The organism is Oricola indica, from assembly GCF_019966595.1.
Lineage (GTDB): Bacteria > Pseudomonadota > Alphaproteobacteria > Rhizobiales > Rhizobiaceae > Oricola > Oricola indica.
The window spans coordinates 15,049-70,148 of the sequence record NZ_JAINFJ010000013.1 but is presented as its reverse complement, the minus strand read 5'-3'; the positions used below and the strand labels follow the sequence as shown (position 1 = coordinate 70,148).

Annotated in this window: 62 protein-coding genes, 2 tRNA genes and 1 pseudogene (1 of these 65 running past the window's edge); 21 read left to right on the top strand and 44 right to left on the bottom strand. The window is 60.7% G+C overall.

What is annotated here, in order from left to right; translation table 11 throughout:
* Positions 1-783, top strand: partial view of a citrate synthase gene (gltA, locus tag LC343_RS22010; RefSeq protein ID WP_223479332.1) — the 3' portion only. It extends 510 nt beyond the left edge of the window; 783 of the gene's 1,293 nt are visible here — the last part of the coding sequence; its start codon lies off the left edge, out of view; it ends in the stop codon at positions 781-783.
* A 54-nt stretch (positions 784-837) separates the two neighbouring features.
* Here gltA and LC343_RS22005 read toward each other — a convergent pair whose 3' ends face one another.
* The 14 genes from LC343_RS22005 to LC343_RS21940 form a co-directional block, all read right to left on the bottom strand.
* Positions 838-2,025: a lipid-A-disaccharide synthase gene (locus tag LC343_RS22005; RefSeq protein ID WP_223479331.1), complete on the bottom strand. Its 1,188-nt coding sequence runs from the start codon at positions 2,023-2,025 to the stop codon at positions 838-840.
* Positions 2,022-2,906, bottom strand: coding sequence for an LpxI family protein (locus LC343_RS22000; RefSeq protein ID WP_223479330.1), 885 nt, complete (start codon positions 2,904-2,906; stop codon positions 2,022-2,024). The genes LC343_RS22005 and LC343_RS22000 overlap by 4 nt, the downstream gene beginning before the upstream one ends.
* Positions 2,907-2,909: 3 nt before the next feature.
* Positions 2,910-3,740, bottom strand: coding sequence for an acyl-ACP--UDP-N-acetylglucosamine O-acyltransferase (lpxA, locus tag LC343_RS21995; protein ID WP_223479329.1), 831 nt, complete (start codon positions 3,738-3,740; stop codon positions 2,910-2,912).
* Positions 3,741-3,748: 8 nt separating this feature from the next.
* Positions 3,749-4,228: a 3-hydroxyacyl-ACP dehydratase FabZ gene (gene fabZ, locus LC343_RS21990; RefSeq protein WP_223479328.1), complete on the bottom strand. Its 480-nt coding sequence runs from the start codon at positions 4,226-4,228 to the stop codon at positions 3,749-3,751.
* Positions 4,228-5,313, bottom strand: coding sequence for a UDP-3-O-(3-hydroxymyristoyl)glucosamine N-acyltransferase (gene lpxD, locus LC343_RS21985; protein WP_223479327.1), 1,086 nt, complete (start codon positions 5,311-5,313; stop codon positions 4,228-4,230). Before lpxD ends, fabZ begins: the two co-directional genes overlap by 1 nt.
* Positions 5,314-5,349: 36 nt before the next feature.
* Complete coding sequence (bamA, locus tag LC343_RS21980) at positions 5,350-7,674, bottom strand: outer membrane protein assembly factor BamA (RefSeq protein WP_223479326.1); 2,325 nt, start codon at positions 7,672-7,674, stop codon at positions 5,350-5,352.
* Positions 7,675-7,868: 194 nt separating this feature from the next.
* A complete protein-coding gene (gene rseP, locus LC343_RS21975) occupies positions 7,869-9,017 on the bottom strand; it encodes an RIP metalloprotease RseP (RefSeq protein ID WP_223479361.1) in 1,149 nt (382 codons plus the stop codon).
* A gap of 71 nt (positions 9,018-9,088) precedes the next feature.
* The gene (locus LC343_RS21970; RefSeq protein WP_223479325.1) at positions 9,089-9,907 is read right to left on the bottom strand and encodes a phosphatidate cytidylyltransferase; all 819 of its coding nucleotides are present in this window, start codon (positions 9,905-9,907) and stop codon (positions 9,089-9,091) included.
* Complete coding sequence (locus LC343_RS21965) at positions 9,904-10,653, bottom strand: isoprenyl transferase (RefSeq protein WP_223479324.1); 750 nt, start codon at positions 10,651-10,653, stop codon at positions 9,904-9,906. Before LC343_RS21965 ends, LC343_RS21970 begins: the two co-directional genes overlap by 4 nt.
* 41 nt (positions 10,654-10,694) lie before the next feature.
* Complete coding sequence (frr, locus tag LC343_RS21960; protein ID WP_223479323.1) at positions 10,695-11,255, bottom strand: ribosome recycling factor; 561 nt, start codon at positions 11,253-11,255, stop codon at positions 10,695-10,697.
* 21 nt (positions 11,256-11,276) lie between these two features.
* Positions 11,277-12,008 carry a UMP kinase gene (gene pyrH, locus LC343_RS21955; protein ID WP_223479322.1) on the bottom strand — a complete coding sequence of 244 codons (732 nt, stop codon included), beginning with the start codon at positions 12,006-12,008 and terminating at the stop codon, positions 11,277-11,279.
* 119 nt (positions 12,009-12,127) lie between these two features.
* Complete coding sequence (gene tsf, locus LC343_RS21950) at positions 12,128-13,042, bottom strand: translation elongation factor Ts (RefSeq protein WP_223479321.1); 915 nt, start codon at positions 13,040-13,042, stop codon at positions 12,128-12,130.
* A gap of 133 nt (positions 13,043-13,175) precedes the next feature.
* Complete coding sequence (rpsB, locus tag LC343_RS21945; RefSeq protein WP_223479320.1) at positions 13,176-14,000, bottom strand: 30S ribosomal protein S2; 825 nt, start codon at positions 13,998-14,000, stop codon at positions 13,176-13,178.
* A 188-nt stretch (positions 14,001-14,188) separates the two neighbouring features.
* Positions 14,189-15,019 (bottom strand): cell envelope integrity EipB family protein, encoded by an 831-nt coding sequence (locus LC343_RS21940; RefSeq protein WP_223479319.1) that lies wholly within the window; start codon positions 15,017-15,019, stop codon positions 14,189-14,191.
* Positions 15,020-15,123: 104 nt separating this feature from the next.
* Between LC343_RS21940 and LC343_RS21935 the strand changes: the two genes are divergently transcribed.
* The 4 genes from LC343_RS21935 (at position 15,124) to LC343_RS21920 (ending at position 18,066) form a co-directional block, all read left to right on the top strand.
* On the top strand, positions 15,124-15,600 hold the full coding sequence (locus LC343_RS21935) for a RidA family protein (RefSeq protein ID WP_223479318.1): 477 nt from the start codon (positions 15,124-15,126) through the stop codon (positions 15,598-15,600).
* Positions 15,597-16,313, top strand: a complete 717-nt coding sequence (locus LC343_RS21930; protein ID WP_223479317.1) for a glycerophosphodiester phosphodiesterase family protein — start codon at positions 15,597-15,599, stop codon at positions 16,311-16,313. The genes LC343_RS21935 and LC343_RS21930 overlap by 4 nt, the downstream gene beginning before the upstream one ends.
* A 42-nt stretch (positions 16,314-16,355) precedes the next feature.
* Positions 16,356-17,567 (top strand): GNAT family N-acetyltransferase, encoded by a 1,212-nt coding sequence (locus tag LC343_RS21925; protein ID WP_223479316.1) that lies wholly within the window; start codon positions 16,356-16,358, stop codon positions 17,565-17,567.
* Between the two features lie 67 nt (positions 17,568-17,634).
* A complete protein-coding gene (locus LC343_RS21920; protein WP_223479315.1) occupies positions 17,635-18,066 on the top strand; it encodes an HIT family protein in 432 nt (143 codons plus the stop codon).
* Positions 18,067-18,164: 98 nt separating this feature from the next.
* Here LC343_RS21920 and LC343_RS21915 read toward each other — a convergent pair whose 3' ends face one another.
* The 5 genes from LC343_RS21915 to LC343_RS21895 form a co-directional block, all read right to left on the bottom strand.
* Entirely contained in the window at positions 18,165-18,515 is a 351-nt protein-coding gene (locus tag LC343_RS21915) for an AzlD domain-containing protein (protein WP_223479314.1), read from the bottom strand.
* Entirely contained in the window at positions 18,512-19,264 is a 753-nt protein-coding gene (locus LC343_RS21910; protein ID WP_223479313.1) for an AzlC family ABC transporter permease, read from the bottom strand. Before LC343_RS21910 ends, LC343_RS21915 begins: the two co-directional genes overlap by 4 nt.
* A gap of 105 nt (positions 19,265-19,369) precedes the next feature.
* Positions 19,370-21,814, bottom strand: coding sequence for an ATP-dependent Clp protease ATP-binding subunit ClpA (gene clpA / locus LC343_RS21905; RefSeq protein WP_223479312.1), 2,445 nt, complete (start codon positions 21,812-21,814; stop codon positions 19,370-19,372).
* Positions 21,814-22,167, bottom strand: coding sequence for an ATP-dependent Clp protease adapter ClpS (gene clpS, locus LC343_RS21900; RefSeq protein ID WP_223479311.1), 354 nt, complete (start codon positions 22,165-22,167; stop codon positions 21,814-21,816). Before clpS ends, clpA begins: the two co-directional genes overlap by 1 nt.
* Before the next feature lie 187 nt (positions 22,168-22,354).
* Positions 22,355-22,684: a phasin family protein gene (locus tag LC343_RS21895; protein WP_223479360.1), complete on the bottom strand. Its 330-nt coding sequence runs from the start codon at positions 22,682-22,684 to the stop codon at positions 22,355-22,357.
* 305 nt (positions 22,685-22,989) lie between these two features.
* On the opposite strand from LC343_RS21895, the gene LC343_RS21890 reads away from it, so the two are divergent.
* Positions 22,990-24,285, top strand: a complete 1,296-nt coding sequence (locus tag LC343_RS21890; protein WP_238484422.1) for a serine hydrolase — start codon at positions 22,990-22,992, stop codon at positions 24,283-24,285.
* Positions 24,286-24,338: 53 nt separating this feature from the next.
* On the opposite strand, the gene LC343_RS21885 is transcribed toward LC343_RS21890, so the two are convergent.
* The 6 genes from LC343_RS21885 to LC343_RS21860 form a co-directional block, all read right to left on the bottom strand.
* On the bottom strand, positions 24,339-25,037 hold the full coding sequence (locus LC343_RS21885) for a DnaJ domain-containing protein (protein ID WP_223479309.1): 699 nt from the start codon (positions 25,035-25,037) through the stop codon (positions 24,339-24,341).
* The gene (locus LC343_RS21880) at positions 25,034-25,762 is read right to left on the bottom strand and encodes a vWA domain-containing protein (protein WP_223479308.1); all 729 of its coding nucleotides are present in this window, start codon (positions 25,760-25,762) and stop codon (positions 25,034-25,036) included. Before LC343_RS21880 ends, LC343_RS21885 begins: the two co-directional genes overlap by 4 nt.
* A 56-nt stretch (positions 25,763-25,818) precedes the next feature.
* On the bottom strand, positions 25,819-26,256 hold the full coding sequence (locus tag LC343_RS21875) for a DUF1489 family protein (RefSeq protein ID WP_223479307.1): 438 nt from the start codon (positions 26,254-26,256) through the stop codon (positions 25,819-25,821).
* Between the two features lie 85 nt (positions 26,257-26,341).
* Positions 26,342-27,742, bottom strand: coding sequence for an L-serine ammonia-lyase (locus tag LC343_RS21870; RefSeq protein ID WP_223479306.1), 1,401 nt, complete (start codon positions 27,740-27,742; stop codon positions 26,342-26,344).
* A gap of 121 nt (positions 27,743-27,863) precedes the next feature.
* Positions 27,864-28,007: a hypothetical protein gene (locus LC343_RS21865; protein WP_223479305.1), complete on the bottom strand. Its 144-nt coding sequence runs from the start codon at positions 28,005-28,007 to the stop codon at positions 27,864-27,866.
* 248 nt (positions 28,008-28,255) lie between these two features.
* Entirely contained in the window at positions 28,256-29,053 is a 798-nt protein-coding gene (locus tag LC343_RS21860; RefSeq protein WP_223479304.1) for a YdcF family protein, read from the bottom strand.
* Positions 29,054-29,182: 129 nt separating this feature from the next.
* Here LC343_RS21860 and LC343_RS21855 point away from each other — a divergent pair, with 129 nt between their 5' ends.
* Positions 29,183-30,157, top strand: a complete 975-nt coding sequence (locus LC343_RS21855; RefSeq protein ID WP_223479303.1) for a heparan-alpha-glucosaminide N-acetyltransferase — start codon at positions 29,183-29,185, stop codon at positions 30,155-30,157.
* Complete coding sequence (locus tag LC343_RS21850) at positions 30,147-30,635, top strand: methyltransferase family protein (RefSeq protein ID WP_223479302.1); 489 nt, start codon at positions 30,147-30,149, stop codon at positions 30,633-30,635. The genes LC343_RS21855 and LC343_RS21850 overlap by 11 nt, the downstream gene beginning before the upstream one ends.
* Before the next feature lie 6 nt (positions 30,636-30,641).
* On the opposite strand, the gene LC343_RS21845 is transcribed toward LC343_RS21850, so the two are convergent.
* From LC343_RS21845 to LC343_RS21830, 4 genes are all read right to left on the bottom strand, one after another.
* A complete protein-coding gene (locus LC343_RS21845) occupies positions 30,642-31,028 on the bottom strand; it encodes a MerR family transcriptional regulator (protein ID WP_223479301.1) in 387 nt (128 codons plus the stop codon).
* Positions 31,029-31,130: 102 nt separating this feature from the next.
* Positions 31,131-32,543 (bottom strand): magnesium transporter, encoded by a 1,413-nt coding sequence (gene mgtE, locus LC343_RS21840; protein ID WP_223479300.1) that lies wholly within the window; start codon positions 32,541-32,543, stop codon positions 31,131-31,133.
* Between the two features lie 118 nt (positions 32,544-32,661).
* Entirely contained in the window at positions 32,662-32,961 is a 300-nt protein-coding gene (gene yidD / locus LC343_RS21835) for a membrane protein insertion efficiency factor YidD (protein WP_223479299.1), read from the bottom strand.
* A gap of 4 nt (positions 32,962-32,965) precedes the next feature.
* A complete protein-coding gene (locus LC343_RS21830) occupies positions 32,966-33,409 on the bottom strand; it encodes an iron-sulfur cluster assembly scaffold protein (RefSeq protein WP_223479298.1) in 444 nt (147 codons plus the stop codon).
* Positions 33,410-33,623: 214 nt separating this feature from the next.
* Between LC343_RS21830 and folE the strand changes: the two genes are divergently transcribed.
* The 3 genes from folE (at position 33,624) to LC343_RS21815 (ending at position 35,808) form a co-directional block, all read left to right on the top strand.
* Complete coding sequence (gene folE, locus LC343_RS21825; protein WP_223479297.1) at positions 33,624-34,265, top strand: GTP cyclohydrolase I FolE; 642 nt, start codon at positions 33,624-33,626, stop codon at positions 34,263-34,265.
* Positions 34,266-34,296: 31 nt separating this feature from the next.
* Positions 34,297-34,764 carry a phosphoribosyl-AMP cyclohydrolase gene (hisI, locus tag LC343_RS21820; protein WP_223479296.1) on the top strand — a complete coding sequence of 156 codons (468 nt, stop codon included), beginning with the start codon at positions 34,297-34,299 and terminating at the stop codon, positions 34,762-34,764.
* An 81-nt stretch (positions 34,765-34,845) separates the two neighbouring features.
* Entirely contained in the window at positions 34,846-35,808 is a 963-nt protein-coding gene (locus LC343_RS21815; RefSeq protein WP_223479295.1) for a patatin-like phospholipase family protein, read from the top strand.
* Here the strand turns inward: LC343_RS21815 and LC343_RS21810 are convergent, their stop codons facing one another.
* The gene (locus LC343_RS21810; RefSeq protein WP_223479294.1) at positions 35,809-36,240 is read right to left on the bottom strand and encodes a CBS domain-containing protein; all 432 of its coding nucleotides are present in this window, start codon (positions 36,238-36,240) and stop codon (positions 35,809-35,811) included. It lies immediately after the preceding gene.
* A 74-nt stretch (positions 36,241-36,314) separates the two neighbouring features.
* On the bottom strand, positions 36,315-37,055 hold the full coding sequence (locus tag LC343_RS21805) for a rhomboid family intramembrane serine protease (protein WP_223479293.1): 741 nt from the start codon (positions 37,053-37,055) through the stop codon (positions 36,315-36,317).
* A gap of 308 nt (positions 37,056-37,363) precedes the next feature.
* On the opposite strand from LC343_RS21805, the gene LC343_RS21800 reads away from it, so the two are divergent.
* The 3 genes from LC343_RS21800 to LC343_RS21790 all read left to right on the top strand — a co-directional run bounded on the left by LC343_RS21800 (position 37,364) and on the right by LC343_RS21790 (position 39,577).
* Positions 37,364-38,011, top strand: a complete 648-nt coding sequence (locus LC343_RS21800; RefSeq protein WP_223479292.1) for a PAS domain-containing protein — start codon at positions 37,364-37,366, stop codon at positions 38,009-38,011.
* A 118-nt stretch (positions 38,012-38,129) separates the two neighbouring features.
* Complete coding sequence (locus LC343_RS21795) at positions 38,130-38,729, top strand: PilZ domain-containing protein (RefSeq protein WP_223479291.1); 600 nt, start codon at positions 38,130-38,132, stop codon at positions 38,727-38,729.
* Positions 38,730-38,974: 245 nt separating this feature from the next.
* Entirely contained in the window at positions 38,975-39,577 is a 603-nt protein-coding gene (locus LC343_RS21790; protein WP_223479290.1) for a transglutaminase-like cysteine peptidase, read from the top strand.
* Between the two features lie 97 nt (positions 39,578-39,674).
* Here the strand turns inward: LC343_RS21790 and LC343_RS21785 are convergent, their stop codons facing one another.
* A complete protein-coding gene (locus tag LC343_RS21785) occupies positions 39,675-40,217 on the bottom strand; it encodes a gamma carbonic anhydrase family protein (RefSeq protein WP_223479289.1) in 543 nt (180 codons plus the stop codon).
* Between the two features lie 65 nt (positions 40,218-40,282).
* Positions 40,283-40,588 carry a hypothetical protein gene (locus LC343_RS21780; protein ID WP_223479288.1) on the bottom strand — a complete coding sequence of 102 codons (306 nt, stop codon included), beginning with the start codon at positions 40,586-40,588 and terminating at the stop codon, positions 40,283-40,285.
* A 101-nt stretch (positions 40,589-40,689) separates the two neighbouring features.
* Between LC343_RS21780 and LC343_RS21775 the strand changes: the two genes are divergently transcribed.
* A complete protein-coding gene (locus tag LC343_RS21775) occupies positions 40,690-41,442 on the top strand; it encodes a hypothetical protein (RefSeq protein ID WP_223479287.1) in 753 nt (250 codons plus the stop codon).
* A 3-nt stretch (positions 41,443-41,445) separates the two neighbouring features.
* Here the strand turns inward: LC343_RS21775 and LC343_RS21770 are convergent, their stop codons facing one another.
* The 3 genes from LC343_RS21770 to LC343_RS21760 form a co-directional block, all read right to left on the bottom strand.
* Positions 41,446-41,658 carry a DUF3126 family protein gene (locus tag LC343_RS21770; RefSeq protein WP_223479286.1) on the bottom strand — a complete coding sequence of 71 codons (213 nt, stop codon included), beginning with the start codon at positions 41,656-41,658 and terminating at the stop codon, positions 41,446-41,448.
* A 122-nt stretch (positions 41,659-41,780) separates the two neighbouring features.
* On the bottom strand, positions 41,781-42,602 hold the full coding sequence (cysE, locus tag LC343_RS21765) for a serine O-acetyltransferase (RefSeq protein WP_223479285.1): 822 nt from the start codon (positions 42,600-42,602) through the stop codon (positions 41,781-41,783).
* 102 nt (positions 42,603-42,704) lie between these two features.
* Complete coding sequence (locus LC343_RS21760; RefSeq protein ID WP_223479284.1) at positions 42,705-43,460, bottom strand: alpha/beta fold hydrolase; 756 nt, start codon at positions 43,458-43,460, stop codon at positions 42,705-42,707.
* Between the two features lie 129 nt (positions 43,461-43,589).
* On the opposite strand from LC343_RS21760, the gene LC343_RS21755 reads away from it, so the two are divergent.
* A complete protein-coding gene (locus LC343_RS21755; RefSeq protein ID WP_223479283.1) occupies positions 43,590-43,838 on the top strand; it encodes a zinc-finger domain-containing protein in 249 nt (82 codons plus the stop codon).
* A 33-nt stretch (positions 43,839-43,871) separates the two neighbouring features.
* Positions 43,872-45,047 carry an FAD-dependent monooxygenase gene (locus tag LC343_RS21750; RefSeq protein ID WP_223479282.1) on the top strand — a complete coding sequence of 392 codons (1,176 nt, stop codon included), beginning with the start codon at positions 43,872-43,874 and terminating at the stop codon, positions 45,045-45,047.
* Between the two features lie 48 nt (positions 45,048-45,095).
* Here LC343_RS21750 and LC343_RS21745 read toward each other — a convergent pair whose 3' ends face one another.
* From LC343_RS21745 to LC343_RS21725, 5 genes are all read right to left on the bottom strand, one after another.
* Entirely contained in the window at positions 45,096-45,899 is an 804-nt protein-coding gene (locus LC343_RS21745; RefSeq protein ID WP_274385068.1) for an amino acid ABC transporter ATP-binding protein, read from the bottom strand.
* Positions 45,900-45,911: 12 nt separating this feature from the next.
* Positions 45,912-47,249 carry an amino acid ABC transporter permease gene (locus LC343_RS21740; protein WP_223479281.1) on the bottom strand — a complete coding sequence of 446 codons (1,338 nt, stop codon included), beginning with the start codon at positions 47,247-47,249 and terminating at the stop codon, positions 45,912-45,914.
* A gap of 4 nt (positions 47,250-47,253) precedes the next feature.
* Positions 47,254-48,459, bottom strand: coding sequence for an amino acid ABC transporter permease (locus LC343_RS21735; RefSeq protein WP_223479280.1), 1,206 nt, complete (start codon positions 48,457-48,459; stop codon positions 47,254-47,256).
* Positions 48,460-48,603: 144 nt separating this feature from the next.
* The gene (locus LC343_RS21730) at positions 48,604-49,623 is read right to left on the bottom strand and encodes an amino acid ABC transporter substrate-binding protein (protein ID WP_223479279.1); all 1,020 of its coding nucleotides are present in this window, start codon (positions 49,621-49,623) and stop codon (positions 48,604-48,606) included.
* A gap of 227 nt (positions 49,624-49,850) precedes the next feature.
* Complete coding sequence (locus LC343_RS21725; protein ID WP_223479278.1) at positions 49,851-50,672, bottom strand: phosphatase PAP2 family protein; 822 nt, start codon at positions 50,670-50,672, stop codon at positions 49,851-49,853.
* A 104-nt stretch (positions 50,673-50,776) separates the two neighbouring features.
* Between LC343_RS21725 and LC343_RS21720 the strand changes: the two genes are divergently transcribed.
* The 3 genes from LC343_RS21720 to LC343_RS21710 all read left to right on the top strand — a co-directional run bounded on the left by LC343_RS21720 (position 50,777) and on the right by LC343_RS21710 (position 53,748).
* Positions 50,777-51,946 carry a cystathionine beta-lyase gene (locus LC343_RS21720; protein WP_223479277.1) on the top strand — a complete coding sequence of 390 codons (1,170 nt, stop codon included), beginning with the start codon at positions 50,777-50,779 and terminating at the stop codon, positions 51,944-51,946.
* Between the two features lie 161 nt (positions 51,947-52,107).
* A complete protein-coding gene (locus tag LC343_RS21715; RefSeq protein WP_223479276.1) occupies positions 52,108-52,329 on the top strand; it encodes a hypothetical protein in 222 nt (73 codons plus the stop codon).
* Between the two features lie 144 nt (positions 52,330-52,473).
* Positions 52,474-53,748 (top strand): hypothetical protein, encoded by a 1,275-nt coding sequence (locus tag LC343_RS21710; RefSeq protein WP_223479275.1) that lies wholly within the window; start codon positions 52,474-52,476, stop codon positions 53,746-53,748.
* 54 nt (positions 53,749-53,802) lie between these two features.
* Here LC343_RS21710 and LC343_RS21705 read toward each other — a convergent pair.
* Positions 53,803-53,879, bottom strand: a tRNA-Arg gene (locus LC343_RS21705).
* A gap of 44 nt (positions 53,880-53,923) precedes the next feature.
* On the opposite strand from LC343_RS21705, the pseudogene LC343_RS21700 reads away from it, so the two are divergent.
* Positions 53,924-54,102 (top strand): annotated as a pseudogene (locus tag LC343_RS21700) (integrase core domain-containing protein); the annotation flags it as partial.
* A 62-nt stretch (positions 54,103-54,164) separates the two neighbouring features.
* Here LC343_RS21700 and LC343_RS21695 read toward each other — a convergent pair.
* Complete coding sequence (locus tag LC343_RS21695; RefSeq protein WP_223479274.1) at positions 54,165-54,992, bottom strand: FkbM family methyltransferase; 828 nt, start codon at positions 54,990-54,992, stop codon at positions 54,165-54,167.
* Positions 54,993-55,017: 25 nt separating this feature from the next.
* Positions 55,018-55,094, bottom strand: a tRNA-Arg gene (locus LC343_RS21690).
* Positions 55,095-55,100: the final 6 nt, after the last annotated feature.

Sequence of the window (55,100 nt, the reverse complement as noted above, 5' to 3'; positions counted from 1 at the left end):
ACGATCGCGGCCATGGCCTATAAATATCACATCGGCCAGCCTTTCGTTTATCCGCAGAATGACCTCGACTACGCATCGAACTTCCTGCGCATGTGTTTCGCGGTCCCCTGCGAGGAATATGAGGTGAATCCGGTTCTGGCCCGCGCCATGGACCGTATCTTCATCCTGCATGCCGATCACGAGCAGAACGCCTCTACCTCCACCGTGCGGCTTGCCGGCTCCTCCGGCGCAAATCCGTTCGCCTGCATCGCGGCCGGCATCGCCTGCCTGTGGGGTCCGGCGCATGGCGGCGCCAACGAAGCCGCGCTCAACATGCTGGCCGAGATCGGCAGCGTCGACCGTATACCGGAATATATCGAGCGCGCGAAGGACAAGAACGATCCGTTCCGCCTGATGGGCTTCGGTCACCGGGTCTACAAGAACTACGACCCGCGCGCGAAGATCATGCAGAAGACCACGCATGAGGTCCTTGGCGAACTCGGCATCAAGGACGACCCGATGCTGGAAGTCGCCATGGAACTGGAAAAGATCGCGCTTCACGACGATTATTTCGTCGAGAAGAAGCTGTATCCGAATATCGACTTCTATTCGGGCATCACGCTGCGTGCGCTCGGCTTCCCGACCAACATGTTCACGGTGCTGTTCTCCGTCGCCCGCACGGTTGGCTGGATCGCCCAGTGGAAGGAAATGATCGAGGATCCGAACCAGCGCATCGGACGGCCCCGCCAGCTCTACACCGGCGCGCCGAAACGCGATTACGTGCCGATGAACAAGCGCAGCTGACGCATTCTTGCATGACGTTTTGGGCCGGCTTTCCGAAAGGATGGCCGGCCTTTTCTATTGCTGCGACGGGGACTTGCTCTTTAGTTCCGCCAGCACGACGCCGGCAGCCGAAATGCCCGGACGTTCGGGTGTCGCCATCAGTTCCCGCATATCCCGAAATGCGTCGAGCTGGCGCTTCGCGGCAAGGCTTTCCGGCGCGACCAACTCCTCGATCCAGCGCGCAAGCATGCCGGGCCTGATCGTCGTGTCCAGGAACTCCGGAACGACCGGTCGGTCGCATATGAGATTCGGGAGCGCCGCGGTCCAGATCTTAATCATCGGCAGGAACGGCTTCATGAAGGCGTCCGTTCGATAGCAACTGATCGCGGGCACCCCGGCGAGCGCGAGTTCGAGGATCACGGTCCCGGACGCCGCCAGCGCCGCGTCCGCGCGCCGAAAGGCATCCAACTTTTGAGAATGCTCCACGGTGATCGTCGGCTTGACCGGCCAGTTTGCAGTCTCGCTTTCCAGGAACCCGACAAGTTTCGGCAGGGTCGGCATGAGGATGCGGAACGTTCGTCCGCGCCGGTTCAATTCCGCTACGGCAGCCCCGAAATCGCCGATCAGTGACTTGACCTCGCCGACCCGCGACCCGGGAAGGAGAAGCAGATCGAATGCCTCGTTCCCGTTCGGTTGGGAACGGCTCTCCCGCTTGGTCCAGATATCCGCCAGTTCAGTGTCGGATGCCAGAGGATGCCCGACATAGTGCGTTGGCGGTCCGCCCAGGCGTTGCATGACCTCGGGCTCGAATGGAAGGATCGCAAGGACGTGGTCAATATGTCCGGCCATCTTGCGCGCACGGTCCGGCCGCCAGGCCCAAACGGACGGCGCGACATACTTCACGATCGGCGTATCCGGAAGGGCGCGTTTCACGCGTCGTGCCACCCGGTGAGAAAAATCCGGACTATCGATCAGCACGATCGCGTCTGGCCGCGCCGCGATCAGGGCATCCGCCGTCTGTCGAATGCGCAGAAACAGGCGCGGCAGACTGGCGAGCACTCCGGAAACGCCTGTTATGGCGATCTCCGACGCATCGAACACGCTGTCGAGCCCCCTCTCCCGAAGCCGGTCGCCGCCGACACCGACGAGCGAGATGTTGCGTCCGGACCGGGTCTTGATCGAGTCCAGAAGATCAATGGCAAGATTCTCGCCGGATTGTTCTCCGGCGACGATACCGAGTACCAATGTATCACTGACCGTCATTGGCGCCCGGTTCCTCCGGCAGTGGTTTCCGGGTGGATCCCGTGCAGGAAAATGCCGAGCTCCTCCGCCTTCGCACAGGTCGCGTCATGATCGGAAATGAGGGCGCGACCGGCATGCACGCAAATGCCCTTCAGCTTCGCGGCGTGGGCGTTCTGCACCGTAACGCGCCCTATCGTGGGCAGGTCGGCACGGATTTCCTGGCCGGGTTTTGCCAGTTTGACGAGGACGCCACCCCGGCGATCCGGGATACGCCCTTCCTTTCGCAACTCGGCGACGCGCAAGAGCATCTGGTCGGTTCCCTCTGCCCCTTCGAGTGCGACGATGCGACGGCCGATCGCAACACAAGCCTGACCGGCGTCAAGCCGGCCGAGAGCAAGTGCTCCATTGACCGCGGTCGCGATGCTCTCCCCGTCTGCCGCTGTCGGAGCCGGGCCGGCGATATGGCCTTCGGAGGCGAGCAACTCGGGAACGAGCTCGTGTACGCCCCGCACGCGAAATCCGGCCTCTTCGATCATCTCGACGACGCCGCGCAACAGAGAATCGTCACCGGATTTGAGCTTGGGAAGGAATTTCGCAGCCAGCCGGAACGTCGTCCAGTCCGGCCTTATGCGCCAGAGGCTTGGACGCTGTTTCGCGCTGCCCACCATGACCACATCCGCCGGCCGGACCCGCTCCAGTATCGAGAGCAGCACCCCTATGTGGGACGTATGAATGTATTCGTGCTCGAAACGAGAGACGGCGGGATCGGCCTCTCCCTCGAGCGCAACGATGAAGGGGTTGCGGCCCTGCTCGGCGAGCGTTTCGGCAACGAAGAGAGGAATGTTTCCGCCGCCGGCGATGATAACGACACGTCCGTCACTGGCGGAGGCGACGGCTGGCATCGGTCACTCGCCGTCGGCCATGCGCGCCCGAAAGTCACTCAACGGCGTCATGTATTTGTGATTGCCAGGCGCCAGAATGAACTCCGCAATATCGCGTACCGAGTCGAGGTCCTTGTGCTCTTCGAGCAATCGGGCCGCGTTTTCGCGCATCGAACCCAGTTCGTATGCAAACAGGCTCTTGTAGGCGCGGCGCAAGACATTGATCTCAGACCTGTCCATACCGGAGCGCTTCAATCCGACAAGGTTCGGACCGGCCAGGAACGCACGATTGCCCATGACCAGGGCATAGGGAATGACATCCTTCGTAACCGCGGCGAGACCACCGATAAAGGAATGGTGTCCAACGCGGCAAAACTGGTGAACGCCCGCACCACCACCGATGATGACACGGTCTCCGATGACCGCGTGGCCGCCGATCATCACATTGTTTGCAAAGGTGACATTGTCACCCAGCACGCAATCATGGGCGATATGCGAATAGGCTAGGAACATACAGTTGTCGCCAACGGTCGTGATGCCCCGCGAAGACCCAGTCCCGGTGTGCATGGTGACGCCTTCGCGGATCGTCGCATTACGCCCGATCACCAGCTTTGTGCGCTCGCCCTTGTAGGCCGTATTCTGCGGCTCCGCGCCGAGAATGGCATGCGGAAAGACGCGGCAGTTTTCTCCAATCGTCGTATCGCCCATCACGACGACATGGCTCATCAGTTCCACGTTGTCGCCGATAACGGCAAGCGGTCCGATATGACAGAACGGTCCGATGCGGACGCCGGAACCAAGTTCGGCGCCTGGTTCGACAATCGCCGTCGGGTGAATCGAAGGAGACTGGCTCATTTCCACGATCAGTCCTCTCCGTAATCGAAGGACAGTTTCGCGGTCAGTTCGGCTTCAGCGACCTTTTCACCGCCGACCTTGGCCACGCACGCGTAACGGCACACCGTGCCCCGCTTCTTCATCAGGGACACATGGTACTCCAGCACGTCCCCCGGAACGACCGGTCGGCGAAATTTCGCATTGTCGATCGTCATGAAGAACACGAGCGCCGATTTCTCGGACTTGCGCGCGCGAACGCCGATTGCGGCGGCGGTTTGCGCCATGCCCTCGATCATGAGAACACCCGGCATGATCGGCAGATTCGGAAAATGGCCCTGAAAGTGCGGCTCGCTCGCCGTGACGTTCTTGATGCCCACCGCCGACTGCTCGCCGTCGATATCGACGATCTTGTCGATCAGCAAAAACGGGTAGCGATGCGGCAACAGCTGCATGATCTCCTGAATATCGGCTGCCTCCAGGATCGCGGCCTGTCCTTCGGATTCGGTCATCAACTGTCCTGCTGTTTCTTGTTTTTCGGCTTCTTATCGGCGGCCGCAAGTTTACGCAACGCCGCAGACTGGCGAAAAAACTCCTTGTAAGGACGCGCCGGAGTGCCGGCCCAGCGTTCGCCATCGGGAATATCATGCATCACGCCGGACGACGCAGCAATCTGCACACCGGAACCAATCGTCACGTGATCGGCGATCCCGACGGCACCTCCAAGAAGGCATCCATCGCCGATGACGACGCTTCCCGAAAGGCCGGTATGGGCCGCGATCGCACAATGCCGTCCGATCCTGACGTTGTGCGCGATCTGGACAAGATTGTCTATTTTTGTGCCTTCGCCAATCACCGTATCGTCAAGCGCGCCACGATCGACCGTCGCGTTGGCGCCAATCTCTACACGGTCCTGGAGGATGACGCGACCGAGCTGCGGCACCTTCTGGAGACCTTCCGGACCCGGGACATAGCCGAAGCCGTCCTGTCCGATACGCGCCCCGCCGTGAAGGATCACGCCGTTTCCGATCAACGCATACTGGATATCCGCAAGCGGACCGATCCGGCATTCGCGGCCGATCTGGCAATGATCGGCTATGACCGCGTTCGAACCGATGATCGTGTTGCGGCCAATAGCGACATGATCGCCGATGACCGCGCCGGCACCGATGACGACACCGTCCTCGATTTGCGCGAGCCGGGAAACATGTGCATCGGGATAGTCCGTCGTAAACCCGTCGCTCGCATTCGCCCGGCCCGGCCCGAGACTGTCAGGGAACAGATGGCAGCCGATCGCGGCGAATGCCGCATGCGGTGACGATACGACTATCTTGGCGGGACCACCGGGAAGAGCGGCAAGTCCCTTCTCGTTGCACAGTATGGCAGCGACTTTCGAGAGCGCCGCGAGTTTCTCGGCGCTTGTCGATGACTGTACGAAAACGAGAGAGCCGTTGCGCGGATCATCCAGCGACGACAGACCGGAAATCCGGGTCGATCCGTTCAAACCATCTGCTACACGTCCGCCGCACAGTTCCGCGACGGCGGCGACGCTCAGTTCCGCAATGGGCTTATGGAAATTGGGCTGTGATTCAAGCACGAGAAAAAAGGCCCGGCTTCTTGCCGGGCCGTTCTATCAGAATGCGGTCGAGATGGAGAAGTTGAAATTCTGCACCTTGTCCGTCGGCTCTTTCATGAGCGGCCAGGCATAGTCGAACCGCAATGGCGCGAACGGAGAGTCCCATATAAGGCCGATACCCGCAGATGCGCGCCATTCCATGGCGGTGTTCATCGCATTCGTGGTGTCGTCGTGCCCGTACAATGTCGCAGCGTCCGCAAAGACCGAACCCTTCAGGCCGAGATCCCTCGGGAAGGCCGGCAGCGGGAACTGTGCTTCCGCAGTGGCATTGAAATAGGTCTTGCCGCCAACATGGTCACCCGCAGCATCGGTCGGACCGATGCCGTTTGTCGCGAAGCCGCGAATATGCTTCGCGCCGAGCTGGAAGTGGTCGATTGAACGCACGTCCTGCCCGATTCCGGTGATATTGCCGGCGCCAAACTTGAGCATGCCGACCAGATCAGCCTCGTCCGACAAGGTCTTGTAATACGCGCCGGAGACCGTCGATTTCACATGGCGGGCATCGCCGCCAACGCCCGCGAATTCCTGTCCGAAACGAAGATACAAACCTTCATGCGGATCCTGCGGGCTATCGACTGTGTTGTAGGTCAGACCGTAGAACACCGCCGATTCAGTCCAGGTGCCACCTTCAGTGACGTCAACCCCGTACACATCCGAGATCGAGCCCGTGACATTCGAATACTCGTCCTGCTGGAACTTGTAGCCGATATTCGCGCTCAGATCATGCGTGATCGGCAACCCGAAGCTGATGCTTCCGCCTGTCGATGCGAGGTCGTAACCGGTATAGTCTTTCGTCTTGCGATAAGCCGCACCGGTCAGCGCAAGCCGGTAACCGAGGAAATACGGCTCGGTGAACGAGATGTTGTAGGTCCGGTTATCCACACCGCCGCCGGCGCTGATGCGAATCGTTTGTCCGCGGCCAAGGAAGTTGCGCTCGACAACGCTCGCTTCGACCGAGACACCACCCGAAGACCCTGCGCCAGCCGTTGTGTAGCCTGCGCCGATACCGAATTCACCGGTCGATTTGTCGACAGCATTGACGACGATAATAACCCGATCGGGAGCCGATCCAGGACGCGTCGTAATATCGACCCGCTCGAAATAATCGAGCCTTTCGAGTCGACGCTGCGCGCGGCGAAGCAGAGTCTGGTTGAACGCATCGCCCTCAGCGAGATCGAACTCGCGGCGGATGACATAGTCGCGGGTACGCGCATTGCCCATGATCTCGATACGCTCGACAAAGGCGCGCTGGCCCTGGTCGATCACGTAGGAGACATCAATGGTGCGGGTCTCGAAATTGCGGTTTCCGACCGGCGTCACTTCTGCGAATGGGAAGCCTTCGGTGGCAAGCCGCTCCGACATCGCGATCAGCGTGTCTTCCACGTCTTCCGCGCTGTAGATCGCGCCATCGCGAGTCGAAACCGTCGAGCGGAGTTCCTCCGACCCGACACCGCTCACGGTGCTGTCGATATCGACCATGCCGAATTTGTAGCGCTCGCCTTCATCAACCTCGATCGTGACGACGACATTTCCGGTATTCGGATCGATATCGCCCGACGACGACAGGATACGGAAATCCGCATAGCCGCGATTGAAGTAGAAGCGGCGAAGCTGCTCTTCATCCGCGGCCAGACGCTGGTCGTCGTAGATGTCGGAGCGGGTCAGCCATGAAAGCGGATTGCTTTTCTTGGTCGAAATCACGCCCTGCAGACGACGGTCGCTGAACGCGTTGTTGCCGATAATATTGATCTGCGTGATCTTCGTGCGGCCGCCCTCGTCGATCTGGAAGACGACATTGACGCGGTTGTCGCCGAGGTCGACGACTTCCGGATAGACGCTCACATCGTTACGGCCGATTGCGCCATAGGCGCCACGAATCGCTTCCACGTCCGCGTCGAGCGTCGCCTGATCGAAGGTCCCGCGCGGCGCAAGCCTGACGACGCCACGCAGACGATCGTCCTTCTGCTTGCGGTTGCCGCGGAAGATAACCTGATTGACGATGGAGAGTTCAGAGACAACGACGACCAGCGTGCCGCCGGAGACCGAAACATCCACATCGGAAAACAGGCCGGTTGCGAAGAGCTTCTTCACGGCGTCATCGATATCGGCCGCAGAGTAGTTCGCGCCGGCCCGGAAGCCGATCAGGTCCGCTACGGTGCCGTTTGCGACGCGCTGATTTCCGCGAACAGAGATCGCGCGGGCTACAGCCGCTTCGGCAGCAGAGACCGAACCAAGAGTGAGTGCAATTCCGCCGCCAACTGCGGGCGTCAGCGCCAGAGCAATCGCCGAAACGGCGCTTAACATCCGTGGTGCTGTCTTCATTGGGTTCTTTCCCCTCTTCCCGCGTCCGTCCCCAGATCGGGTAGCACAAACATAAATCATTGAATTCACCGTATTACAGGCTTTGATTTCACACGCAAGGGTTTGCGTTAAAATGCGTTTACGAACCTGACCTGCGTGGCAAAATCGTCACGCGAGATCTTCTGCGATGGTAAACAATTCGCATAAAATCCGAACTAGCTTCCTCCCAACAGCGACGAAACATCATTCCAGGTCGCAAACACCATCAGTCCCAGTATCAAACCGAAACCGATTCGGTAACCGTACTCCTGCGTCCGTTCTGGCACTGGACGCCCCCGCAGCGCCTCGAAAAAGTAGAATACGAGATGTCCGCCGTCCAGAACAGGCACCGGCAATAAATTCAACAATCCGATCGAAATGGAAAGGATTGCCGCCAGATTGAACAGAGCGACGAATCCGAGCGTCGCGACCTGTCCGGACATCTGTGCGACACGAATGGGCCCGCCGATCTGGTCCGGCTTTTCGCGTCCGGAAAATATACCCGCGATATAGCCGCCCGTGCGCTGGATCACGAAGGCGGTCTCCTTGACCGCCATGACGAACGATTCGCCGACTCCATAACGCTCGATACGGTGCCCGCCGGTCTGCCGATCATTGAGGACACCGATGATGCCCTGCTCCATCTTGTTACCGAACCGGTCCTCGATCTCGAGACGCTCCGGCGTGACTTCGAAGGTCAGCAATTCGCCGTCGCGCTCCATGACCATTTCGATGGGCTCGCCCCAGCGCACGGCGACGTAGCGCTGGACATCGGAGAACTGCTTCACCGCAATGCCGTCCACGCTGACGAATTTGTCGCCCGGCATGATGCCGACCTGTTCGGCAACGCTGTCGGGCCGAACTTCCGAAACCACTGGGTCCGCGACGCCGCGGCCATAGACGGAGAATATCGTGGTGAAGATGACGACCGCGAAGACGAAATTCGCGAAAGGTCCGGCAAATACCGTCGCGGCGCGGCGGCCGACCGACTTGTTCTGGAATGCCTGCGCCTCTTCTTCCGGCGTCAGCGAGTCGTCATGCCCTTCCGGGACGGATGCCGCATTCATGTCGCCGACGAATTTCACGTAGCCGCCAAGCGGTATCCAGGAAAGGCGCCACCGCGTTCCGCGCCGGTCGTTGAATCCGACCAGTTCCGGACCGAAACCGACCGAGAAAACCTTGGCTCCGATGCCGCACCAGCGGCCAACGAGATAATGGCCCAGTTCGTGGACGAAAACGACGATCAGAAGAACGAAGAGAAACGGAACGAGAGTTCCGAGGATGAAGCCGTTTGTCGAAAACAAGCCCGTCACAAATTCCAGCATCACCAAACCCTGTCCAAACCCTGCATCGATTACACATTCAAATCCGGCGGGAGCATGGCGCGAATGCGCGTTCAGCCACCGAAAAACGCCGATGACGGACGCTCGAAGCCCCCGCCGGCGAGAGACGTCGCCCACAGGGCGATTGCCGCGAAGACGAGGCCGTCGACACGATCCATGAATCCGCCATGACCGGGGATAATCCGGCTGGAGTCCTTCACGCCGGCGCGCCGCTTGATCCACGATTCGAAGAAATCGCCGATCTGCGACACCACCGACAGGACGACCGCGAGGATTGCGGCCAGCCCCGGAGACCCGACCCTGGCAACCGCAAGCACCACGATGCCGGCGAAAATCGCCGAAACAACGCCGCCAATTCCGCCCGACCACGTCTTCTTGGGAGAGACAACGGGCAAGATTTTCGGGCCGCCAATCGCGCGCCCGGCAAAATACGCGCCGATATCGGTTGCCCAGACAACCGCATAAAGGAAAAGGATCGCAATGAGGCCCGAAACGGCATCGCCCGATTCGCGCAGCATGATCAGAGCGACGAGCGTGAGGCCGGAATAGAGAAAGCCGGCAACGGACCATCTTTCTCCTGAGAAGCCCATCGCGACGAGCACGAATGCCGCCGTCGCGACCGCCCATGCGAGAGCCATCCCGCCATTTGGCAGAATCAGTGCCCCGACGAACAGCAATCCCAGCAGCACGACGCCAAGCAATCGAATGCGGTCGTCGCAGCCCGGGCATGCCATATCGAGCCATTCGGCCCAAACGATCACGGCGATCATTGTTACGACGGCCGCGAAAAGCCAGCCGCCTGCCAAGGTCGCCGTCAAAACGACAGCGGCGAGGACAAGGGCGGAGACGATCCGCGCCTTCAGTTCGCTCATAGCGCGACGTCCTTCGCGTCGTGTACTCCGCCATACCGGCGGGTCCGAGACGAATACTCGTCGATCGCCTGCTCCAGCCACGACTTGTCGAAATCGGGCCACATGCAGGGCAGGAAGACGAATTCCGAATAGGCGGCCTGCCAGAGCATGAAATTCGACAGCCGCATTTCGCCGCTCGTGCGGATGAGGAGATCCGGGTCGGGCTGCGCGCCGGTATCGAGCGCGGCTCCGATATCGGCTTCGCTGATCGAAGCGGGATCGAGCCCCTGCTCGACGACCTGCGCAGCCAGTTTCACGAAGGCACGGCGGATCTCGTCGCGTCCGCCATAATTGAAAGCGATGTTCAGATTGAGTTTCGAATTGTCCCGGGAGCGGATTTCCGCGGTCTCGACCAGGCCAAGGATATCGGCGGAAAGGCCCTGGCGATCTCCGATGACGCGGATACGCACGCCGTTGGCGCACAATTCGGCGAGGTCGCGGGTGATGAAAAGCTTCATCAGTCCGAGCAGATCGCGAACTTCCTGCGCCGGCCGCGCCCAATTCTCGGAGGAAAAAGCGTAGAGCGTGACATGTTGAATGCCGAGTTCTGCGGCGGCGCGTACCGTTTTGCGAACCGCATCCACGCCGGCCTTGTGCCCGAAGCCGCGTGGCATGCCACGCGCGGCCGCCCACCGTCCATTACCATCCATGATGATACCGACATGGCTGGGTACGGGGCAGTTCCGGTCTTCGTTGTCACCGGTCAAGGCGATGGGTTTCACTCCACTTCAATTGCCGCAAGAACGGCTCATACATGCATGATTTCTTTTTCTTTATCCGCCAGAAGCGTGTCGATTTCCGCAATCGTCTGGTCGGTCTGTTTCTGGACCTCGTCGGACTTCTGACGGTTCTCGTCCTGGCTGATCTCGCCGTCTTTTTCCAGCCGCTTCAGCGTTTCCATGCCATCGCGGCGCACATGCCGGGCGGCGATGCGTGCGTTCTCGGCATATTGATGGGCGATCTTCACCAGTTCGCGCCGGCGTTCCTCGTTCAATTCGGGAAGAGGTACGCGCACCGTGGTGCCGTCCGTCATCGGATTGAGACCGAGCGTCGACTCGCGGATCGCCTTTTCAACGGCGCTGACCATCGATTTGTCCCACACGGAAACGGACAGCATGCGGGGTTCCGGCACGGTCACGTTCGCCACCTGGTTGATCGGCATCTGGGATCCGTATGCCTCGATCATGATCGGATCGAGGAGCGACGCGGAAGCTCGTCCGGTCCGCAACCCTCCCAAATCGCCCTTGAATGCCGTGATGGCGCCTTCCATGCGGCGTTTCAGATCGGCGATATCGAAGTTCTGGCTCATTTTTCTTGTCCTTTTCCTGCCCTAAGACGCCTGTTTCTCGTTGACCAGCGTCGAGCGGCCCCCTCCCCGCAATATCTGCGAGAAACCGCCGCCTTCATGAATCGAGAACACGACAATGGGAATGTGATTTTCGCGCGTCAAGGCGATCGCGGCGACGTCCATGACGGACAGTCCGCGGGCAAGCACCTCGTCATGCGTGATCGTTGCGAATCGTTCGGCATCGGGAACCTTCTTGGGATCCGCGGAGTAAATTCCGTCGACCTGAGTGCCCTTGAACAGGGCATCGGCGCCGATCTCGGCGGCGCGCAACGCCGCGGCCGAGTCCGTCGTGAAATAGGGATTTCCAGTGCCGCCGGCAAAGATCACCACACGCCCCTGCTCGATGTAGTTCATCGCTTTCCGCTGCGAGAATCCCTCGCATAATTGCGGCATTGCGATGGCGGACAGCACGACGGCGTCGACGTTCTTCTTGACGAGCGACGTGCGCAGCGCCAGCGAATTGATGACGGTCGCCAGCATGCCCATGTGGTCGCCGGTCACCCGGTCGCCGCCCCTGGAGGCAACGGCCACGCCGCGGAAGATGTTGCCGCCGCCGATGACCACCGCGACCTGCACGCCCATATCGACCGCATCCTTGATGTCGCCGGCAATTCTGTCGGCGACCTCGACGTCGATTCCGAAACCCTGATTGCCCATCAGGGCCTCGCCCGAGACCTTGAGAAGTACGCGTTTGAAAATGGGAGAAGCAGACATGAAACTACTTTGAAGGAACCGCTTGAATGGTGACCTCCCGATACATGAAGGGCACCGCGTTGTCACGCAGTGCCCTTTTCGCTTTTGCGCTATCCAGAGGATTGCGCAAGCATGTCGGATCAGCCCTTGGCAGCAGCCGCCACTTCGGCGGCAAAATCCGATTCTTCCTTCTCGACGCCTTCACCCAGCGCGAAGCGGACGTAGCCGGTCACCTTGGCAGGCGCACCGATATCCTTTTCGGCCTCGGCGAGCGCCTTTTCGACCGTCAGGTCGGGATTGATCACGAAGGCCTGCTTCATGAGGCAGACTTCCTCGTAGAACTTGCGCAGACGTCCCTCGACCATCTTCTCGATGATGTTGTCCGGCTTGCCGGAGGCGCGCGCCTGATCGGCGAAAATCGCACGCTCGCGATCGACCGCAGCCTGATCGAGATCGGCGACGTCGAGCGCCATCGGGTTTGTTGCGGCCACATGCATGGCGATCTGGCGGGCGATGGCGCGCGCGGCGTCCTTGTCGCCATCGGTTTCCACCGCGACGAGCACACCGAGCTTGCCGAGCCCATCGGAAACGGCGTTGTGCACATAGGTCGCCACGGTGCCGTCGAGACGGGCCGAACGACGCAGGTTCATGTTTTCGCCGATCGTCGCGATCGCGTCCTTGATGGTGTCGGCATTCGACTTGGAACCGCCCGGATAATCGGCGGCTGCGACCGCATCGACCGAACCGTCGGTGCCGAGAGCGGACGATGCGACATTGCGGACGAGATCCTGGAAGGCCTCGTTGCGGGCAACGAAGTCTGTTTCCGAGTTGACCTCGACAACGACCGCGCCGTTGTCGTCGGAAGCGACGCCGACCAGGCCTTCAGCCGCGGTGCGGCCGGACTTCTTGTCCGCCTTGGCGATGCCCTTCTTGCGCAGCCAGTCAACGGCGGCATCGATGTCGCCATTGGCTTCGGTCAGGGCTGTCTTGCAGTCCATCATGCCCGCGCCGGTCATGTCGCGGAGTTGTTTTACGAGAGATGCTGAGATGCTCATCGGTTCGCCTCTTTGTGTCGAACGATATCGGGCGACGCCCGAAATGAGGCGCATGCCGGATATATCCAGCCATGCGCCGATTCATGTAACGGTTTGATGACCGCGCCCGTGAAACCGGGCGCGGCGCCAGCCATCAGGCCTGAGCTTCGGTCTGCTCGGCCGGTGCGGCCTGCGGTTCCGCAGCTTCGGTGGCTTCCGCCGGTGCCTCGACGATGGCTTGCTCGACCGGAGCTTCGGCAGAAGCACCAACGTCGACGCCGGACGCGCCCTGCTGGCGCGCAATGCCGTCGATTGCCGCGCGGGCGATCAGGTCGCAGTAAAGCGCAATCGCGCGGGCCGCGTCGTCATTGCCCGGGATCGGGTAGTCGATCGGGTCGGGATCGCAGTTCGAATCGACGATCGCGACGACCGGGATACCGAGACGCTTGGCTTCCTGAATCGCGATCGCTTCCTTGTTGGTGTCGATCACGAACATCAGGTCCGGCGTGCCGCCCATGTCCTTGATGCCGCCAAGCGCGCGATCCAGTTTGTCGCGTTCACGCTCGAGGTTCAGGCGCTCCTTCTTGGTGAAGCCCTGTGCGTCGGACGACAGGATTTCCTCGACCTTGCGCAGGCGCTGAATCGAGTTCGAGATCGTCTTCCAGTTGGTCATCATGCCGCCGAGCCAGCGGGCATTGACGTAATACTGCGCGCTGCGGCTCGCCGCGTCGGCAACGATTTCCGAAGCCTGGCGTTTGGTGCCGACGAACAGCACGCGGCCGCCACCGGCAACGGTGTCGGAGACAACCTTCAGAGCCTGGTGCAGGAGCGGCACCGACTGCGACAGATCGAGAATGTGAATATTGTTACGGGCACCGAAGATGTATCGGGCCATTTTCGGGTTCCAGCGGTGAGTCTGGTGACCGAAGTGAACACCAGCTTCAAGCAGCTGGCGCATGCTGTAATCAGGCAACGCCATCGTTTTTCCTTTCCGGTTTAACCTCCACGAAGCGTAAAAGCGGTTTCCCGCCACCGGTGGTCAGGCCGGATTTCTCCCGGCACAAACCGAACTTCGTGTGTGGAATGCGCCGCGCGATAGCCTATTGGCGCGGCAATTGCAAGCGCGGCGCCTCAGGAGGCCGCATCGATCGCCCGATAAGCCGGGGCTCAATCGCACTCCTGGCGGGGGAGCATTTCAAGCCTGTTGAGCTTTCCGGAGAGCGCGAAGTCACCGTAATCCATGACGAGATCGCGCGTTACGCCATTTTCATAGAGCTTGAAGGCGATCTGGTATTCGGGAAGCGACTCACCCGAATGGTCTTCCGACGAGGCGTCGAAATAGGAAATCGACACATTTCGGTAGGGATCGTCCTTGAGCGCTTCGGCAGCTTCGGCGTCACCTTCCTGTTCCGTCTTCTCCTGGCCGATAATGACCGTTGTGGTCATCACGCGGTCGGCGTCTTCGGAGCCATCGAAAATATCCGCTTCGTAGATCGTCTCGCCCTTTTGCGCCCGGTCGATCAGATCGAGGATGTGCTGGCTCGGAAACATCGCAGGCCCGAGGACGATTTCCTCGTTTTGCGGCTTTCTCAGCGTCACGATGATACTGCCATCCTCATGTACGGCGGTGCCGGACAATTCCCGATCGAGTTTCTCGTTGACGAACGACTTGGTCAGGAAGCGAAACATCTCGCCCTTGCCGTCTTCGTAGGTGGAGGTCTGCTGGTCCGTCAGGCGATTGCCGCTTGCCGACCGGATTCGCGTAACGAACCGGAAATTCGACGTGTAGCCATCGCATGCCGATCCTTGGAACTCGTAGACGATCCTGCCATTCATCCCGCTGATGCCGGACCGGTCCGACGCGTCCATCAGGGCAACGTCATAGACAGCGCGATGCGGCGCCAGAGACTGCGCCGATGCGGGCGTCGAAGCGGCTGAAACCAAGGGGAGAAGAAGTGTTGCGAGCACAACGGATCTGGCATTACCAAACGGCATCATGAAGTCCTGTCATTTTCGACGACTATAGGTTTTCTCGTGGCGGAAGCGAGGCAAAAATTGCAAGACATCGTAAACGCCGCACCGAGTCGAAAAGGGAGACCAGAATGCCGGAGACCATCGCCGACCGACTGACCGCATTGGGAATTTCACTGCCGGAAGCCGCCGCACCCGCTGCAAACTACCTGCCTGCCGTAACCGCCGGAAACATGCTCTATACCTCCGGTCAGCTTCCTCTTCGCGACGGCGCATTGATCGCGACGGGCCTGCTCGGCCGTGACCTCGACGTCGAGGCGGGCCAGGAAGCCGCGAAGGCCTGTGCGATCAACATTCTCGCCCAGGCGAAGTCACTTCTCGGAGACCTAGAGCGGATCGAGCATATCGTGAAGATTTCCGTATTCGTCGCCTCCACCCCGGATTTCACCCAGCAGCATCTGGTCGCCAACGGTGCATCGGACTTGCTCGTCGAGATACTTGGCGATGCCGGACGCCACGCGCGCTCCGCCGTCGGCATGGCCTCCCTGCCGCTCAATGCCCCGGTGGAGATCGAGGCGATCATCCGGTATTCGGATGCTTCTGCGTGAGTTCGACGGAGTTCCTGACACGCCGCCCCATCGCGCATCGCGGACTGCATGACGAACGCGCCGGACGGATGGAAAACTCGCCATCGGCTTTCGAGGCGGCCTGCCTGCGCGACTTCGCCATCGAACTCGACGTGCAATTATCCGCCGACAACGTGGCAATCGTTTTCCACGACGAGACGCTGGATCGATTGACCGACCAGACCGGACCGCTTGCCGGAAGGACGGCGGCAGAGCTCGGCAGGATCAAACTGGGCGATACAAGCGACTTCATCCCGACGCTGGCCGAGACATTGGCGCTGATCGATGGCCGTGTTCCGGTCGTGGTCGAGATGAAGGATAACGGGCCGCGCAACATTGCTCTCGCCGGCGCGGTCGCCGCGGATATGGCAGGTTATACCGGCCCGGCCGCGGTTATGTCGTTTGCACACGATCTCCTCTCGGCCTTCCGGGATACCGACTCAGCGGTGCCGCTCGGCTTGACTGCGGAAGGGATCGGTACGCCTGCCTTTGTGGAGCACGAGAAGGCTCTTGCCCAGGGCATCTCCTTCGTGTCCTATCACGTGAAAGCGCTACCGAATCCGTTCGTGGCGCGCGTGCGTGAAGAGCTTGGCCTTCCCGTGATCACATGGACGGTCAGGACGCCGGAGGACGTCGCGGCCACGCGCGACTATGCTGACCAGATGACGTTTGAAGGTTTTGACCCGGATATCTAGCGCCTCTCTTGTTTGCAGTGCGGTATGCGATAAATCTTGGGTATGACCCAATCCAGCGACGCCCCCGGAACCGATCACGAAAACGATTCCTTTGTCATTCGTGTTCGCGACCGTTTTGCCGAGATCAGCGAAGCCGCCTGGTCGCGTCTGTCCGGCACGGCTCCCGGCGAAGGGTCGGCACCGTATAATCCCTTCATTTCGCACGCCTTTCTCGGCGCATTGGAGGACTCGGGTAGCGCGACGGCGCAGACCGGCTGGCTCGGCCAGCATCTGGCGCTGGAAGATGCGGACGGGACTCTTATCGCCGCCCTGCCCTGTTATCTGAAGTCTCACAGCCAGGGCGAATATGTGTTCGACCACGCCTGGGCCGACGCCTATCGTCGCGCCGGCGGCGAATATTATCCGAAGCTCCAGAGTTCCGTTCCCTTCACGCCCGCGACCGGACCGCGTTTGCTCGTTTCGGACGCGATCGATGCACCCTCAGCGCGGCAGGCGCTCGCGCAGGGATTGATGGCGCTGACCAACAGGCTCGGCGTCTCCTCCGCGCACGTCACCTTCGCCACGGAAACGGACATACAGGCGCTCGAAACCGCGGGTTATCTTCATCGCACGGACCAGCAGTTTCATTTTCACAATGCCGGCTATGCCGATTTCGACGCCTTCCTGGAAACGCTCTCGTCGCGCAAGCGCAAGAATATCCGCAAGGAACGCGCGACCGCGTTGGAGAATGGCATCACGGTGGAATGGCTGACGGGAAGCGATATCACCGAGAGCGCCATGGATGCGTTCTTCGCGTTTTATTCGGACACCGGAAGCCGCAAGTGGGGACGGCCCTATCTCAACCGAACTTTCTATTCGCTGATCGCCGAACGCATGCCCGACGACATCCTGCTCGTCATGGCGAAGCGAAACGGGCGCTACGTGGCCGGGGCGATCAATTTTATCGGCGGCAATACGCTGTTCGGCCGCCACTGGGGGTGCATCGAGCACCACGCCTGCCTGCATTTCGAGATCTGCTACTATCAGGCCATCGAATACGCCATCGCGAACAAGCTGGAATTCGTCGAGGCGGGCGCGCAGGGCGAACACAAGCTCGCGCGCGGCTATATGCCGGTGATAACGCATTCGGCGCATTACCTGCCGCATGAGGGCTTTCGCAACGCGGTCGCCGACTACCTGGAACACGAACGCGAGGATGTCGCGCAGTTCTCGCGCGTGCTGTCGGAACACAGCCCTTTCAAAAAAGAGAACTGAGACCGCCCGACTGCATTGAAGGCGGACACTCTCCGGTCTAGGAAAACCGCATCGAAGGGGAAACGCCATGACTGCCGAGTACGATCCGGACAACATTTTCGCCAAGATCCTGCGCGGGGAAATCCCGAGCCACAAGGTCTACGAGGACGATCACTGCATCGCGATCATGGATGTCATGCCTGAATCGGACGGCCATGCGCTGGTGATCCCGAAGGCGCCGTCGCGCAACCTGATCGACGCCGACCCCGACGAACTGGCCAAGGTCATCGCCGTTGTCCAGAAGGTCGCAAAAGCGGTGATCCCGGCCTTCAACGCCGATGGCGCGGTGATCCGGCAATTCAACGAAGCGGCCAGCGGGCAGACCGTGTTCCACCTGCATTTCCATGTCATTCCGTGCGCCGAAGGCGTCAGGCTTCGCAAGCATGTCGACAAGATGGAAGATCAGGACATCCTCGCGGCCAACGCGAAGAAACTGATCGGCGCGCTGGAAGCGCTCTAGAGCATTTCAGGTTGCAGCAGAATCAAGAAGCGCTGCCTCTCGACTTCGTCTCGAACGCGCATCTTGATGCAGATGTTTCGATCTGAACCTGAATTGCACTAGAAGCCGAGCAGCATCCCTGTAACGAGGATCGCGAGCCCGACGCTTATCCCTACCGCCATCTTCTGGCCGGCAAGCAGAAACGCGGCAAAACCGACGATTGCGGCACCGAGGCGCAGCAGCAAGGCGGTCTCGGCCAACGCGCCCGACGGAAAGATCACGAGCCGGGCGATGACGGCGGCGACCAGCGCGGTCGCGATCGACCGCACCAGCATGAACGCCGCCGAGGTCTCGTCGAGCTTCCGACCGAGAAGAACGCCGGCATAGCGCCAGATGTCTGTCGCGAACCATCCCGCGATCAGGATGAAGAGATAGGGCCACCACCAGGCGTCGATCGCGGTGAAATTCATGTCGCGCTCCCCCGCGTGTCGCCGGGAAATTTCCGGTCATACAGGAATGCGGCCACGCCACCGAACAGTCCGGCGAGCAACAGATCGAATTCGGGCGCAACGAGATGGAACAGCGGCCCGAGAACCAGGCCTGCGATCATGGCGATCTTGACGAGGCGATGCCGCGCGGTCGCCCAGAGCGAGGTCAGGAAATAGATCGGCGTCAGGAAGAACAGCGCGCCGAGGACCGTGACGGGAATGCCGGTCGCGAACACATAGACCAGGACGACGATTGCGATATTCAGCGATGTCAGCGTGACGGCAAAACCGGCGAAATAGGTGGTGCGGAATTGCCTCGGCGCACGATGAATCCGCTCCGACGCCATCACCCAGGACGTCACCGCGATGAAATGCGACAAAAAGAGCAGCGTTATGGTGCGGGTCTTCTCGGAGCGGATTTCCGCGACCAGCGTCGTGACCATCGGCATCAGCCGGACAGACGACAATGCGACGGATACGAACACCGCAGCGAGCGTCGTTCCGCCCGTGATACCCGCAATAAGAACCACCTGTGCCGGCAACGCCCAGATCGTCGCCGTCATGAAAGCCGCATGGGCGAGTTCGATACCGCTCTCTCGCGCGAAGCCGGCAAAGCCGACAAAGGCGCTCATCAGGATGAAGGCCGGCAGCGAGATGATGTTGCGCATTCCGCGTGCGTACCAAAGCAAATGGGTGCCCTGGCTTGCCGCAGGCTCGGGTGGCTTCTGCATGATGCCGCGCTAGCACGCCGGTGGCGGGTTGGCGAGATAGTACGGACGAAAAAACGGGCGGATCGCTCCGCCCGTCATGGCTCTTTCGCTACCGGTAGCTTGTCACTATTTGCGCGGCACTTTCGGCACGGACGGTTTCGACTTCGGCGCGGCGTCCGCTCCGCTGTCTTCGGTCGGCGCCTTCGCGGCCTTGGCCGTTGCCGACTTTTTCGCGGACGGCTTGCGGGCCTGCTTCTTCGGTTTCGGGCGCGGCTCGTCTGCGATCGACTCAAGCTTCAGCTTGGCCTCGCCCATCTCGTCCTTTTCGACCGTCACCTTCACGGTGCCGCCCTTCTTCAGCTTGCCGAACAGGACTTCCTCGGCCAGGGGCTTCTTGATGTGCTCCTGGATGACACGGCCGAGCGGGCGCGCGCCCATCTTCTCGTCATAGCCGCGTTCGGCGAGCCAGCCGATCGCTTCCTTCGAGAGGTCGAAGATGACGCCACGGTCGGACAACTGGGCTTCCAATTGCATGACGAATTTCTCCACCACGCGATGGATGACCGGCACCGGAAGCGGACCGAAGGGCACGATCGCGTCCATCCGGTTGCGGAACTCCGGCGAGAACAGGCGGTTGATTGCCTCGACGTCGTCGCCCTCGCGCTTCACACTGCCGAAGCCGATGGCGTTCTTTGCCATTTCCGACGCGCCCGCATTGGTCGTCATGATGATGATCGTGTTGCGGAAGTCGACCTGCTTGCCGTTGTTGTCGGTCAGCTTCCCGTGATCCATCACCTGCAACAGGATGTTGAACAGGTCCGGATGCGCCTTTTCGATCTCGTCGAGCAGCAACACGCAATGCGGATGCTGATCCACGCCGTCGGTCAGCAGGCCGCCCTGGTCGAAACCGACATAGCCGGGCGGCGCACCGATGAGACGCGAGACAGTGTGGCGCTCCATGTATTCAGACATGTCGAAGCGCAGCAGTTCGACACCGAGCGACATCGCCAGTTGCCGGGCGACCTCGGTCTTGCCGACGCCGGTCGGGCCGGAGAACAGGTAGGAGCCGATCGGCTTCTCCGGTTCGCGCAGGCCCGCGCGCGCCAGCTTGATGGCGGACGCCAGCGATTCGATTGCCAGATCCTGGCCGTAAACGACCCGCTTGAGTTCCTTCTCGAGGTTGGAGAGAACTTCCTCGTCGTCCTTCGAAACGGTTTTCGGCGGAATGCGCGCCATGGTCGCGATCGTCGCCTCGATCTCCTTCACGCCGATGGACTTGCGGCGCTTGTTCTCGGGAAGAAGCATCTGGCTCGCACCGGTTTCATCGACGACGTCGATGGCCTTGTCCGGCAGCTTGCGGTCGTTGATGTAGCGTGCCGACAGTTCCACGGCCGATTTGATCGCATCGTCCGTGTACTTGATCTTGTGGAAGTCCTCGAAATAGGGCTTCAGCCCCTTCATGATCTCGATGGCATCCTCAAGCGACGGCTCGTTGACGTCGATCTTCTGGAACCGGCGAACCAGCGCGCGGTCCTTTTCGAAGAACTGGCGGTATTCCTTGTAGGTGGTCGAACCGATGCATCGGATCGCGCCGGAGGAAAGCGCCGGTTTCAACAGGTTGGACGCGTCCATCGCGCCACCCGACGTTGCGCCCGCACCGATGACCGTGTGGATCTCGTCGATGAACAGGACCGCATGCGGCGTCTCTTCCAGTTCCTTGACGACCTGCTTCAACCGCTCCTCGAAATCCCCGCGATAGCGCGTGCCGGCGAGCAGCGCGCCCATGTCGAGCGAGAAGATCGTGGATTCCGCCAATACTTCCGGCACGTCGCCATCGACAATGCGTTTGGCGAGACCTTCCGCGATCGCCGTCTTTCCGACGCCGGGGTCGCCGACATAGAGCGGGTTGTTCTTGGACCGGCGGCACAGGATCTGGATCGTGCGGTTGACCTCGGCGGTCCGGCCGATCAGCGGATCGATCTTGCCGTTCTGCGCCTTCTCGTTGAGGTTCACGCAATAGGCGCTCAGCGCGTCCTGCTGTTTCTTCTTGCCATCCTCGCCTTCGGTCGCCGCGCCATCCGTACTGGCCTGGTCCTCGGCGCCATCCGGAGGCCGGGTCACCGACGCGCCCGGACGCTTGGCGATCCCGTGCGCGATATAATTGACCGCATCATAGCGGGTCATGTCCTGCTCCTGCAGGAAATAGGCAGCATGGCTTTCGCGCTCCGCGAATATCGCGACAAGCACGTTGGCCCCGGTTACCTCTTCGCGACCCGACGACTGGACATGGATCACGGCGCGCTGGATGACGCGCTGGAAACCCGCCGTCGGCTTGGCGTCCTCGTCATATCCGGTGACGAGGTTTTCCAGTTCGTGGTCGACATAGTCGAGGACGGTCTTGCGCAGCGCTTCGGTATCGACCGAACATGCATCCATCACGGACTTGGCGTCCTGATCGTCGATCAGCGCAAGCAGAAGATGTTCGAGCGTCGCGTATTCATGCTCGCGCTCATTGGCGTAGGTCAGCGCCTGGTGAAGCGACTTTTCGAGGCTGGCGGTGAATGTCGGCATTACTTCTTCTCCATCACGCATTGCAACGGATGCTGGTTCTGCCGGGCAAAATCCATCACCTGCGTCACTTTGGTTTCGGCCACCTCGTATGTGTACACCCCACACTCACCAACACCGTGATTGTGGACATGCAACATGATCCGCGTGGCTTGTTCGCGGTTTTTCTGGAAGAACCTCTCCAGCACGTGAACGACGAATTCCATCGGCGTGTAATCGTCGTTCAGCAGGAGTACGCGGTATAAACTCGGTTTCTTGACCTTCGGCTTGGTGCGCGTGATGACGGCGGTTCCCCGCCCGACGCCCTCGCCGTCCTTGCCCTTGTCGGCCTGCATTCTCTGCGGCGTATTTCTCATTCTAGCCCTGCGGTTTCACAGCTCCGGGACCGGCTGCCCGGACTCGATACTTAGGGATTCATGTGACGATTTTAAGCCCCCTCCGGAGCCGCGCAAGCCGACAAATAGCTACACACAAAACAAACAGGCCCGCGTGATCGCTCACGCGGGCCCTGCATTCGCCATTTTGGCGAAGTGAATGCATCGCTTACTTGGAAGCCGAAGCCATAGCGGTTTCGAACGGCTTGTAGGCTTCCTTGGCGAGATCGGCGTAGAGGTCGCCCATCTTGGTCGCCTCGGCGATGAAGGACTCGTAGGACGACTTCATGTAGTCGGTCTGCACTTCCATCGCCTTTTCGAGCGACTTGGCGCCGGCCAGTTTCTCGAACACGGCAACGCCGTCCTCGTAGGACTTCTTGGAGTAGTCGGCGGCTTCGGTTGCGATGGCCTGCATGCCCTTGGTCATGGCAGCGTAGCCCTTCAGGGAGTTGTCCATCATTTCCTTGCCAACCTTGCTGGCGTCTTCAAACGAATTCATCATGGCGAACCTCAATTGGATTGCGATTGGATTTCGGATCAGTTTCGGGCCTCATCCGGGCTTGCCAACAAGATAGTGTGCACTGCACAATTTTTCAACGGGCAAGTTTGCAGCGCACAAATTTTATTTTGGGACATTTGAAAAAAACTCGACGGACGGCAGTAACTTTCTAGTCACCATAAACGACTTGGTAACGCTGTTCCGGGTACGGTTGCATGAGTTCCGGCTCGTTAGCAGGGCCGCCCCATGTAGCGTAACCACGGGTGTCTCAAGTGTTTTTCAGTAAGTCGCTGTCCCTCCAGAACATGGCGCAAGCGATATCTGCGCTGTTCGTGGCAACTTTCCTCGTCGTGGCGTTCGGCGCCAATGCGCAGGCGAACCCCAAATATGCTTCCTTCGTCATCGACGCGAATACCGGCAAGACGCTTCATTCGCGTTACGCCGATTCGCCGCGCTATCCGGCATCCCTGACGAAGATGATGACGCTCTACATGGTTTTCGAAGCCATGGAACAGGGCAAGATCACCAAGAACACGCGCGTTACCTTTTCGCGTCACGCCGCCTCGATGCAGCCGACGAAGCTCGGCGTGCCGGCAGGCAAAAGCGTCTCCGTGGAAGATGTAATCCTCTCCCTGGTGACGAAGTCCGCCAACGATGCCGCCGCCGCCATCGCCGAGCATCTTGGTGGAACCGAAAGCCATTTCGCGGAAATGATGACGGCCAAGGCGCGCGCGCTCGGGATGTCCAAGACGACGTTCCGCAACGCATCGGGTCTTCCGAATTCGCGCCAGGTCACGACAGCGCGCGACATGGCGACGCTCGGTATCGCGTTGCAGGAGCACTTCCCCCGGCAGTTCAAATATTTCTCCGTCCAGAGCTTCAAGTTCGGCCGCACCACCATGCGCAACCACAACCGGCTCCTCGGTCGGGTCAGCGGCGTCGACGGCATCAAGACCGGCTACACCCGCGCTTCCGGCTTCAATCTCGTTACCTCGGTCCACAAGAACGGGCGCAGCATCGTCGCCGTGGTGATGGGCGGACGGACCGGCGCGTCGCGCAATGCGCATATGCAGGAATTGCTGGCGGCCAATGTGAACAAGGGCTCCAAGCGCAAGCGCGGCATGCTCGTCGCCCGCAGCGGCGGCACGAATTTCGGTAATGCGGCCGTCACCGTCGCGCAGCTCGACGCCGACGATATTCCGCTTCCCGTGAACCCGCTTCGCCCCAGCGACATCGGCACTCCCGTCGCCGCATCCACGGTGACGGCCTATGCCGCCGAGCCTGCCGCGCCGCGCCCTGCTCCGGCCGCCGCTCCGCTTGACACGATCAAGACGGCAGCCACGGCGCCGCGCAGCGGCTGGGTGATCCAGATCGCTTCACTTCCCAGTCAGGGCGAAGCCGTCGACTACCTGCGGACTGCACAGGAGCGCGCTGGTTCGGTTCTCGAGGGCCTCTCGCCTTTCGTGGAGGAGTTCGAGAAGAGCGGCATTCTCTATCACCGCGCCCGCTTCTCCGGCTTCAGCTCGAAGTCGGCTGCATGGTCCGCGTGCAGCGCTCTCAAGAAGTACAAATACTCCTGCCTCGCCTTCGACAATTCGTAAGGCGCGGCCGGGCCGTCTGAAACCGTTTGAATGTGTATCGAGTATCGAAGGGTTCAATCAGTATGATCACGCAGAAGAACGTCGCGCGCTTCGTTAACCCGCTGCGCCAGAAAAGCATTGCCTCCGAGGTCGGGGTGAACGCGCTGCATCAGGCTTCGATGCGCCTTTCGGACCTCAACAGCGGACGCGCCCGGTTCAAGGCCAAGGATCTTGTAGGCCTCCTCATGTGTCATGGGGCCCGTGCCATGCGTGCTTCCATGCCCCGCACCAACGTCCGGATCAGCGTCGTCACGCCAGCCCGGCATTCGGCGGTCAAGATACGCCTCCAGTAATTCGGCGCTTTCGCGGTCGTCTCTGAGGTCGGCCGCGAGATCCATCAGGTCCGCGTCGCTCATCTCGTAGAGCCTGCGCCCCTCGAAACGGCCAACGAGAACCAGTCCGTCCATATCGCCGCTGTCGTGGTCCAGCTCCATTTCAAGCCAGGCCGATCGCACCGTCGATTTTTGTCCTCCGGTCCTCTGCTGACCGATGCGGCGTCGCTGACGGCCGTACCAGGCGACAGCCATCATCACCAAAGGCGCACCGACGCTGATGCGCCCTGCGACACTCAGGATGCCCCCGAGTATGGCCAGCGCTGCCGGCCCCGCGAGGTGCAGGGTACGCGCCACCTGAGCCGGCGATGCCGATGCGAAGAAGTACAGGCCGAGGATCGTGAAGGCGGCAATGCCGACCAAAAGAATCAGTATGGTCATCTCTTGCCTCCATCGCCCGACATCTGTGCGAGCAACAATCTGTCCTCGCGCGACCCTCGGCTTTCGAGCGCCTTGAGACCGCCGGTCGCATAGACCGCGATTGCCGACAGGAGTTTCGACAGAACGGATGCGGCGGAGCGGTCGAATCGGAACCAGCCGCCGCGCGTCACCCGGGCGATTTCCCGAAAGGCGTATTCCGCGGACGGATCATGACCTTCCTGAAAGATGAACACCGGAATGCCATGCAGGCCGAGTTCGCCGGCGGCCTGAACGAGGTCATCGACATTCTCCTCCATCGCATCGCCAATATAGACGAGCGCGTTGATCCGGTTGCGGGAGTGTTCCTTCGCGGTGTGCTTCAAAACTTTCAGGATTTGCGTGTGCCCGCCACGGCATTCGATACGCGACATCATCGAAGCGAGCGTCTTGCCGTCCTCGGCCCATTTCGAGGCGCGGCACTCGCCGAGCCCCCGGAAATAGACAAGCTGCATCAGCAGGCTACCAATATCCGAAACGCTCTCGAACATCTCGGCCTGAATCGAGCAGGCGAGATCCCATGTCGGCTGACGGCTCATCGTTGCGTCGAGCGCAAGGACGATCCGTCCGTTTCCCGTTGCGGATTTTCCGGCGGTCTTCGCCGCCTTGAGGAATGCGGCGATGTCGCCTCGCGATGATTTCGCTTCGGCGATTTTATTGCTTCGTGTTTTCGATACCGACTTGGCCATGGGGAAAATGTGGCGCTTTACCGTCGGGTTGCAAGGCAAATGAGATACATGCGCGATCAGATCAGGCCAAGATCGGCGAGTTCGTTGCGCATGTCCGCGGGCAAGGTTTCCATGCCCTCGTCGTCGCCGTTGATATCGGCCGGCACGTCCTCTGCCTTGTAGTAACGCCATCCCTGGAACGGTCGCTTGGGCTGGGGGCGGGTCAGCACGACCTCGGGATCGAGGACGATCCGGCACCGCGATACCCCCTCGCCATCGACGAAAGGCCGGATATCGGTGATGCGCTGGCGGCACTGAACGCGCCCCTTGATCACCCAGTACAGCGACCCCTCACCGATGATTTCGTCGCCGCGCTTGGGCACCATGCGAGTTGTATGGATGCTTTCCGCCGGCTCGCCCGCCGCGCGTTTTTCGGCGAGGCGAAAATCGATCCAGGCGCGGAGATCGTCAACGCTGTCTGCTCCGACACAAAGCTTGATCAGGTTCAGGGCCATGGCACATGGTTTATTGCGCGCGCGCCGCCGGTCAAGCATGGCAACGATACGTCCACAGGCCAGCACACCAGCGGAAGCGATCCGTTCAGCACTCCACCACGTTGACGGCGAGGCCGCCCTGGCTCGTTTCCTTGTATTTCTCGTTCATGTCGAGGCCGGTTTGCCGCATGGTCTCGACACAGGCATCGAGCGGGACGAAATGCGTGCCATCGCCCTTCAGCGCCAGCGACGCCGCCGTGACGGCTTTTACCGCGGCAAGGGCATTGCGCTCGATGCACGGCACCTGGACGAGCCCCGCTACCGGATCGCAAGTCATGCCGAGATGATGTTCGAGCGCGATCTCGGCAGCGTTTTCCACTTGCTCGGGCGTACCGCCGAGGACTTCGGCAAGCCCGGCTGCCGCCATCGCGGCCGCACTGCCCACCTCACCCTGGCACCCGACCTCCGCTCCGGAGATCGATGCGTTGTGCTTGATCAGCCCACCGATGGCGGCCGAGGTGAGCAGGAAATTGCGGACGTCGTCCGGGCTGGTCAGTTCATGGAACTTGACCATGTATTTTAGAACCGCCGGCACCACGCCCGCCGCACCGTTGGTCGGCGCGGTGACGACGCGACCGCCCGAAGCGTTCTCCTCGTTCACCGCCATGGCGAAAGCGCCGAGCCAGTCATTGGCGAGCATCGGGTTCGGCCGGTTGGATAGCCAGTCGGCCTCCAGTTTCTCGTGAATCTGGCGCGCGCGCCGCTTGACCTTCAAGCCTCCGGGCAGGATGCCCTCGCCGCGCAAACCGCGCTCGATACAGCCGTCCATCGCGCCCCAGACGGCATCGAGCTCAGCGTCAAGCTCGGCGCGGCTGCGCCCGGTTTCCTCGTTGGCGCGCTTCATCGCCGAAATGGACAATCCGCTCTTCTTCGCCATCTTCAGCATCTCGTCGGCAGACGCGAATGGATAGGGCACGTCGCCTTTGCGCGGCTTGCCGGCTTCCGCCTTGACGCGCGCCAGTTCGTCTTCGCTGACGATGAAGCCGCCGCCGATCGAGTAGTAGACCCGGCGCAGCAGCATCTTGCCGTCGGCGTCACGGGCGGAAAACGCCATGCCGTTGGCGTGCCCCGGCAGCGCTTCCTTCCTGTCGAAGACGAGGTCCTCGTTCGGATCGAAGCGGTACGTCGGGTGCCCGTGCGGCGAAACTGACTTTCCGGCCTTCACCATCTCCAGGATGTCGTCCATCGCATCGGGGTCGATCGCGTCGGGCTGATAGCCTGCAAGACCGAGGATCACCGCGCGGTCGGTAGCGTGGCCGACACCGGTGAAGGCGAGCGAGCCATGCAGCGACACCGAAAGCCCGGCGACTTCCGCGCCGGCCGGCCGCGGCCATTCGCCCAGCCGTATCTCGTCGAGAAAACGCACGGCGGCCGACATCGGCCCCATCGTGTGCGAGGAGGAAGGACCGATACCGATTTTGTAGAGTTCGAAGACCGAAAGGAACATCTGCGTTTCTGCTGTTGACGGCAGGAAGCTAGCAGACTGTGACGGCGGCGCGAACCGGGTTCCGACGCGCCTTGGCCGCGTTACGACACAGCCAAGGCGCTTTTTCGAATCCGTGTTCGGATCAAGCCGGTTGCCGCGGGAAGGAAGCGGCTACCTCGGCGACATCATTCATCCCGATCAGGTACACGATGACCATGAAGCAGGCGAAACCAGCAACTGCCCAGGCCGTGGTGCCCCAGCAGGACTTCTGGACGTTTTCATCCATCACTGTTGTCCCCATTTTTGTTCGGCGCGGCGTGCCCGCGCTCTCTCTTGGAGGCGGCCGTCTACACCCGTCCCACCGTCTTCGCAATCGCAAAAAACCAAGGATCAGCCATGCGTCATCCGCAAGGCGAAAGGGGCGATCTCGAATTCCGTCGAGATTTCAATTCGCTGATCGAGCGTGCTAACGCGCTTCCACTTTCGTCTGATATCCTCCCGAAAGCGGGCAATTTCGCCCGGACCGGGCGGGAGTCAACGCGGGAAGAAATCGCTGATTCGCCCCGTTGCCGCGTAGACCGCGAGGCCGATCCACTCGCGGATGGCGAGGTTCGTTTCGACAAGCGCCTCGGTGGGGTCGTCACGGCCGACCGCAAAACTTTCCGTGCCGGCCGTCTTGTAGTCGACCGGCCATGGCACCGGTTCGATACCCTGCACGCGGAACGCGCCAATGGAGCGCGGCATGTGAAATGCGCTCGTGACCAACAGCCAGTCGCCTTCGCCGTATCGCTCCATGACGGCTTTCGACAGCACCGCGTTCTCGTGGGTGTTGAGGGACTTGTCCTCGAGAACAACACGCTCCGACGGGATGCCGAACGAAGCAAAAAATCGTGACGCGATCGCTGCGTCGCCTTCCGTCTGGCCGATCAACGATGCCTCGCCGCCAGAAACGATCACCGGTTTATCCGGGTAGAGCCGCGCGAGACGCAGGGCCTCGACCATCCGGTCTCCGGAAGCGCCGAGTTCGAACCCGCCGCGGATGCGCGTCACGTGACCGTCGAAAGCGCCGCCGAGGACCACGATTCCCGCGATCTCGTCCGAAGCGGGCGGAGTGTCCGGTCGTGCGAACCGGTTCTCCAATGGCTGCAGGAGCAAACGTCCGGCATTGGTTTGCGTCGCGACAAGGGCGAAGCAGAGGCCGAGAAAGGCGAGCCACGCGGCGATGCGGGGCCGCTTGAACAACAGAAGGAGGATAATGCCCGCGAAGATCAGGCAGATCAGTCCGACCGGCTGGATCAGCAGCCACATTGTCTTCGACAGGTAATAGAACATCGTCACATCTTCGATTGGCTAAGCCAGTCTCCGCCATACACTCCTTTCGCGCACCATGCACCGCTTTGCAGCGCGGATTTCTCATGCGATATCTGGTGGCATGACGAACGGTATTGCCCCGATCCGAAAATGACCGATACAGGCACCCGCCCTTCCCGTCGGATCGAATGGATCGACCTCGCGCGCGGCGTCGCGCTCGTCGCGATGGCGATCTACCACTTCAGCTGGGATCTCGAATTTTTCGGCTATCTCGACCCCGGCACGGCCGGCACCGGGCCGCTCAAGTGGTTCGCGCGCAGCATCGCCTCGAGCTTCCTGATCCTTGTCGGCGTCAGTCTCGTCCTCGCGCATGGCAAGGGTATTCGCTGGCGCGGATACGGCAAGAGGCTGGCGATGGTTGCCGCCGCGGCGCTTGCGATTACCGTCGCGACGAGGATCGCGACACCCAGCGCTTATGTGTTCTTCGGCATACTGCACCAGATCGCGGTCGCGAGCGTTCTGGGCCTGCTGTTCCTGCGCTTGCCGGCAATCGCCCTCTTTGTGATCGCCGCTGCATGGATATCCGTTCCATTCTGGGGGAAGACGGAGTTGTTCTCGCATCCCCTGCTTCTCTGGATCGGTCTTTCGCCTTTCCCGCCGCGATCGAACGATTTCGTGCCGGTCTTTCCGTGGTTCGGCGCCGTGTTGACGGGCATGGCGATCGGGCGCCTGCTGATCGGCACGGGAGCGACAGTCTATCTTGCCGACCATCCCCCGCATGGGAACATCGTCACGAGAGCCCTTCGGTTCATCGGCCGGCACAGCCTCGTCACCTATCTCGTCCACCAGCCGGTGCTGATCGCCTGCGTCTATCTGTTTTCCCTCGTCAGCCCGCCAGCCGAGGTGGAACCCGAGGCGGCATTCATCCGCTCTTGCACGCAGACCTGTGTCGAACAGTATTCGGAACAGACCTGCCGAGCGTTCTGCGAATGCGCGGTCGCCGGCCTGAAGGAAGAAGGCTTGTTCGAACGCGTGTTTACGGGTGAAATCAACCAGACAACGGACCCGCGTGTCGCCGACGTTTCGGACCGTTGCTCGCTGGAGGCGAACACCAATGGCAACTGACAACAAAGCCTTTTACGAACGGCCGAACAGGATTCCCTGGCCGCCGATCATCTATGCGATTGCCCTGGTGGCCGGGTGGCTGTTCGGGCGGGCGCTGCCCCTGCCCTGGTTCGGAGGCAATGCGGGCGAGATGCTGTTTGCGGGCGGCGTATTCATGATACTGGCCGCATTGGCGATCGACTTCGCGGCGATGCGCACGATGTATCGCGCGCGCACCACGATCCTGCCCAATCGCAAGTCGGATCACCTGATGACGAAGGGAATCTTCGCGGTGACGCGCAATCCGATCTATGTGGCCAACACCATGCTGGTGATCGGCGCGGGCCTCATTTCGGGCATTGGCTGGTATTTTCCGCTGGCCTTTGTCGCGGCTTACGCGACCCAGAAACTGGCGATCGAGCGCGAGGAAAAACACCTCGAAAGCCATTTCGGCAAGGCGTACCGGGATTACAAGAAACGCGTCAAACGCTGGTTTTGACGGTCGTCAGGACGCGACCCGCAATTCGGCAAGGCGCCCGAGACAGGCCTCTTCGACCTGTTCGAGTTCGGCCAGTGTGTCCTCGATATCCTTGCGCTTCTGGCGCAGTTCCTCACGCTTTTCGGCCGCCTTATTGATAATCGTGCGCAACTGGCCGACCTCGCCCGGCGGCGCCTTGTACATCTGGATGATCTCGCGGATCTCGGCGATGGAGAATCCCAGCCGCTTGCCGCGCAGGATCTGCTTGACGAGTAGACGGTCGGCCGGCCTGAACAGCCTCGTCCGTCCGCGGCGCACCGGATGGATCAGCCCCTCGTCTTCGTAGAAGCGAAGGGTCCGTGTCGAAATCCCGAACTCGCGAGTAAGTTCGGTTATGGTGTAATAGTCCCTCATCCACCGAATCCTTCGGGATCAATGACTTAGCCAGCGCCATCATTGATGCGCCCTTACGTAAAAGTCAAATATCTGCCCGTTCCGCGAGGCGCTGCCCGGCGCTCAAATCCCGAACCACCAGGCGGCCAGCCCCAAAAAGGCAAAGAAACCAACGATGTCGGTCACCGTCGTCACGAACACGCTCGACGCGATCGCCGGGTCCGCACCGAACCGGTTCAACAGCAGCGGAATGAGAATGCCGGCAAGCGCCGCGCAGACCATGTTGACCACCATCGCCACCGCAATCACCCCGCCAAGCGACAGGCTCGAGAACCAGACCGCCGAGACAAGTCCGATCAAGGCCGCGAAGACCACGCCATTGATGAAACCGACGGTCAGCTCGCGCCGGATGATGCGAGACGCGTTGTAAATGTCGATGTCACGCGTCGCCAGCGCGCGGACGGCGACAGTCATGGTCTGCGTTCCGGCGTTGCCACCCATCGAGGCGACGATCGGCATCAGGACGGCGAGCGCCACCATTTCCGAAATCGTCGCGTCGAACAGGCCGATCACCGCCGAAGCGAGGACCGCGGTGCCGAGATTGATCAACAGCCACAGGAAGCGCGACTTCGTCGTCTCGATCACGGTGTCGGACAGTTCCTCGTCACCGACACCGCCGAGGCGTTTCAAATCCTCTTCGGCTTCTTCCTGGATCACGTCGACGACGTCATCGATCGTCAGGATACCGACAAGACGCTCGTTCTCGTCGACGACGGCCGCGGAGAGAAGGTCGTATTGCTCGAAGATCTGCGCCGCTTCTTCCTGGTCCATCTCGGCCGGGATAGCGTGACGCGTCTCGTGCATGATCTCCTCGACCTTGTTCGGTCGCGGCGTGCGCAGAATTCGGTCAAGATCGATCGCGCCGACGAGATGAAAGGTCGGATCGATGACGAATATCTGCGCGAAGGAATGCGGAAGGTCTTCGCTGTCGCGCAGATAGTCGATGGTCTGCCCGACGGACCAGTAAGGCGGCACCGCGACGAACTCCGTCTGCATGCGCCGGCCTGCGCTGTCTTCCGGATAATCGAGCGAGCGACGAAGCCGGATGCGCTCCGTGAACGGGAGCTGGGCGAGGATCTCGGCCTGATCCTCCTCCTCCAGATCCTCCAGAATGTAGACCGCATCATCGGAATCGAGGGTTTGCAGAGCGACGGCGATCTGCTCGTTGGGCAGCGCGTCGATGACGTCGAGGCGCACCGCCTCGTCGACCTCGGTCAGTGCGGAGAAATCGAAGCGGTTGCCGAGCAATGTCGCGAAGCGGCGGCGGGAATCGCTTTCCAGCGTCTCGATCAGGTCGCCGAGTTCGGATTCGTGCAGCCCGGAAACGTCGTCGGCGAGCGCCTCGACATCGGACGCCTGCACATGCGCATCGATGCGATCGAGGAAATCCGCGCGGATCGAGCCATCTTCGCTGTAGATGTCAGCGGAGTAGGACTCGCCGGCCTGCTCGTTCTGTGACGTGTGGGTCTCGGTCACCGATGTGCTCCATCGTGCGGGTGCGCATGACCACAACTAAACGGCTGTTATGAAAATACAATTGCCGCAGGGGCAAACGGAAGGAATTTTCCGACGATTGCCGGACGGCGGCGGGGTGTCAGAGTTTTTCCGGCACGTTGTCGATGCCGCATGTGCCGCCGGGCCCGCAGCGCGCGACGCGCTTCAGGGTCAGCCAGCCCCCGGCCAGCAGGCCGTGGCGGGCGATCGCTTCGTATCCGTATTCCGAACAGGTCGGCATGTGGCGGCAATTGTTGCCGATGAACCCGGACAGCGTCAGCTGGTAAAGCCTGATCAGCGACGTCCCGAGGACACGCCCCGGCGTTTTGCGCCACGGGCCTTGCCAGTTGCGGCTCCGGCGCTTTCGCGGCGCGACGTGATCTGTTTCGTCGGCGCACATGATGTCAGGCCGCGCTCGCCCGTTTCTGTTCGATCTGGTCGAGGGCGTCGACGACAGCATCGAAGACCAGCAGTGTCGATGCGTGTCGGGCCTTGTAGTCCTTGACCGGCATCAGATATTGCAGGTCGGCGAACCGTCCGGTCGGCGCGGGCCCGTCCTGCTTGAGCATGGCGATCATCTGCTCGCGAACATCCCGCAATTCCTTCGCGCTCGCTCCGATGATGCAACGCGCCATGATCGAGGATGACGCCTGACCGAGCGCGCAGGCTTTGACCTCCTGCCCGTAATCCGAAACGACGTCGCCATCCATCTTGAGATCGATCGTCACAGTAGACCCGCACAGCTTGGAGTGCGCCTTCGCCGACGCGTCCGGATCGGTCAGCCGCTCGGTGTGTCCGATATTCCCGGCATAATCCAGTATCTTGGCGTTGTAGATATCGTCGATCACGATCCGCTCCGGGGTTTTTCTCCGCCGTGGCGCCATGACCGCCGCGGGGGCTGTTTTCGCGCCTCATGAAGCATATATATTTTACAAGGCCGCGTGAACAAGGCATACGCCGCGTGCCGTTGACCAAGCGACGGCAAATCCGAATGATCGGAAGTCAGTGGTCCGTTCAACTCGTTCCGGCGTATTCAGACCGGAGCTACGGGAGACACATTTCATGGATGCGATCGTGAACGCCGTTCCGAAAGGCACCGAAGAAGAACAGCGGGACGAAACCCGCCGGCGCCCGACGCGGGAGGAAGCCGAAGCGGCGGTCCGCACGCTGCTGCTCTGGACCGGCGACGATCCCGATCGCGAGGGCCTGCGCGAAACGCCGCGCCGGGTCGTCAATGCCTATCGCGAGATGTTCGCCGGATACGAGATGGACCCGAACGAGGTTCTCGGCCGGACGTTCGAGGAAGTCGCGGGTTACGACGACATGGTCCTCGTCAAGGACATTTCGTTCCACTCGCATTGCGAGCATCACATGGTTCCGATCATCGGCAAGGCGCATGTCGCCTACCTGCCCGACGGTCGGGTTCTCGGCCTTTCAAAGATCGCCCGCGTCGTGGAAATTTTCGCGCAAAGATTGCAGACCCAGGAAGCGATGACGGCTCAGATAGCATCCGCGATCAACGATGCGCTGGCGCCACGCGGCCTGGCGGTCATGATCGAGGCGGAGCACATGTGCATGGCCATGCGCGGCATCCGCAAGCAGGGTTCGACAACGCTGACGACCACATTCACCGGCACCTTCCGCGACGATCCGCAGGAGCAGGTCAGGTTCATTTCGATGGTTCGCGGCGGCGACCGCGCTTGATCGCGGGGTCATCGCAACGTAGAGGCGTTGCATGACCCAGGATCGAGACAACATCTTTGCGCCGCCCGGCTCCAAGGCCGAGCTTGAATCGGGCGAACGCCTTTCCCCCCGCTTTTCCTCCGACGGTTTGATCACAGCCGTCACGGTGGATGCCGCCGACGGCACGGTGCTGATGGTCGCGCATATGAATGCCGAGGCGTTGCAACTGACGCTCGAAACGGGAATCGCCCATTACTGGTCGCGCTCGCGCCAATCCATCTGGAAGAAGGGCGAAACCTCCGGCAACATGCAGACCGTCAGGCAAATCCGGATCGATTGCGACCAGGATTGCGTGTTGCTCAAAGTCGAGACCGCCGGTGACGGCGCGAATTGCCACACCGGCCGGAAAAGCTGCTTCTATCGGACCGTCGAGATGTCGGATGATGGCAAACCACGGCTTGTGCTCGATGAATCAGACGCGCCCCGTTTCGACCCCGGGACTGTCTATGGCAGCAAATAGATACCCTGTTATTCTTCACCGATTTGACACCAATTCGTCGCACAATCCCGGCATCGTTGCTCGAAATATCGAAGTCACGTCATGCAGCTAGCGAACTTTTCCAGGCGCAAGAACGGTGAGGACACCCCAGTCCCGGAAGCTGATCCGCCAAAAACAGAGCGGAAGCAGCACGGTATCGCGCTTGCGCTGGGTGGCGGAGCCGCCCGCGGCTGGGCGCATATCGGCGTTCTCCATGCCCTGGACGAGGTCGGCATCAAGATCGACATGATCGCCGGTACGTCGATCGGCGCGCTGGTCGGCGGCTGCTATCTCGCCGGAAAGCTCGACGAACTCGAAAAATTCGCGCGTTCGCTCTCGCGCCGCCGCATGCTTGGCCTTCTCGACATCCAGTTCGCCGGCAGTGGATTGTTCGGCGGAATGCGCCTCAACCGCGAAATGGAGTCGCATATGCGCGACATCCAGATCGAGGATCTGCCGAAGCCTTTCGTCGCGGTCGCGACCGAAATCGCCACCGGCCACGAGATATGGCTGACCCATGGCGACCTGATCGTCGCGATGCGCGCCTCCTATTCCCTGCCCGGCATTTTCGAGCCGGTCGAATGCAACGGGAAGGTCCTTGTCGACGGCGCGCTGGTCAATCCGGTGCCGGTCTCGGTCTGCCGCGCGCATGAGCAGCCGCGCGTGGTGGCGGTTAACCTGAACTATGACATCTTCGGCAGGTCCGGCGTCGTGAAGCACGGCGTTCCGCGCGCCGAGATGAATGTGCGCGCGACGGATGATACGCCGAGGACATCGCACAAGAAATTACCCGCTCAGACTGTCCGGCTTGGAATATCGGGCGTGATGGTGGAATCCTACAACATCATCCAGGACCGGATATCGCGGGCCCGTCTTGCCGGAGACCCGCCGGACTACGCGCTGCATCCGAGGCTTTCGGAGATCGGCATGGCCGACTTCCATCGTGCCTCGGAAGCCATCGACCAGGGCTATGAGGCAACGATATCGCGGCTGCACGACCTGAGGCGGCTGGCCGAAATGGCCTGATCAGGCCGAAGCGATATAGGAACGGATATCGTCGGCTTCGCGCTGGATATCCTCTATCCGGCGCTTGACGATATCGCCGATGGAAATCACGCCGATCAGCTTGCCGGAACGTTCGACGGGCATGTGCCTGAAGCGGCCTTCCGTCATCAGCTCCATCAATTCGGGGACCGTCGAATCCTCGGTGCATGTCTGCACGCTCGCGGTCATCAGTTCGCTCACCGGCTGTTCCAGCGCGGAAACGCCATTGCTGCGAATGGCGCGTACGATATCGCGCTCCGAAAGAATGCCCAGGATCGCCATCTCCTCCGATGCGACTACCAGCGCGCCCACATTGTACTTGGCAAGCGCATTGACCGCATCCATGCCGGTGGACGCCAGCGGCAGCGTGAAGACCTCGGACCCTTTTTCGGCAAGTATGTTCCTGACCATCATCGCGAACACTCCTTCTCATCCCGCAAACAGAATGCGATGACGTTGCGGTTTTTGCAAGGAAGAGTCCCGTTGGGTCAGCTTCGCCGGTCGAAGAGCGGAACGAGCAGGAAACCAGCCACAAGCCCGCCGATATGCGCTTGCCAGGCGATTCCGGCGCCATCCTGCGCGCCGAACGGATCGACGCCGACGAATATGTTCACGACGACCCAGATCAGCAGGAATGGCAGAACGCCGGGCGTGCGGAGTGTCTGTCGGATGGTCAGTAACGGCCCGTCGAATCCGCGGCGCGGCTCGCGCCGGTTCGCCCGCAACCCGAACCGCGCGGCGGCGCCCATGAACCCGGACACCGCGCCCGAAGCGCCGATGACCGGAATGGCCTCGTTGAAATAGATCACGAGATGCGTCGCCGCAGCCGCTGCGGCTGTCACCACCCAGAACAGTATGCTGCGCCGCCAGCCGATCCTGTAGGCGAGCGGCGATCCGAAAATCGAGAGCCAGACAACGTTGACGCCCAGATGCACCCAATCGCCATGCAGGAATGCATAGGTCACGGGCGAAATCAGCGTCGGCAGATCGAAAGTCAGGACTTCAGGCGAATAGCGCAGCGGGAAAAACGCCGTCTTCACCAGAAGCCACGTGTTCTCGTCATCCGACAACACCATCGTGCGTATGAAATGCACCGCGATGCAGATGGCGGCCAACAGCACGATCGAGCCGTGCAGGTTGAATGCTGGCACCGATCCCCCGGTCCGGTCCGTCGCTTTCGCGCTGCTGGTTTCGTTTGGGGTGGCGTCGGTCTGGGCCGGATCGTTCATGAGCTGCTTTCGCGTTCGTCAGCCCTGATATCGCGTAAAAAGAAAGCCATTCAAGCCCTTGGCTTGAATGGCCCGGTGGAGTCCCCTACCCCAATCCGAAAAGTGTGTGCTGTGGAACCGGCGGCTCCGATACGATCATGTTCGCAAAACGCGCACGCCGCCGCAATCGAAAGACATCATTAACCCTAACAGCGACCCCGAAACCCGGTTGGTCCGGAATTTGCGCCTTTCCAACCGGGACAATGGATGCGGGCTCGCCTGTGCCAAAATGGCACATCGGCGGCCTTCGAATACGGGGACGGTCGGCAATGCGACACAGGGATACGATCGAACTGTACAATTATTGGAACGAGGTGCGTGGCTCTCAGCCTGCTCCGCACCGTTCCGCGATCGCGCCGGCTGGCCTCGGAAGGCTGCTGCCCTCCGTGTTGCTGCTGCAGACGGATGAGAGCGGTGTTCCGGTTTTCCGGCTCGCCGGTTCGCGTCTCTGCACGTTGCGATGCGCGGAACTGAAGGACACGCCCTTTGCACAGCTCTTCGCGCCGGACGATGCAAAGCAGATCGAAAAGGGCCTAAACACGGTCTTGCGGAACGGGTCTCTTGTCGTGTTCGATGTCCAGGCGCTGCGTTCGGCGGGCGCCGGCGTGGCGATGGAGATTGCGCTTCTTCCGATCGACGATGAACGGACTCGCATTCTCGGCATCGCGAGTCTCTTCACCCAGCCCGAATGGCTCGGCATCGTCCCGGCGCGATTCGAGTTGCGCGGAGTTCGTTACATGGATCCCCTCGCCGGCCTTTCCCTGCTGCGAAATCGCCCCTCTGTTCCTGTTCCGCGGCGCCGCGCCAGCGACGCCAAGGAGTCCGCGCACAATCTTCAAGTCATTGCCGGTAAAGGTGAAATCGGGCCAAGGCGAGCGCTTCGGGCGTTTCGTGTAGTCGATGGTGGAAAGAAGTAATAGCGCAGCGGAAAACAGTTTAACGCAAGCGCTCAAATGCGCGCTCCAATAACCTGCCGTTAACCAGAAGAACCCTATTCTCCGGTCGTCCTCGCTATCGAACCGGACCAATCGAAGAATGCTCGGCGCACAGCAACCCGCATCCGACCAAGACCGCCGCCAATACCAACGCGTAAAGGTGATGCTGCATGGCCGTTTGATGCTGTCCGACCGGACGGAGCATCGTTGCCAGGTAGTGGACATGTCTCCCGGCAGCGCTTTCTTCGCGACCGACGCGACCGCAAGGACCGGCGAGCGGGTCATTGCCTATGTCGATCATATCGGCCGGCTCGAGGGCACTGTCGCGCGCGTCCGCGACGACGGCTTCGCACTGGAACTCAATACGACACCGCGCAAGAAAGCCAAGCTCGCCGCGCAGCTGACATGGCTTGCCAACAAGCACGAACTGGATCTCCCGGAGGATCGCCGTCACGAACGTATCCTGCCGCGCAATCCGTCCGGTATTCTCTCCCTCGAAGACGGTCGGCAGTATCGCTGCCGCATTATCGATCTTTCCGTGTCGGGCGCCGCCGTTGAAATCAATGTCCGCCCGGCGCTCGGTACGCAAGTCACGCTCGGCAACATGCGTGGCGAGGTCGTGCGCCATTTCGAGGACGGTATCGCCATCGAGTTCGCCGTCATCCAGCGCCGCGAAACCCTCCAGCAGTATCTCAGCTAAATTCCGTCACCTTCGATTAGCGACACGACGCACCCGTTTCCGGCTGCGTTTCAGCGGCAGGCGTCATGGCCGGTCGCCAGAGGAGAATTCGAAGAAAATTTGAGATAAATACCGCTCAAGTTTAAATCTCCTTTATTCTGTTTTCTATTCAATTATAGCATTTCCTTTCATCAAATCGCCCTGTTGTTCTTGGCGATAACTAAAATAGTTCCTGCCATTGTGCCTTCCATTGGGGAGACGATGGTATGCACAAATTCTGGAACAGCGGGGTTGGACTGGGTGGCGCGGTCACTTCCCGCGTTATCATCGCCGGCATATCGGTAGCGACTGCTGCACCGATGAAGACCGGCCGCATCACGAGCCAGCCAATCGGCCATTACGAGTTCTGCCTTCAGGTACCGGGCGAATGCCGGGCGACCGGCAACGTGGCGCCGGACCGGCTTACGAAGGCCGCCTGGTCAACGATGATCAAGATCAATTCGCGTATCAACACGACGATCGCTCCGCGCACCGACTACGAGATGTGGGGCAAGGAAGAGATCTGGTCTTATCCGGTCAAGTATGGCGACTGCGAGGACTACGTCCTGCTCAAGCGGCATGAACTGATCCGCGCCGGCTTCCACCCGTCGAACCTGCTGATCACGGTGGTGCTTCAGCCAAACGGAGACGGGCACGCGGTGCTCACCGTTCGCACGGATCGCGGCGATTTCATCCTCGACAATCTGGTCACGAAGGTCCTCGACTGGCGAGACACTCGATACCAGTACCTGAAACGCCAGTCCACGGCGAACGCGGGCAAGTGGGTCGATATCATCGATACGCGCCGCAACGTCGCGCAGAACTTCTAGTCAGGAACGAATTCAGAGGTCCCCGGTCGGGTCCCCAAACCATCCCATCCCCAACGACCGGGTCAGGAGCCGGCCATCCTTGATGGTCGGCTCTTTTTTATGTGTCTTCAGAAGCCTGCCGGCTCAGACCGGCCGCGAATCGCCTGGCGTTTTCGACATAGTGATCCGCGGAGTCACGCAGCCGCGCCACGGCATCATCGTCGAGGGTGCGGACGGCCCGGGCCGGCGATCCGATAATCAGACTGTTGTCGGGAAACTCCTTGCCTTCGGTAACCAGCGCGCCTGCACCGACGAGGCTGTTCTTGCCGATCCGCGCGCCGTTGAGCACGATCGCGCCAATACCGATCAGGCTGTTTTCACCGATCGTGCAGCCGTGCAGCATCGCGCGATGGCCGATCGTGCACCCCTCCCCGATATCGAGCGGGAAGCCCATGTCGGTATGCATGACCGTGTGCTCCTGCACATTGGACCGCGCGCCCACCGTGATCCGCTCATTGTCGCCGCGCAGGACACAGCCGAACCAGACGCTCGAATCCTCGCCCAGCGTGACCTTGCCGATCACCGCCGCGTCTTCGGCGATAAATGCCGCGCCGTTTCCCTGTTGATCGGGAACCGTACCGTCGAGATCGTAAGTTGCCATCACGTGTCCTGTCGTACCGTTTCGAAACATCATGGAGACGCCGCCCGGGCGCCAGACGCATCGGATTACAGGAACACTCTCGCGCTTTCCACCGCCACGACGCCCAGCGCGCCGGTCCACAGCAGGATCAGACATGTCAGAAAAGTGACATTCAGCGTTGTATGCAGCGTGCTCGGACGTTCCGCAGATCCGAGCGCACGCACCAGCAGGACAGGCCCGGCGCCGCAAAACACGGCAAACGAGGTCGCCATTCCGTTCCGTGCCAGCGTGTCCCTGTCGAAACCGGGCGTGAAGCCGCCAAAGCCCCGCGCGAGATAAAAGAACGCCAGTGACACTGCCGCCCCCGTGACGAACACCATGAACGCAACCATCGACACCACCCCGGTTTACCGGATGTTTACCATAACGATGTCGAGTGATGCATGATCGATGCCAGAAAAGTTGTGCCAAATCGGGCCACACGGGAAGTGCGATGTCAGCGATAACGGTAAGCGACGACGAACAATACGATATCCGCAAGGGCCTGCCGGTCCTCGCCTTTCGCCTGTTTGTCGCCTTCGGCATTCTGGCCCTTCTTTCCGTCGCCATCCTGATCGCGGGCAAGCTTTACGGCCGGTCCCTCGTTCATGCCGGCCACACGCTCTCGACCCAGCGTTTCGAGGTCGTCATCGGCAACGACGCGATCTCGGTTCCCGCCAATATGATCCGCATCCGGGACCAGCGTCGGCCCGGGCTGGCAAAACGCCTTGATCTCTACATTCACTGGCCGACGATGTCGGGATTCAACGACGGGCTTGCCAGGGCGTTCAACGACATCGATCCGGAAACCAACTCGATCGTGTTCGTTTCGCTGACCCCGCGCATGACAAGCACGGACATGGCCGGCCGGTTCGACACGGTCTACCGGAATGTCATGGACGGGCCGGTGACCGATTTGGGCAACGGTCTGAAACGCGCATTGCTGGCGCGTGAGCACGGCTATATCGACGAGTTCATCGTCTTTTCCGAAGCCGACCCGGAAACGGGCCGCCGATTCGTCGCGCGGTGCCAGGAGGCGGACGCGACCGCGCAAACGATCGTCGCGCCCTGCGATACCGATATCCAGATTGGTGAAACGCTCAATGCGGAATTGCGTTTTCCGATGCGGCTGCTCGACGACTGGAGCCGGATGAATGCCGCGCTTCCGGAATTCCTGGCCGGCCTGCTGAAGGCCGCCCGCAGCTAGAAATCAGTCTTCAAGATCGAAATCGAGAATCGACATGGATAGGTCGTAGGAAACCTCGCCCTCGTCCTCGATACGCGTCACGATCCCGAGAAACTCGTCCCCCACATAAAGCTCCGCAGAATCGGCGATGCGCGGACGCGGCTTCACTGCAAGCTGTTCGTTTCCGAGGGTCTTGCGGAAAAAACGCGTGAGTTTCGTAAGTTCTTCGGATGTCACGTGTGAGCTCCTGGCTGGTTGTCGCGCTGCGAGGCGCTGGCGGCAACGCAAAACACGAATTGGGGTGCAGGCGCAAGTCTCGCGCCCGCTCATTCACCGACCATCGTTGCGGTGCGCGATCGTTAGTCTGACTCGAGGAGCTGATCCATAGCGCGGGACGGTTCGCTGCAACCCGCATCGCCGACGACCCGCGCCGGAACGCCGGCAACGGTCTTGCATGGCGGGACATCCTTCAAGACGACCGACCCGGCGGCAACCTTGCTGTTGTTGCCGACCTTGATATTGCCGAGGATCTTCGATCCCGCGCCGATCAGGACGCCGTCGCCGATCTTGGGATGCCTGTCGCTGCCCTCCTTGCCGGTGCCGCCCAGCGTCACCGAGTGGAGAATCGAGACATTGTCCCCGATGACCGCCGTTTCGCCGACGACAAGCCCTGTCGCGTGGTCGAGGAAGATCCCCTTCCCGACCCGCGCAACCGGATTGATGTCGGTCTGGAAAACCGCCGAGGAGCGGCTTTGAAGGTAGAGCGCGAAATCGAGGCGGCCCTGCTTGTAGAGCCAATGCGCCAGCCGGTGCGTCTGGAGTGCGTGGAAGCCCTTGAAATAAAGCAGCGGCTCCAGGAAACGCGTGCATGCCGGATCGCGGTCATACACAGCCTGCATGTCGACGCGAAGAACCTCGCTCCAGGACGGGTCGTACGCCAGCATGTCGCGGAAGGACTGGCGCAGAAGATCGGCGCTGATGTCGGCATGATCCAGCCGCTCGGAGATACGGTGAATGACCGCTTCCTCTAGGGATGGCTGGTTGAGCACCGTCGACAGCATGAACGCGCCAAGCGCCCGATCGTTGGCGATGGCGGCCTCGGCATCCTGGCGCACGGCGAACCAGATCGGATCGACAGCCTGAAGCTGCGCCGGAGAGGTCGATTTTCTTTGCTGCGGCATGAGGGCCTCCGTCAGCTTTCCTTTGAGGGTGGAAGATAGCCTATCGGCTACGTGAGTTAAACGAATTCGGTTCAACTCTTCGTCAATGAAACTGAAGCGCGGTTAATGGGCACCGAAAAAGTCCAGCGTCGCCTGCTTGTAGACGCGGTCTCCGACAGCCAGCATATGATCGCGTCCCGGAATATCGACAACCGTCGCATCGGGCAGCAAATCGGCGAGTTCGCTCGCGGAGCCCGCGATATCATCCTTCGTTCCGACCGCGATCAGCGCCGGCGTGGAGATCTCGCGGACCTGTTCCGGCGTCAGTTTCTTGCGTGAACTCTCGATACAGGCCGCGAGCGCGATCCGGTCGCTTCCGGTCTGGTCTGCAAAGGTGCGGAAGGCGCGCCCGCGTTCCTGGGTCACCTCGTCTATCGATGGCGCGAGCAAGGCTTCGGCGATGCCCTCCCATCCGCCAACCCCGTGGACCATGCCAATTCCGAGGCCGCCGAATACGACGGAACGGACCCTTTCAGGCGCGGCAAGCGACATGAACGCACCGATGCGCGCGCCCATGGAATATCCCATCACATGAGCCCTGCCGATTTCGAGGTGATCGAGAAGCGCGATGGCGTCCGCCGCCATCTTTTCCGGGACATAGGCCTCTGTCTCATGCGGCTTGTCGCTTTCGCCGTGGCCGCGATTGTCGATCGCGATGACCCTGTAACCGGCCCCGCCGAGCGTTTTTACCCAGCCCGGTCCGATCCAGTTCACGGTCTTGTTCGACGCGAATCCGTGAATGAGGAGCACAGGATCGCCGGACGGCTCGCCTTCATCGAAATAAGCGAAGTCCAATTGGTCGTGGCGAAAGCGAGGCATGTCAGTTTCCGGTTTTCGGTTGAAATGGCGGGTATTTTGCAGAGGGACTGGCTACCAATTCCATCTTCGAGACGCTAGTGTGCACTGCGACAACGGCAATACAGATAGTCACGGATTACAGGACTTACCATGGCAGGTCACGCAACGCCCCATTTCCAGAACGACGCCGGACACGCCAAGATCGAAATCGGCGTCAAGGAGTTCATGTGCGTCGGCGCCAAGCCGCCTTTCGACCATCCGCATGTCTTTCTCGACATGGGCGATGAAAGCGAGAAGGTTTGCCCCTATTGCTCGACGCTTTATATCCACAACCCGTCGCTCGGCGCCGAGGAGACTGTTCCTGCCGGTTGCGCCTACGAGACACGAGACGCCGCCTGATCGATATCACCCGGCAGAAGCCAGGTTTCCCAATTGACTGAAGAAAGCCATATCCTGATCGCCGGGGCCGGCATTGCCGGCCTCACGGCTGCGTTGACCCTTGCGCGGCATGGACTCGAAGTGACAATCGCCGAGGCGTTCGACCGGCCTTCGGAAGTGGGTGCCGGCCTCCAGATCGCGCCGAATGCCACCCGCATTCTCCGTACGCTCGGCGTTCTGGATGCCCTCGAGGCAAAGGCGATCGCTCCGGCCTCGATTCGTCTCGGCGATGCGTCGAGCGGGCGGATCCTGCTGGACATGCCGATCACCAAGTCGTGGCTCGCGCGCATGGATGCGCCCTACCTCACCGCGCATCGCGCCCTGCTGCATGGCGTGCTTTACGACGCGGCCCGAGCGCATCCGTCGGTGACCCTGTTGACCGGCCATTCCGTCAAGGATGTGCGCGAAGGCGGAGAACGTGTCACGACCACGTTTTCGACGGCCGATGGCGAGACCGTCATCGAATCGCGGATCCTGATCGGCGCCGATGGCATCTGGTCGAAGGTCCGTGACAGCCTGATTGGCGCGGGCCGCCCCAAGCCGACCGGGCGCATCGCCTGGCGTGCGATCGGCCCCGGCACATCCGGCAAGGCGCAGGTCACGGCATGGATGGCGCCCGACAGCCATATCGTCACCTATCCGGTGCGCAACGAGGACACGCTCAACATCGTCGCCATCACCAAAGGCCGTTCGGAACCGGGCCAATGGGCGCAGGAAGCCGACCAGGAGAGTTTTGACCGGCTCATGAAGAGCGCTCGCGAACTCGAAGGCTTCGACGCGATCGAAAAAGCCAAGTGGACGGTCTGGCCGTTGAATTCGGTCGATCCGGATCGGGTCTGGCATGGCGGACGCGTGCTGCTCATCGGCGATGCGGCGCATGGCCTCGAGCCCTTCGCGGCGCAGGGCGCTGCGATGGCGATCGAGGACGGTTACACCGCGGGCCGCTGCATCGCGCAGGACGCCAACAATCCGCGCGCCGCTTTGCCGCGCTATACGGCCCTTCGGCGCGAGCGCGTGCGCGAGGTCGCAAAGCGTACCGCGTTCAACCGCTGGGTCTATCACCAGAGCGGTCCAGGCCGCCTCGCCCGGAATCTGTATTTTTCCATGCGGCCGGCGGCATCCTTCATCACCGATCTCGAATGGCTGTACGGCTACCGCATTCCGGAATGAAAAAGGCCGGCTTGACGCCGGCCTCTTCACAGAACATCCAAAATTCGCCTAGTGCAGGATCTGGCTGAGGAACAGCTTGGTCCGCTCGTGCTGCGGGTTGTCGAAGAACTCGTCCGGGCTGTTCTGCTCGACGATCTGGCCCTGGTCCATGAAGATCACGCGGTTGGCGACCTGGCGCGCAAAGCCCATTTCGTGGGTGACGCAGAGCATGGTCATGCCTTCCTCGGCGAGGCCGACCATCGTGTCGAGCACTTCCTTGATCATCTCCGGGTCGAGCGCGGACGTCGGCTCGTCGAACAGCATGATGCGCGGGTTCATGCACAGCGAACGGGCGATGGCCACGCGCTGCTGCTGACCGCCTGAAAGCTGGCCGGGATATTTGTTCGCCTGTTCGGGAATCTTGACGCGCTCGAGGAAGTGCATGGCGCGCTCATCGGCTTCCTTCTTCGGCATCTTGCGCACCCAGATCGGCGCCAGTGTGCAGTTTTCCAGAATCGTCAGATGCGGGAACAGGTTGAAGTGCTGGAACACCATGCCGACCTCGCGGCGCACCTCGTCGATCTTCTTGAGATCGTTGGTCAGTTCGTTGCCATCGACGATGATCTGACCCTTCTGGTGCTCTTCCAGCCGGTTGATGCAGCGGATCATCGTCGATTTGCCGGAGCCCGACGGGCCGGCGATGACGATGCGTTCTCCACGCATGACCTTGAGGTTGATATCGCGCAGGACGTGGAAATCACCGTACCACTTGTGCATATCGATGATCTCGACCGCAACATCGGTTTCCGAGACCGTCATCTTGGAGCGGTCGGCTGCCCGGATTTCCTCTGCAGTTGCGTTTTCGGCTGTCATGGCGTGAGTTCCTTACCGTTTGTGGCCCGTGTCGAGCTTTCGTTCCATGAACATGGAGTATCGGGACATGCTGAAACAGAAGACCCAGTACATGATCGCCGCGAAGGCGTACCCCGTCATTGCCTGGACCGGCGAGGCCCATGTCGGGTCGGAGTAGGATGACTGGATCTGTCCGAGGAAGTCGAAGAGGCCGATGATCAGAACGAGCGTCGTGTCCTTGAACAAGCCGATAAAAGTGTTGACGATCCCCGGGATGACGAGTTTGAGCGCCTGCGGCAGGATGATCATGCGCATCATCTGGCCCCAGTTCAGGCCCAGCGCCATCGCGCCCTCATATTGCCCCTTGGGCAGCGCCTGCAGGCCGCCACGCACGACCTCCGCCATATAGGCCGAGGAGAACAGCGCCACACCGATAAGAGCACGCAGCAGCTTGTCGAAGCTGACGCCCTCGGGAAGGAACAGCGGCAACATGACCGAGGACATGAAGAGAACCGTGATCAGCGGCACGCCGCGCCAGAACTCGATGAAGACGATGGAAAAGAAGCGCACGATCGGAAGCGCCGAACGCCGCCCGAGCGCCAGCGCGATGCCGACCGGCAACGAGGCGGCGATACCGGTCACCGCGATGACCAGCGTCACAAGCAAGCCGCCCCACATTTCCGTCTCGACATGCATGAGGCCGAAGTCGAAGCCCAGGATGAAAAGCAGCACGAACAGTCCGATGAACAGCGCGGCGACGTTTTTCAGGCCGGGCAGCGGGTCCGAATCCGAGAGCTTGGCGAACGCATAGGTCACGACAAGTGCGAGAACCGCGAGAACGGCAAGCGGGATATACAGCCCGTCGACCGCGATATCGCCACCGGTCAGAAGGATGAGAGCCGCAATCGGAAACACGATCGAAAGGAAGATGATGTTTTCGCGCTTGTAAGGCACCGAAGGGATCAGCAGGCCCGCGAGTCCGCCGAAGAAGAGAACGCCGACGATGTTGACGCGCCATTGCTCGACATTCGGATAACGCCCGTAAATGAACTGGTTGGCATAATCGCCGACATAGGCCCAGCAGGCGCCGAACCATCCATTTGGCTGGATGCCGCCCTGCGCCTCGGTGGCGCAGACAGCGCGGTCTGTCCCGGTCCAGACCGCACTTCCGATCAGGAAGCTCAGGATTGGCGGGACGATAACCCAGAGAAGGTACAGGCAGAAAAGCGTCAGGATCGTGTAGGGTATCGACGAAAAGAGGCTTTCGCGAAACCATGCGACCACGCCTCTGGAACTCCCGGGCGCTTCCTGCTCCGGAAGCATTTCCCGGCGTACATAGGCGATGTCGGCGGCGGAGTGAATTTCGGCCATCGTCTTATCTCTCCACCAGCGCGACGCGGTTGTTGTACCAGTTCATGAAGAGCGAGGTCACAAGCGAGATGGTCAGATAAGTGAGCATCGTCAGCGAGATGATCTCGACCGCCTGGCCGGTCTGATTCAGGGCGGTTCCGGCAAAGACGGATGTCAGTTCCGGATAGGCAATCGCCACCGCCAGGGACGAGTTCTTCGTCAGGTTCAGATACTGGCTCGTCAGCGGCGGAATGATGATGCGCAACGCCTGGGGAATGATGACCAGCCGCAGCGTTGGTCCGTTCCGCAGGCCAAGAGCACTGGCCGCCTCGGTTTGACCCCGGTTGACCGCCAGGATTCCGGCGCGGACGATCTCCGCGATGAAGGACGCCGTGTAGGTCGAAAGCGCGACCAGCATGGCGATGTACTCCGGAATGATCGTCATGCCGCCGCTCGGACGGAAACCGCCCATTTCGGGAATGTCCCAGGTCAGCGGCGCACCAAGCGCGAGGAATGTCGCGAGGGGCAGCAGGACGATCACGCCAAGCCCGAAGAGGAAAGACGGGAATATCTGACCCGTTGCCATTTGCCGCTTATGCGCCCAGCGACCCACGCCCCATGCAATGACGCAGGCTGCGATGAATGCGTAGACGATGAAAATCCCGCCCTCGCCCCAAACCGGCTTCGGTGCGAAATAGCCGCGATTGTTAAGCAAGCCCAGCGGCCCGAAATCGAAACCCTGGCGCGGTTGCGGCAAGAGCCGCAGGACGCCGAAATACCAGATGAAGATCTGCAGCAACAGCGGGATGTTGCGGAGGGTCTCTACATAGACAGTCGCAAGCCGACTGACGAGCCAGTTCTTCGACAGACGCGCCACGCCGACGATGAAGCCGATGATCGTCGCGAAGATGATGCCGACAAAGGCAACCGCGAGGGTATTCAGCAGTCCGACGATGTAGACGCGACCGTAGGTCGAGGATGCCTGGCTGTACTCGATCAGCGACTGGCTGATCGCGAAGCCCGCATTCGTACCCAGGAAACCCCAACCCGATGCGATGCCCGCGGCACGCAGGTTGGCGTTCATGTTCGCCCATCCGGTATAGGCCAGATAGACAACCAGAATTGCCAGTATGATCTGGAAGACCCAGCCCCTGATTTCCGGATTGTTGAGAAGAGCGACCTTCGGCGCGCTCTCGCCGGAGCCATTCCCTGTTGCGTCGGTAACAGCCATTTCGATTATTCACCCGCTATGGTGACGGACATGTCATGGCAGCCAACGAGAAGTCGGTCCGCTTTCCGCGCCATCTGAAATGGCATGTCCCCACCGGAAAGAAAATCACCCGGCCGCTTGGCGGCCGGGTGAGGCTGATTTCGCTTAGCGGATCGGCGGGCCGTACATCAGGCCGCCCTTGGTCCAGAGCGCGTTCACGCCACGCGCAATGCCAAGCGGCGTATCGGGGCCGACGTTACGGTCGAAGATTTCGCCGTAATTGCCGACAGCCTTGATCACCTTGGCCGCCCAGTCATTGTCGAGGCCGATGGCAGCACCGAACTCGCCCTCGGAACCGAGGAGGCGCTTCACCGACGGATTGTCGCCAGCCATCATCTCATCGACATTGTCCATGGTGATGCCGAGTTCCTCGGCGTTCACGGTCGCGATGTGAACCCACTTGACGATGTTGAACCACTGGTCGTCACCCTGACGAACCACCGGACCAAGCGGCTCCTTGGAGATGATTTCCGGCAGGACCTTGTGCTCGCCCGGATCGGTGAGCTTGAGGCGCTGCGCGTAAAGGCCCGACGCATCCGTCGTGTAGACGTCGCAACGGCCGGCGTCGTAAGCGGCCACGACCTCATCGGCCTTTTCAAAGGCAACGAGTTCGTAGTCCATGTTGTTGGCGCGGAAGTAGTCGGCGACGTTCAGCTCGGTCGTCGTGCCGGTGTTGGTGCAGATCGACGCGCCAGACAGTTCCAGAGCGGAGTTGATCTCCATCGAGGTCCGGATCATGAAGCCCTGGCCGTCATAGTAGTTGACGCCCGCGAAATTCAGGCCGAGCTGCGTGTCGCGGCTCATGGTCCAGGTGGTGTTGCGGGAAAGAACGTCGATTTCACCGGACTGCAGCGCGGTGAAACGCTCCTTGGCCGAAAGCGGGGTGAACTTCACGGCATCGCCGTCGCCAAAGATCGCCGCGGCAATACCGCGACAAAGGTCAACGTCGAGGCCACTCCAGTTGCCGTCCGCATCGGGATTGGAGAATCCGGGCAGGCCCTGGCTCACGCCGCACTGCACGAATCCTTTCGCCTTCACGTCGTCCAGCGTCGCCGCAGATGCAGCAGCACCCGTAACTACAAGGGCCGCCGCGCCAAGCGCACTGGTCAGCATCAGTTTTTTCATTGAGTTCAACCTCTCGTTGCTCACGTTACATAAGTTGGGCACGAGCACCGGTTTTCGCCGAGATGAATATAACCCCAGCGTGGCGACGTTTTCACAAGAAACCGTCACCGATGCCTCCCTCCACACGGCAAGACAAAGGCAATTTTCCAGCACCGTCAAGGAAAAATAAAGATTTTGTGTCGCCGCGTTAGCTGGAACCACAGCGCTTTGGAGCGGCTAAAAAAGCGTCAGGCTTTCAATACGGGGAACAGGCTGTCGTCGCCAAACTGGAAAACGGCGCGTCTGCGCGCCAGCCATCGCGCCAAGACGAGCGTCAGTATCGCGGCAAAGGAAAAGCCGGCAATGACATCGGATGGATAATGAGCGCCGGCCGGAATACGCGCGCATGCGAGCAGGAACAGCAGCCCGAACGCCGGCCACCGCGCGCGCGGATGCCAAAGCATCAGGATCATCGCGAGCGATCCCGCCGTCGCCGCATGGCCGGACGGAAACCCTTGGTAAACATGATCGAACTCGAATGGCGCGAGTGCATAGACACCCACTTCGTCAGCGATCCTAGGACGAGCGCGCCCGACGAATTGCTTGATGACATTCACCAGAATGCCGGGCCCTGCCACGGAAACGAGGATAAATGCGGCCTGGCCATAGGCGGTCATGAGCGAGCGCCGTGTCGCGTGGCGGATATCACGCCAGTTCAGCATGCCGATGATCGCGACCACGATGACAGCGGAGACAATATAGACGCCGGATTTCGCGACATCGGTGATCCCGCGCAGGAATGCGAGAACGAAATTGTGCGGCGGGCCAGCAAACGGGACGAAATAGGGATCGAAGATGGCAGCGACGACCATGGCATAGATGGCCGCGAACGCGATCCAGGTCAGGCGCGGCGTCCAGACGGGCGGCATGTCCCGCGAAACCGGGCGCGAAAGCCGGGCACGCACGCGACGGCTCGTCGCCACGCCGCGGCCGAACACGGAAAGCAACGACCGCGCGGTTTCCCTTGCGGCAGTATTGTTTTTCGATTTCGGCGCTTGCTGCAAACCCATGGATGAATTTTCTGGCTGATCTTCGGTCGCGAGTAACGCCTTCCTTGTTTTCGCGCAAGAAATGCGTATCGCATCAGGCCAAACAAATACGGAGAACAGTCAGAATGAGCGACGGGAATAGCAAGAGCCAGGGGATCAACACAAAGCTTGCGCATGCGGGCTACGCGCCGCGCGACTTCCACGGCTTCGTCAATCCTCCGGTCGTCCACGCTTCGACTGTCCTCTTTCCCGACGCGCAGACCATGCGGACACGCAACCTGCGCTACACCTATGGCACGCGCGGCACGCCGACTTCGGAAGCGCTCTGCACCGCGATCGACAGTCTGGAAGGCAGCGCCGGCACGATCGCCGTTCCGTCGGGCCTGGCCGCCGTCACGGTTCCGCTGCTCGCCTTCCTGTCGGCGGGCGATCACATTCTGCTCGTCGATACGATCTATTTCCCGACGCGCCGTTTCGCCGACACGATGTTGAAGCGGCTCGGTGTCGAGGTTGAATATTACGAGCCGGAGATCGGCGCCGACATCGCGAAGCTCGTCAAGCCGAACACACGCGTGATCTTTACCGAATCGCCGGGATCGAACACCTATGAAATTCAGGACATCCCGGCGATCACCGCTGTCGCGCGTGAACACGGGATCATCACCATGCTCGACAACACCTGGGCGACGCCGCTCTTGTTCAAGCCGCTCGATCACGGTGTCGATATCTCGATCCATGCGGCCACGAAATATCCCGGCGGCCACTCGGATATCCTGCTCGGCACGGTGTCGGCGAACGAGAAATGCTGGGAGCAGCTATACAATACCTATCTCACACTTGGCACATGCGCCGGTCCGGACGACGTCTATCAGGGGCTGAGAGGCCTGCGCACCATGGGCCTGCGGCTAAAACACCACGAGGCCTCGGCGCTGGAGATCGCGCGCTGGCTGGAAGGGCGTCCGGGCGTGGTGAAGGTTCTTCATCCTGGCCTCGAAAGCCATCCGGGTCATGCGATCTTCAAACGCGATTTCAGCGGTTCGAGCGGCACGTTCTCCTTCGTTCTCGAAGGCGGCGAGGCGCAAGCCGATGCGTTCCTCGATGCGCTGCGCATTTTCGGGCTCGGCTACTCCTGGGGCGGTTATGACAGCCTTGCCGTCAATGCCAGCCTCGCGGACAGAACGGTCGCGTCGCGCGATTACGGCGGCGCGATCATGCGTTTGCATATCGGCGTTGAAGATGTCGCCGATTTGATGAGCGACATCGAGGGAGCGTTGGCGGCCGCATTGGCCGCCTGACGCCGGTCGACCCGGTTCCCGTCTTCACGTTTCTGATCCATTCATGATTGCCGGGATCACCGCGTATCCAAGGCAAATTCGGGGTTCACGGTTCCGGCTGCGGATGCAACTTCGTGCCGGCGCATGCGTTTCTTGACCAGAGACAACAAAAGGAGTCCGTCATGAGCACGCAGGATTACGCCATCGCAGAACAGGACAACGGCTGGATCTACGTCATCGAAGGCCGTTCCTCGGCCGTTTTCGCTTCGCGTGAAGAAGCCGAAGAAGCCGCTCAGTCCGCCGTGAAGAACAGGGCGGAACGAGACGATGAACTCGAACAGGGGCTGGAGGAGACGTTTCCGGCCAGCGATCCGGTCTCGGTCACCCATCCAAACAGCAATTGACGGAAACCGGGTCACGTTTTGCAGCGGAGCGCCAGGTTAATTGACCATTACGGCGCCCGATAAATTCTGCGGGAAGGTGTTAAGCCTCCCGCAGGTTCCCTAGGGTTAGTTGGTATCGATTCGACTCATCCGAAAGGGAACCTGATGCCAGCCGCCAAAACCAAGAAATCCGTCGCGCTTTTCGCCACTACCGCCCTCGCATTTTCCGCGGTTGGCGGCGTCCATTTCGACAAGGGCGGCGTCGATTTCGTCGCGAAAGCCGAGGCCAAGAGCAGCAATGCGGGCGGCAACGGAAATGGCGGCGGGAATAGTGGCAGCAACGGCAACTCCGGCGGTAACAGCGGCAAGAGCAGCAATGCCGGCGGAAACGGCAAAAGCGCGTCCGCGTCGGGCAAGACCAAGGGCAACGCAGCGTCGTCGAACGGCAACGGTTCCGGGAACGGAAAGGGACTCGGCAATCTGTTCAGCAACATCTTCGGAAAGAACAAGGTCGACACCAGCAAAACTGCTGCCATTCCGTCCAACTCCGGCAAGAAAGCGGTCGCGGCGACGAAAAAGAAAGCCGTCGTCGCCAAGGCGAAGAAGCCCCAGACCCGGAAGATCACCAATCTTGCAGAACTTCCCGTCCCGACGGCTCGCCCGATCCTCGCCAAGGAGAAGAATTTCAACGCGAAGCTCGCCGGCCTCAACTCGCTGAAGCGCAATTATCACGCTTATCTGAACGCCGCTGATCCGCGCATGGCGGGCATCCGGACCTATGTGCTTGCCTATGTGGATTACGAGAACGCGGTCGACGATCTCGCATTGGCCGAACAGCGCCTGACGGCTGCCGAAACGGCCTTGGCCACGTTGCTGACCGACACCTTCTCGTCCATCACGCCTTATGAAACAACGGCCGGTACGGCGTTCACCTATGACGGTATCAGCCTTGACGGCCTGGCAACCCGGCGCGGCGAACTCCAGACGGTGCTGGACGGGCTGTCGGACCCGGCGAGCCAGGAAGCGCTTGATCTCCAGGCGGAGATCGCCGCGATCGATTCGCTGATCGGAAGCGCGGACGCCACGATCGCGGCGAGCGCCGAAGTCGTCGAACTGGAAGCCGCTCTCGGCGACGTCACGACCCTGAATACGCAGATCGCGGGTCTCGAAGGCCAGATCACGGATGAAGAGCTGATCGCCGCCCTCCGCGCTGCCGCCAACGACAATCGTGTCGCCGAATATGGCGAAGACGCCTATGTCGACGAGGAACTTCTCGCCTGGGCGAAGACGTTGCTGGGTGTCGATGTCATCGGCGAGGACGGCACTGTCGAGGAAGACGTGATCGGCAAGATCGACGAGATACGCGATTATCTCGCCGCGCAGGCGCAAGCCCTGGATCCGGCAACCGACGATCCGATCATCGTCCCCGACGAAAGCTGATTTCCACTGGGGCGGTGTTCAGCGCCGCCCTGCCCTCTTTGAACTGATTTGAACTGGCGACCCCGGCAGGATTCGAACCTGCGACCATCGGCTTAGAAGGCCGGTGCTCTATCCAGCTGAGCTACGGGGCCGTTGTTTTGCGCTGATCATTTGCCACCATGCGCATCGCCGTCAAGCGCGCGGCCAGCCGATGCAAATCGGTTATGTCGAGAGCTTCAACGGACGGATGCGGGACAGTTCCTGAATGAAAGCCTGTTCTTCGGCATCGATCTTGCGCGCAGCGCCATCGCTGAATGGAGAGAGGGTTTCAACACCGCGAGGCCACGCTCCTCCCTCGGTTACCAGACTCCGGCCGAGGCTCTAATCGCCGCTGGATGAAAATTCAGTAGCAGGTCAAATAAATACAAAGAGCATTTTCATGTATTCTTAATGTACAGAAAGTTCACACCTAGCGCGTCCTTATAGATTGCGCTGTAGCCGAGATGAGTAAGGTGGTCATGCGTTTCCCGCACACGCCGTGCTGCAAGACGGTTGGGTTTGAGAAGTTCGTCATATTCAACACAGATTTGCAGCGGCAGTGCGTCTTTCTCTGACAATGAGTTCAGCACCTCGACCTCCGCTCCCTCAATATCGAGCTTTAAAAGTGACACTTCATCAATGTCAAATTCATCGAATAAGTCATTGTACGAAAGGGCTTTAACCTCAATAAATTCACCCTTCTGGCTGTAGTCATTCTGAAAGTCCAAAGCAGAGTGGGAAACGTGGTCTGGGTTCTTGGGCGGAAATAACTTCAGATTGCACCGCTCCGACCAAAGAGCCCTTTCCAGCAAGAGCAACTTACTTGGGTCCGCTTTGGAGAAATCCTTGATGCCGTAAAGCTCCAAGGAACCAAGCGTGCCTTGTCGCGCAGATTCGGTTATTAGCGCTATTATTTCTTTGACATGTTTAACCGCGCGCGGTGTTGGATCAACAATGATGACCTTGGCCCCGTACTTCGCAGAAAAAAGGACATCGAAAGATATATCTTCACCAGCCCCGCAGCTTACTATCGTTCCTCCTTTAAGATTTGGCTCGTCTGAAAATGTCCACCCGCCATACTCTGTTCCAAGCGTAAGGAGCGATTTAGAAGTACCCTCGACAGGAATTCTCGGGCGCTTTCCAGAAGTCTCATTGATAAAGTTGCGCACGCTGTGCTTGATAAACCTGAGGGCACGGAAAATTGCGGTAGACCGAAAATTATTCATTGTTCCCGACCCTATACGTAAAAGATGGCGACCCCGGCAGGATTCGAACCTGCGACCATCGGCTTAGAAGGCCGGTGCTCTATCCAGCTGAGCTACGGGGCCGTTGTT

Coding starts and splice junctions, on each gene's coding strand:
- LC343_RS22005 (WP_223479331.1), bottom strand. CDS start 2,025: ATGACGGTCAGTGATACATTGGTACTCGGTATCGTCGCCGGAGAACAA.
- LC343_RS22000 (WP_223479330.1), bottom strand. CDS start 2,906: ATGCCAGCCGTCGCCTCCGCCAGTGACGGACGTGTCGTTATCATCGCC.
- lpxA (WP_223479329.1), bottom strand. CDS start 3,740: ATGAGCCAGTCTCCTTCGATTCACCCGACGGCGATTGTCGAACCAGGC.
- fabZ (WP_223479328.1), bottom strand. CDS start 4,228: ATGACCGAATCCGAAGGACAGGCCGCGATCCTGGAGGCAGCCGATATT.
- bamA (WP_223479326.1), bottom strand. CDS start 7,674: ATGAAGACAGCACCACGGATGTTAAGCGCCGTTTCGGCGATTGCTCTG.
- rseP (WP_223479361.1), bottom strand. CDS start 9,017: ATGCTGGAATTTGTGACGGGCTTGTTTTCGACAAACGGCTTCATCCTC.
- LC343_RS21970 (WP_223479325.1), bottom strand. CDS start 9,907: ATGAGCGAACTGAAGGCGCGGATCGTCTCCGCCCTTGTCCTCGCCGCT.
- frr (WP_223479323.1), bottom strand. CDS start 11,255: ATGAGCCAGAACTTCGATATCGCCGATCTGAAACGCCGCATGGAAGGC.
- pyrH (WP_223479322.1), bottom strand. CDS start 12,008: ATGTCTGCTTCTCCCATTTTCAAACGCGTACTTCTCAAGGTCTCGGGC.
- tsf (WP_223479321.1), bottom strand. CDS start 13,042: ATGAGCATCTCAGCATCTCTCGTAAAACAACTCCGCGACATGACCGGC.
- rpsB (WP_223479320.1), bottom strand. CDS start 14,000: ATGGCGTTGCCTGATTACAGCATGCGCCAGCTGCTTGAAGCTGGTGTT.
- LC343_RS21940 (WP_223479319.1), bottom strand. CDS start 15,019: ATGATGCCGTTTGGTAATGCCAGATCCGTTGTGCTCGCAACACTTCTT.
- LC343_RS21935 (WP_223479318.1), top strand. CDS start 15,124: ATGCCGGAGACCATCGCCGACCGACTGACCGCATTGGGAATTTCACTG.
- LC343_RS21925 (WP_223479316.1), top strand. CDS start 16,356: ATGACCCAATCCAGCGACGCCCCCGGAACCGATCACGAAAACGATTCC.
- LC343_RS21920 (WP_223479315.1), top strand. CDS start 17,635: ATGACTGCCGAGTACGATCCGGACAACATTTTCGCCAAGATCCTGCGC.
- LC343_RS21915 (WP_223479314.1), bottom strand. CDS start 18,515: ATGAATTTCACCGCGATCGACGCCTGGTGGTGGCCCTATCTCTTCATC.
- LC343_RS21910 (WP_223479313.1), bottom strand. CDS start 19,264: ATGCAGAAGCCACCCGAGCCTGCGGCAAGCCAGGGCACCCATTTGCTT.
- clpA (WP_223479312.1), bottom strand. CDS start 21,814: ATGCCGACATTCACCGCCAGCCTCGAAAAGTCGCTTCACCAGGCGCTG.
- clpS (WP_223479311.1), bottom strand. CDS start 22,167: ATGAGAAATACGCCGCAGAGAATGCAGGCCGACAAGGGCAAGGACGGC.
- LC343_RS21895 (WP_223479360.1), bottom strand. CDS start 22,684: ATGAATTCGTTTGAAGACGCCAGCAAGGTTGGCAAGGAAATGATGGAC.
- LC343_RS21890 (WP_238484422.1), top strand. CDS start 22,990: ATGGCGCAAGCGATATCTGCGCTGTTCGTGGCAACTTTCCTCGTCGTG.
- LC343_RS21885 (WP_223479309.1), bottom strand. CDS start 25,037: ATGACCATACTGATTCTTTTGGTCGGCATTGCCGCCTTCACGATCCTC.
- LC343_RS21880 (WP_223479308.1), bottom strand. CDS start 25,762: ATGGCCAAGTCGGTATCGAAAACACGAAGCAATAAAATCGCCGAAGCG.
- LC343_RS21875 (WP_223479307.1), bottom strand. CDS start 26,256: ATGGCCCTGAACCTGATCAAGCTTTGTGTCGGAGCAGACAGCGTTGAC.
- LC343_RS21870 (WP_223479306.1), bottom strand. CDS start 27,742: ATGTTCCTTTCGGTCTTCGAACTCTACAAAATCGGTATCGGTCCTTCC.
- LC343_RS21865 (WP_223479305.1), bottom strand. CDS start 28,007: ATGGATGAAAACGTCCAGAAGTCCTGCTGGGGCACCACGGCCTGGGCA.
- LC343_RS21860 (WP_223479304.1), bottom strand. CDS start 29,053: ATGTTCTATTACCTGTCGAAGACAATGTGGCTGCTGATCCAGCCGGTC.
- LC343_RS21855 (WP_223479303.1), top strand. CDS start 29,183: ATGACCGATACAGGCACCCGCCCTTCCCGTCGGATCGAATGGATCGAC.
- LC343_RS21850 (WP_223479302.1), top strand. CDS start 30,147: ATGGCAACTGACAACAAAGCCTTTTACGAACGGCCGAACAGGATTCCC.
- LC343_RS21845 (WP_223479301.1), bottom strand. CDS start 31,028: ATGAGGGACTATTACACCATAACCGAACTTACTCGCGAGTTCGGGATT.
- yidD (WP_223479299.1), bottom strand. CDS start 32,961: ATGTGCGCCGACGAAACAGATCACGTCGCGCCGCGAAAGCGCCGGAGC.
- folE (WP_223479297.1), top strand. CDS start 33,624: ATGGATGCGATCGTGAACGCCGTTCCGAAAGGCACCGAAGAAGAACAG.
- hisI (WP_223479296.1), top strand. CDS start 34,297: ATGACCCAGGATCGAGACAACATCTTTGCGCCGCCCGGCTCCAAGGCC.
- LC343_RS21815 (WP_223479295.1), top strand. CDS start 34,846: ATGCAGCTAGCGAACTTTTCCAGGCGCAAGAACGGTGAGGACACCCCA.
- LC343_RS21810 (WP_223479294.1), bottom strand. CDS start 36,240: ATGATGGTCAGGAACATACTTGCCGAAAAAGGGTCCGAGGTCTTCACG.
- LC343_RS21805 (WP_223479293.1), bottom strand. CDS start 37,055: ATGAACGATCCGGCCCAGACCGACGCCACCCCAAACGAAACCAGCAGC.
- LC343_RS21800 (WP_223479292.1), top strand. CDS start 37,364: ATGCGACACAGGGATACGATCGAACTGTACAATTATTGGAACGAGGTG.
- LC343_RS21795 (WP_223479291.1), top strand. CDS start 38,130: ATGCTCGGCGCACAGCAACCCGCATCCGACCAAGACCGCCGCCAATAC.
- LC343_RS21790 (WP_223479290.1), top strand. CDS start 38,975: ATGCACAAATTCTGGAACAGCGGGGTTGGACTGGGTGGCGCGGTCACT.
- LC343_RS21785 (WP_223479289.1), bottom strand. CDS start 40,217: ATGGCAACTTACGATCTCGACGGTACGGTTCCCGATCAACAGGGAAAC.
- LC343_RS21780 (WP_223479288.1), bottom strand. CDS start 40,588: ATGGTTGCGTTCATGGTGTTCGTCACGGGGGCGGCAGTGTCACTGGCG.
- LC343_RS21775 (WP_223479287.1), top strand. CDS start 40,690: ATGTCAGCGATAACGGTAAGCGACGACGAACAATACGATATCCGCAAG.
- cysE (WP_223479285.1), bottom strand. CDS start 42,602: ATGCCGCAGCAAAGAAAATCGACCTCTCCGGCGCAGCTTCAGGCTGTC.
- LC343_RS21760 (WP_223479284.1), bottom strand. CDS start 43,460: ATGCCTCGCTTTCGCCACGACCAATTGGACTTCGCTTATTTCGATGAA.
- LC343_RS21755 (WP_223479283.1), top strand. CDS start 43,590: ATGGCAGGTCACGCAACGCCCCATTTCCAGAACGACGCCGGACACGCC.
- LC343_RS21745 (WP_274385068.1), bottom strand. CDS start 45,899: ATGACAGCCGAAAACGCAACTGCAGAGGAAATCCGGGCAGCCGACCGC.
- LC343_RS21740 (WP_223479281.1), bottom strand. CDS start 47,249: ATGGCCGAAATTCACTCCGCCGCCGACATCGCCTATGTACGCCGGGAA.
- LC343_RS21735 (WP_223479280.1), bottom strand. CDS start 48,459: ATGGCTGTTACCGACGCAACAGGGAATGGCTCCGGCGAGAGCGCGCCG.
- LC343_RS21730 (WP_223479279.1), bottom strand. CDS start 49,623: ATGAAAAAACTGATGCTGACCAGTGCGCTTGGCGCGGCGGCCCTTGTA.
- LC343_RS21725 (WP_223479278.1), bottom strand. CDS start 50,672: ATGGGTTTGCAGCAAGCGCCGAAATCGAAAAACAATACTGCCGCAAGG.
- LC343_RS21720 (WP_223479277.1), top strand. CDS start 50,777: ATGAGCGACGGGAATAGCAAGAGCCAGGGGATCAACACAAAGCTTGCG.
- LC343_RS21715 (WP_223479276.1), top strand. CDS start 52,108: ATGAGCACGCAGGATTACGCCATCGCAGAACAGGACAACGGCTGGATC.
- LC343_RS21710 (WP_223479275.1), top strand. CDS start 52,474: ATGCCAGCCGCCAAAACCAAGAAATCCGTCGCGCTTTTCGCCACTACC.
- LC343_RS21695 (WP_223479274.1), bottom strand. CDS start 54,992: ATGAATAATTTTCGGTCTACCGCAATTTTCCGTGCCCTCAGGTTTATC.